The sequence below is a fragment of the Actinoplanes aureus genome, assembly GCF_015704865.1.
GTDB classification, from domain to species: Bacteria; Actinomycetota; Actinomycetes; order Mycobacteriales; family Micromonosporaceae; genus Actinoplanes; species Actinoplanes aureus.
The window spans coordinates 57,672-99,541 of sequence record NZ_JADQTO010000033.1; the positions used below are offsets into that span (position 1 = coordinate 57,672).

Annotated in this window: 38 protein-coding genes and 2 pseudogenes (1 of these 40 only partly in view); 20 read left to right on the forward strand and 20 right to left on the reverse strand. The window is 67.9% G+C overall.

Annotated elements, in window-relative coordinates:
- Positions 1-1,334, forward strand: partial view of a ricin-type beta-trefoil lectin domain protein gene (locus tag I4J89_RS42045; RefSeq protein WP_196419809.1) — the 3' portion only. Its footprint begins 112 nt before the window's first position; 1,334 of the gene's 1,446 nt are visible here — the last part of the coding sequence; its start codon lies beyond the left edge, outside the window; the stop codon is at positions 1,332-1,334.
- A 150-nt stretch (positions 1,335-1,484) separates the two neighbouring features.
- Here the strand turns inward: I4J89_RS42045 and I4J89_RS42050 are convergent, their stop codons facing one another.
- From I4J89_RS42050 to I4J89_RS42060, 3 genes are all read right to left on the reverse strand, one after another.
- Positions 1,485-3,074 (reverse strand): lysyl oxidase family protein, encoded by a 1,590-nt coding sequence (locus I4J89_RS42050; protein ID WP_196419810.1) that lies wholly within the window; start codon positions 3,072-3,074, stop codon positions 1,485-1,487.
- Positions 3,075-3,123: 49 nt separating this feature from the next.
- A complete protein-coding gene (locus I4J89_RS42055; protein WP_196419811.1) occupies positions 3,124-3,303 on the reverse strand; it encodes a hypothetical protein in 180 nt (59 codons plus the stop codon).
- 448 nt (positions 3,304-3,751) lie between these two features.
- Positions 3,752-4,717 (reverse strand): glycoside hydrolase family 6 protein, encoded by a 966-nt coding sequence (locus tag I4J89_RS42060; protein ID WP_196419812.1) that lies wholly within the window; start codon positions 4,715-4,717, stop codon positions 3,752-3,754.
- A gap of 342 nt (positions 4,718-5,059) precedes the next feature.
- Between I4J89_RS42060 and I4J89_RS42065 the strand changes: the two genes are divergently transcribed.
- Entirely contained in the window at positions 5,060-6,070 is a 1,011-nt protein-coding gene (locus I4J89_RS42065) for a LacI family DNA-binding transcriptional regulator (RefSeq protein ID WP_196419813.1), read from the forward strand.
- Here I4J89_RS42065 and I4J89_RS42070 read toward each other — a convergent pair.
- Positions 6,030-6,353: a polyprenyl synthetase family protein gene (locus I4J89_RS42070; protein ID WP_309238717.1), complete on the reverse strand. Its 324-nt coding sequence runs from the start codon at positions 6,351-6,353 to the stop codon at positions 6,030-6,032. The genes I4J89_RS42065 and I4J89_RS42070 overlap by 41 nt on opposite strands.
- Before the next feature lie 67 nt (positions 6,354-6,420).
- On the reverse strand, positions 6,421-6,849 hold the full coding sequence (locus I4J89_RS42075; protein WP_309238718.1) for a recombinase family protein: 429 nt from the start codon (positions 6,847-6,849) through the stop codon (positions 6,421-6,423).
- A gap of 148 nt (positions 6,850-6,997) precedes the next feature.
- On the opposite strand from I4J89_RS42075, the gene I4J89_RS42080 reads away from it, so the two are divergent.
- The gene (locus I4J89_RS42080; protein ID WP_230860511.1) at positions 6,998-9,577 is read left to right on the forward strand and encodes an arylsulfatase; all 2,580 of its coding nucleotides are present in this window, start codon (positions 6,998-7,000) and stop codon (positions 9,575-9,577) included.
- On the opposite strand, the gene I4J89_RS42085 is transcribed toward I4J89_RS42080, so the two are convergent.
- The gene (locus I4J89_RS42085; RefSeq protein ID WP_309238719.1) at positions 9,487-9,846 is read right to left on the reverse strand and encodes a response regulator; all 360 of its coding nucleotides are present in this window, start codon (positions 9,844-9,846) and stop codon (positions 9,487-9,489) included. The two genes, I4J89_RS42080 and I4J89_RS42085, sit on opposite strands and share 91 nt — an antisense overlap.
- Before the next feature lie 127 nt (positions 9,847-9,973).
- Here I4J89_RS42085 and I4J89_RS52100 point away from each other — a divergent pair.
- Positions 9,974-10,324, forward strand: a pseudogene (locus I4J89_RS52100) (Tn3 family transposase); the annotation flags it as partial.
- Between the two features lie 53 nt (positions 10,325-10,377).
- Positions 10,378-10,596 (forward strand): hypothetical protein, encoded by a 219-nt coding sequence (locus I4J89_RS52105; RefSeq protein ID WP_373688201.1) that lies wholly within the window; start codon positions 10,378-10,380, stop codon positions 10,594-10,596.
- 64 nt (positions 10,597-10,660) lie between these two features.
- Here I4J89_RS52105 and I4J89_RS50450 read toward each other — a convergent pair whose 3' ends face one another.
- The gene (locus I4J89_RS50450) at positions 10,661-13,741 is read right to left on the reverse strand and encodes a PAS domain S-box protein (RefSeq protein WP_230860512.1); all 3,081 of its coding nucleotides are present in this window, start codon (positions 13,739-13,741) and stop codon (positions 10,661-10,663) included.
- 207 nt (positions 13,742-13,948) lie between these two features.
- On the opposite strand from I4J89_RS50450, the pseudogene I4J89_RS42100 reads away from it, so the two are divergent.
- The 3 genes and pseudogenes from I4J89_RS42100 to I4J89_RS42110 form a co-directional block, all read left to right on the forward strand.
- A pseudogene (locus tag I4J89_RS42100) lies at positions 13,949-14,268 on the forward strand (recombinase family protein); the annotation flags it as partial.
- A 756-nt stretch (positions 14,269-15,024) separates the two neighbouring features.
- Positions 15,025-15,834: a hypothetical protein gene (locus tag I4J89_RS42105; RefSeq protein ID WP_196419848.1), complete on the forward strand. Its 810-nt coding sequence runs from the start codon at positions 15,025-15,027 to the stop codon at positions 15,832-15,834.
- Positions 15,835-15,839: 5 nt separating this feature from the next.
- Positions 15,840-16,211 (forward strand): GntR family transcriptional regulator, encoded by a 372-nt coding sequence (locus I4J89_RS42110; RefSeq protein WP_196419816.1) that lies wholly within the window; start codon positions 15,840-15,842, stop codon positions 16,209-16,211.
- A gap of 465 nt (positions 16,212-16,676) precedes the next feature.
- Here the strand turns inward: I4J89_RS42110 and I4J89_RS42115 are convergent, their stop codons facing one another.
- Positions 16,677-17,084 (reverse strand): response regulator, encoded by a 408-nt coding sequence (locus tag I4J89_RS42115; protein ID WP_309238720.1) that lies wholly within the window; start codon positions 17,082-17,084, stop codon positions 16,677-16,679.
- A gap of 153 nt (positions 17,085-17,237) precedes the next feature.
- Here I4J89_RS42115 and I4J89_RS42120 point away from each other — a divergent pair, with 153 nt between their 5' ends.
- Positions 17,238-18,941: a sensor histidine kinase gene (locus I4J89_RS42120; protein WP_196419817.1), complete on the forward strand. Its 1,704-nt coding sequence runs from the start codon at positions 17,238-17,240 to the stop codon at positions 18,939-18,941.
- Here I4J89_RS42120 and I4J89_RS42125 read toward each other — a convergent pair.
- Entirely contained in the window at positions 18,915-19,349 is a 435-nt protein-coding gene (locus I4J89_RS42125) for a hypothetical protein (protein WP_196419818.1), read from the reverse strand. The genes I4J89_RS42120 and I4J89_RS42125 overlap by 27 nt on opposite strands.
- A 371-nt stretch (positions 19,350-19,720) precedes the next feature.
- Here I4J89_RS42125 and I4J89_RS42130 point away from each other — a divergent pair, with 371 nt between their 5' ends.
- From I4J89_RS42130 to I4J89_RS42160, 7 genes are all read left to right on the forward strand, one after another.
- Positions 19,721-20,098 carry a VOC family protein gene (locus I4J89_RS42130; protein ID WP_196419819.1) on the forward strand — a complete coding sequence of 126 codons (378 nt, stop codon included), beginning with the start codon at positions 19,721-19,723 and terminating at the stop codon, positions 20,096-20,098.
- Positions 20,099-20,308: 210 nt separating this feature from the next.
- Positions 20,309-20,593, forward strand: a complete 285-nt coding sequence (locus I4J89_RS42135; RefSeq protein WP_196419820.1) for a hypothetical protein — start codon at positions 20,309-20,311, stop codon at positions 20,591-20,593.
- Between the two features lie 56 nt (positions 20,594-20,649).
- Complete coding sequence (locus I4J89_RS42140; RefSeq protein ID WP_196419821.1) at positions 20,650-21,876, forward strand: lactonase family protein; 1,227 nt, start codon at positions 20,650-20,652, stop codon at positions 21,874-21,876.
- An 85-nt stretch (positions 21,877-21,961) separates the two neighbouring features.
- The gene (locus tag I4J89_RS42145; protein WP_196419822.1) at positions 21,962-22,873 is read left to right on the forward strand and encodes a diiron oxygenase; all 912 of its coding nucleotides are present in this window, start codon (positions 21,962-21,964) and stop codon (positions 22,871-22,873) included.
- 145 nt (positions 22,874-23,018) lie between these two features.
- Entirely contained in the window at positions 23,019-23,705 is a 687-nt protein-coding gene (locus I4J89_RS42150; protein WP_196419823.1) for a glutamine amidotransferase, read from the forward strand.
- 15 nt (positions 23,706-23,720) lie between these two features.
- Positions 23,721-24,674: a PDR/VanB family oxidoreductase gene (locus I4J89_RS42155; protein ID WP_196419824.1), complete on the forward strand. Its 954-nt coding sequence runs from the start codon at positions 23,721-23,723 to the stop codon at positions 24,672-24,674.
- Between the two features lie 79 nt (positions 24,675-24,753).
- Positions 24,754-26,307 (forward strand): alkaline phosphatase PhoX, encoded by a 1,554-nt coding sequence (locus I4J89_RS42160; protein WP_309238721.1) that lies wholly within the window; start codon positions 24,754-24,756, stop codon positions 26,305-26,307.
- Positions 26,308-26,370: 63 nt separating this feature from the next.
- On the opposite strand, the gene I4J89_RS42165 is transcribed toward I4J89_RS42160, so the two are convergent.
- From I4J89_RS42165 to I4J89_RS42190, 6 genes are all read right to left on the reverse strand, one after another.
- A complete protein-coding gene (locus tag I4J89_RS42165; protein WP_309238722.1) occupies positions 26,371-27,801 on the reverse strand; it encodes an NAD(P)/FAD-dependent oxidoreductase in 1,431 nt (476 codons plus the stop codon).
- A gap of 122 nt (positions 27,802-27,923) precedes the next feature.
- On the reverse strand, positions 27,924-30,107 hold the full coding sequence (locus I4J89_RS42170; protein WP_196419826.1) for an alpha/beta hydrolase-fold protein: 2,184 nt from the start codon (positions 30,105-30,107) through the stop codon (positions 27,924-27,926).
- An 82-nt stretch (positions 30,108-30,189) separates the two neighbouring features.
- Positions 30,190-31,338: an endo-1,4-beta-xylanase gene (locus I4J89_RS42175; protein WP_196419827.1), complete on the reverse strand. Its 1,149-nt coding sequence runs from the start codon at positions 31,336-31,338 to the stop codon at positions 30,190-30,192.
- A gap of 143 nt (positions 31,339-31,481) precedes the next feature.
- Positions 31,482-32,675 carry a cellulose binding domain-containing protein gene (locus I4J89_RS42180; protein ID WP_196419828.1) on the reverse strand — a complete coding sequence of 398 codons (1,194 nt, stop codon included), beginning with the start codon at positions 32,673-32,675 and terminating at the stop codon, positions 31,482-31,484.
- 239 nt (positions 32,676-32,914) lie between these two features.
- Positions 32,915-34,306: a non-reducing end alpha-L-arabinofuranosidase family hydrolase gene (locus I4J89_RS42185; RefSeq protein WP_196419829.1), complete on the reverse strand. Its 1,392-nt coding sequence runs from the start codon at positions 34,304-34,306 to the stop codon at positions 32,915-32,917.
- A gap of 87 nt (positions 34,307-34,393) precedes the next feature.
- A complete protein-coding gene (locus tag I4J89_RS42190) occupies positions 34,394-35,803 on the reverse strand; it encodes an endo-1,4-beta-xylanase (protein ID WP_304519558.1) in 1,410 nt (469 codons plus the stop codon).
- 514 nt (positions 35,804-36,317) lie between these two features.
- Between I4J89_RS42190 and I4J89_RS42195 the strand changes: the two genes are divergently transcribed.
- On the forward strand, positions 36,318-36,692 hold the full coding sequence (locus I4J89_RS42195) for a hypothetical protein (protein WP_196419831.1): 375 nt from the start codon (positions 36,318-36,320) through the stop codon (positions 36,690-36,692).
- A gap of 177 nt (positions 36,693-36,869) precedes the next feature.
- On the forward strand, positions 36,870-37,367 hold the full coding sequence (locus I4J89_RS42200) for an NUDIX domain-containing protein (RefSeq protein ID WP_196419832.1): 498 nt from the start codon (positions 36,870-36,872) through the stop codon (positions 37,365-37,367).
- A gap of 220 nt (positions 37,368-37,587) precedes the next feature.
- On the opposite strand, the gene I4J89_RS42205 is transcribed toward I4J89_RS42200, so the two are convergent.
- The 4 genes from I4J89_RS42205 to I4J89_RS42220 are packed head-to-tail and all read right to left on the reverse strand — an operon-like array spanning position 37,588 to position 39,996.
- Positions 37,588-38,184 carry a dihydrofolate reductase family protein gene (locus I4J89_RS42205; protein WP_196419833.1) on the reverse strand — a complete coding sequence of 199 codons (597 nt, stop codon included), beginning with the start codon at positions 38,182-38,184 and terminating at the stop codon, positions 37,588-37,590.
- Between the two features lies 1 nt (position 38,185).
- Positions 38,186-39,001: an alpha/beta fold hydrolase gene (locus I4J89_RS42210; RefSeq protein ID WP_196419834.1), complete on the reverse strand. Its 816-nt coding sequence runs from the start codon at positions 38,999-39,001 to the stop codon at positions 38,186-38,188.
- Positions 39,002-39,053: 52 nt separating this feature from the next.
- Entirely contained in the window at positions 39,054-39,776 is a 723-nt protein-coding gene (locus I4J89_RS42215) for an AraC family transcriptional regulator (protein WP_196419835.1), read from the reverse strand.
- A gap of 46 nt (positions 39,777-39,822) precedes the next feature.
- Entirely contained in the window at positions 39,823-39,996 is a 174-nt protein-coding gene (locus I4J89_RS42220) for a hypothetical protein (protein WP_196419836.1), read from the reverse strand.
- 143 nt (positions 39,997-40,139) lie between these two features.
- Between I4J89_RS42220 and I4J89_RS52110 the strand changes: the two genes are divergently transcribed.
- Together I4J89_RS52110 and I4J89_RS42230 are read left to right on the forward strand one after the other, a co-directional pair.
- Entirely contained in the window at positions 40,140-40,262 is a 123-nt protein-coding gene (locus I4J89_RS52110) for an RICIN domain-containing protein (RefSeq protein ID WP_196419837.1), read from the forward strand.
- A gap of 370 nt (positions 40,263-40,632) precedes the next feature.
- Positions 40,633-41,064 (forward strand): hypothetical protein, encoded by a 432-nt coding sequence (locus I4J89_RS42230; RefSeq protein ID WP_196419838.1) that lies wholly within the window; start codon positions 40,633-40,635, stop codon positions 41,062-41,064.
- 259 nt (positions 41,065-41,323) lie between these two features.
- Here I4J89_RS42230 and I4J89_RS51155 read toward each other — a convergent pair whose 3' ends face one another.
- Entirely contained in the window at positions 41,324-41,446 is a 123-nt protein-coding gene (locus tag I4J89_RS51155; protein ID WP_255521961.1) for a hypothetical protein, read from the reverse strand.
- Between the last annotated feature and the right edge of the window lie 424 nt (positions 41,447-41,870).

The following is a 41,870-nucleotide window of genomic DNA, read 5'->3' on the forward strand; positions in this document are numbered from 1 at the left end:
CGACCAGCCAGTTCCGGGGCGTCAACTGGGCTCGCGCGGGCGACAACTTCACCGGGAACCCGCTGGTCCTCTACGGGTTGAGCGCCAGCGACAGCTACACCACCGTGCGCACCAAGGCGGACGCCGTCCTCGCCGGCTTCGAGCGCAATCTCGGCGCGAACACCGTACGGTTGCCCGTCAACACCGCTTCCGTCGGCACGGCGTGGTGGAGCTCCTACACCGGCGTCATGGACTCGGCGACCGCCCGGGGCATGAAGGTCATCCTCTCGTTCTGGGACGACGGCCGGGCATCGTCCGGTGGCCGGATCACCGACACCGCGGCGTTCAACACGATGTGGAACACCGTCGTGGACAGGTACGGCGCGAACCCGCTGGTCTACTTCGAACCGATGAACGAGCCGGGCGGCTACAGCGCGGCCGAGTGGAAGAACGTAGCCGCCGCGTGGCTCGCCGCGCGGCCGTCGGTACCGCGCGACCGGGTGTTCATCAGCGGATCCGGCCTGAACCAGGACATCAAGACGATGTGCGCCGACAGCCGCTTCGACGGAACGTACCTGTCGCTGCACCACTACACGTTCTTCAGCGGCGCGAAGACCTATGACGGATGGGTGAACTTCCTGCGTGACGCCGTCGGGAGCTGCGCCGGCCGGACCGTCATCGACGAGTTCGGCGCCCCCATGGACACCGGCCTCAACTACGACGACGCCGGGAGCGCAGACAACTTCGTCCGGTACTTCCGGGCCACAACCCAGGTTCTCCGCGAACTCGGCATGGGATCCGTCTACTGGCCCGGGATCGGCGGCAAGATCACCGCTGGGCAGAACGACGACTGGTACGCCATGCAGAAACTGCAGGGCAGCGGCACCAACCTGACCCTGACCACACCCAACGTCACGGGCGCCAACCGCCTGCGGTACGCGTGGGGGCTCACCGGCACCGACCCGGCGCCCGCCAACCGGCTGCGCAACGGTGCCTCGGGCCGTTGTCTCGACGTTCCCGCCGCCAGCACCGTCAACAACACGCAGGTAGCCATCTACGACTGCCACACGGGCACGAACCAGCAGTGGACCGGCACTTCCGCGCGGGAGTTGCGAGTCTACGGGACCAAGTGCCTCGACGCCCGCGGCCGGGGCACCGCCAACGGCACGCCGGTCGTCATCTACGACTGCAACGGCGGCACCAATCAGCAGTGGACGCTCAACAGCAACGGCGCCATCACCGGGCAGGCCTCCGGCCGCTGCCTCGACGTGACGCAGAACAGCACCGCGAACGGTGCTCGCGTCCAGCTGTGGGACTGCACGGGCGGATCCAACCAGTCGTGGTCCCGCGCGTAGCCCGGATCCCGTCCGTGGCACGAGAGCGCGTCAACCACACGCATGGCTCAGATGCCGTCAGTAAAGCCAGTGCAGAGAACGATGCACGGGTCGCGTCGCGACTCCGGGATGGGTGATGCCGTTGCAGCACAACCCATCCCGGGAGTCCGGTTATCCGGTCGGGCCGTCCAGGCCGTGGACCGCCGGCACCTGCAGCTTCCGGTCGTCGCCGGAGCCGCTCAGGATCACCTTGCGCAGGGAGGTGTTGTTGGTGGTGCTGAGCTCTGCCAGCCGATCTGACGGGTTGGCCTTGACCTCGATGTAGTAGGTGCCGTTCGGTAGGTCGGTGACGTCGAACGACTGGCCGGGCAGAAACTGCGTGTAGGTGTCGCCGTTGCCGATGTCGAGCACCTCACGTACGGCGACGGCGGTGTTGGCGCCGCAGGAACTGGAGAGGTCCGTGTTGGTCGGCCGCACCTTGGCGTTCGGAATCGTGTAGTCGACCGCGTCGGTGTTGACCAGGCAGAAAGCCTCCTTGCCACTGCGGACGGCCTCTTTCTGGTCCGCCGTGAGCAGGCTGTACTGGGCGAAGTCGGTGAAGTGCCAGTGCAGGTGCCCCTCCCGCTTGTCCCACTCCATGGTGCCCGCATTGATCGACCCGACCTGCTTGCCGTTGGCGTCGTAGAAGTACTGGTAGGCGTCCATCAGGTCGGCGCCGGTGCGGCGGAAGCCGTCGACGACCAGCGGCGAGGTGCCGGCGTTCCAAACCGTGGCGCCGAAGACGATGTACTTGTGGCCCGGGGTGCCTCCGAGGTCCGCGCCGTCGGCCAGGCCGATGCCCCAGGCCGGCAACGAGCGCAGGTCGGGGCGGGGCCCCTTGGGCAGGGCCGCCCGGCTGGGCGCCGTCTCCGGACGGCGGGCAGCGGGGCGCAGATCGGGCGAGTAGGCCGACACCTGCTGGGCGGGATCGCCCTCGGTGAGGTGGTCGTGGCCGGCGGCGGGCTGGGCGGCCTCGACCTTCGCCTTCGCGCGGGCGCGATCCGCCGCGGAGAGCGCGCCCTCGACCACACTCTGGATCGTGATCGTGAGGTTTGTTCCGGCCCCTGCGATCTTGAAGTAGTCGCGGTACCGCGGGGCGATGTCGATGCTGGCCTGGTAGGTGCCGTCCGGCAGCCCCTCCAGCTCGCTCGGCGCGATGGCGGCCGTCCATCCGCTCTGGATGCCCCAGACGTTGCCGATCTGGAAGGGGTTGCCGTTGAAGCAGTCCATCGGATACGGGGTGGTGTCCGGCGCGTCCGGCCGGGCCCGGCTGGATTCGTAGGTGTTGGGGCAGAAGTCCTGGCTGCCGGAGACCACGGTCGCGCCGTCCGCGTCCGTCATGGTGACGGTGGTGAAGTCCTGGAGGCCGCCGAAGTCGGTGACCATGTCCGCGGGCAGGGTGACCTTAGTCTTCTTACCGTTCTTGGTGATCACCTGCCGGGCGACGATCGGGTCGGCGTACGACTTGCGCTTCACCTCGATCTCGAATGGATCCTTACCGGCTATGAGGTACATACCGATGCTCGGGTCCAGGAAGAAGGAGCCGAATTCGTACACGTACCTGGTGAGGGTGACGTCGGTCGCCGTGGTGACCAGACTGAGTGGCGGTGTGGGCGTGGTGTCGGCGTTGGCCACCGCTGTGCCGGTGGCGACCACGCCGGCGCCCAGGGCGAGCGCGACGAAGGGGCGCCATCGGCGCCTGGAGCGGGCAGTGCTGGTCATGCGAATCCTCCCCGATCAGTGGAACCGAGTTGTCGGGTCGACAGCAGCGTCAGCGGCCGCGACCCGTCGGGGTCGCAACGAGTCGTCGGATCTGTCGCATCAAGACCACGATCAGATCCCCTGAGCCACCGAGCACCGGCCCACCGGTGAGGTCATGCGGTTGCGGCATCGCGATTCCCCCGTAGTCCTCGTCGCGCCATCGACATTGGATCGTGTCGATGTCGGCCATGTCCACCCCGGTGCGATGGCAACACGACCCGACCGACGCGCAGCGGGCGGTGCTCTCTCCTCTGTTACCTGCGGGAACGAGTCATAATCGGCCGCGCAGAGGAGCGTAGATATTGATCGCCGACGGTATCCGGGGCGGGTGCGGACCGGCTCACCGTGGCGATCGACGCGGCCGCAGACGTGTTCAAGCGCGCTTGACCATTGGTCCGTCGCAACGTCGCAAGGATGCTACGCGTGGGGGTTCGAGTGCCCCTCGGACACACATTGAGCACGCGGCGTTCGGCGCCCGAGTCGGAACAGGCCGGATCCGCGCGGGCGATCAGCGGGCCGGCCGGCACATCAGCGCAGCGTCCCGATCGGCTGCCCGAAGCCGGAGCCAGGCACGAGTCTTCGGCACCGCCTCACGCCCGCGAGCCGAGTTGCACCGGCTCGCGGGCTGGAGGAAGACCTCAGTACCCGTAGATCATCTTGTAGGCGACCTCCGGCAGGAACTGACCCGCGCTGGAGCCGCCGCCCACGCCGCAGTTGCCGTCGGACTCGCCCGGCGTCTTGAGCCACAGCAGCATCTCGGCGCCCCCACCGAGCTGGCTCGGAGTGCCGATCCGGCGGCCGGCGGGGTTGCACCACTGGCCGTTGGCGCCGTTGCCGTTACGGCTGGTGTCGATCACGAAGGGCTTGCTGTAGCCGTACCGCCGCAGTTCCCCGGCGACCCGGTTGCCGTAGTTGATGTTGTCGCCGGTCGGGAAGTAGTTCGAGACGTTGAGCGCGAAGCCACGAGCGCCGGCCGCTCCGGCCGTGTTGAGGCGTTGCGCCATCGTCGCCGCGTCGATCCAGCCGGGATTGCCCGCGTCGAGGTAGGCCCAGGTGTTGGGCGCCTTGGAGCGGAACTGGTTGACCGCGCGGGACAGCATCCCGACGCGCTCGTTGATCTGCGACTGACTCATGCAGCCGAAATCGCCCAGCGAGTCAGGTTCGAGGACGACCACGGCGGGCCGGGTGCCGATAGCGGCGGCGAAGGAAGCGATCCACGCGTCGTAGGCGGCGACGCTGCCCGCTCCCCCGCCGGAGTGGCCGCCGCAGGCGTCCCGGCCGGGAATGTTGTACGCCACGAGCAGCGGAAGTTTGTCGACCGCGTCCGCGGCTGCGACGTACCGGCCGACCGCGCCCGCGATGTCACCGCTCCAGTTGCCGAACCAGCTGGCCATCGGCCTCTGCGCGATAGCGGAACGAATGGCGGCGGCCCGCCCGTCGCCGGGGTTCGCGGCGACCCATGCCGCCGGACTGGACTGGGGGTTGACGTAGAAGCCGCTGGTCTGACTCACCGGATCGGCGTGCGCGGGTTGCGCCCCGAGCAGGACGGCGGGGATCACGAGGGCCAGCGCGGCGAGGACCCGGGAGCGAAGAGCTCGTTGCATCGACGTGTCTCCTAGCGGGGATGGCGTCAGCCGCGAAACTGCTGCGCCGTTCGGGGCGGTCGAGCAGCGGCGACGGGGGTGGGGTGACGGGGGGACGGCGATCACGTGCACCTGGCCAAAACTGGAAGCGCTTCCAGAGTTTTCCATGTATCTATTTCGATTGATGCTTACGTCAAGCACCAAACTTGTCAAGAGATGCCTTCGCCGACCGTGTGGGAGAGGCAGACTTACTGGGACCGCTTCCGGGCGCGCCACCATCGACGGACGCTGCTGCCGCGCCACGTCCTCATCATCGGTACGATCAACCGGCGACTCATCGGCCAGGAAGGACCCGGCATCGAGATGGCAGCGACCCCCCGGCGTCAGCCCACTCTCGACGAGGTGGCCGAGCGGGCCGGTGTCTCACGTTCCGCGGCGTCCCGCGTGATCAACAAGGCGCCGCACGTCAGCCGCGCGACTCGCGACGCCGTCGAAAAGGCGATCAAGGAGATGGGCTACCTGCCCAACCGTACGGCCCGCGCCCTCGCCACCCAGCAGACCGGCATCGTCGCGCTCGCCGTCCCCCATGACAACCCTGAGTTGTTCGCCGATCCGTTCTTCGCCCAGGTCATCGTCGGCGTGTCCGCGGCGCTCGAGGAGACCGACCTGCACCTACTGTTGTGCCTCGCCAGTTCCGGCCGGGGCCGGGCCCGGCTGACGAACCTGCTGCGCACCCGCGGCGTCGACGGCATCATGCTCATGGCTCTGCACGGCGACGATCCCCTGACCGACATCGTCGCCCGAGCCGGCCTGCCCACGGTCTACGTGGGCCGGCCGTTGCACACCGAGCCGCGGTGGTTCGTCGACTCCGACAACCTCGGTGGGGCCCGGCTCGCGACCGAGCATCTGATCCGCCTGGGCCGGACCCGGATCGCCACCATCACCGGCCAGCTGTCCACCGACGCCGGCGAGGCCCGCTACCGCGGCTACCGCGAGGCGATGATCATCGCTGGGCTCACCCCGCACGGTACGGCGGAGGGCGACTTCACCGAGGACTGCGGCGCCGCGGCGATGAGGGCTTTGCTCGATTCCCACCCGGACCTCGACGCCGTATTCGCCGCCAGCGACAATCTGGCGGCTGGAGCCCTGCGCGCACTGGCCGAGGCGGGACGGTCGGTGCCGGCTGACGTCGCCGTGGTGGGCTTCGACAACCTCGGCGTCGCAGAACGCACCGATCCTCCGCTGACCACCGTCCACCAGTCGGTCCAGGACCTCGGGAAGGAGGCGGCCCGCATGCTCGTCGCGGTGATCGCCGGACAGCAGCCCGCATCGATCATCCTGCCCACCCGGCTGGTACGGCGCGGATCCGCCTGATCTCCCGGCGATCATCGCAGCCGTCGCACCGCCCGGTCGGCCAGCTCGGCCAGCGCGCAGCGGCTCTCCGCGGCCATCGGGGCGGCCTCGAGCGCGGCGCGCGGTGTCGGCGCGTACTCGGATCATCTGCTCGATCTTCTCCCGGCCAGGAAGACGGGGCGTGCAGGTCAGCGAAGGTGGGGTGCATCGAGGGCCGGCCCCGGCGACGATCACCGCGGCCCAGGGTGTCGTCATGGATCAGCGCGAACGCGTGGAACAGCTCCAGCGCGGCGGCGGCGATCACGATCGGTATGCCGTCCGGGCCGCCCGCGGACCGCCAGCCCCATACATCTCATAGATCAGCAGCACGGTCAGCGCGTACGGCGCTGCTGACCATCCTCCGGGGTCGCGCGGGCGGTGATCTCCTGGACTGCGGTGAAGTCCTCGTCGCTGACCAGGGCCGGATGCGTGCGTTCGGGGCAGTTGACCCAGTCTTCGCGGGCGTTCCATATCCGGGCCGGACCGAGACTGGTCCGCCGATCTCCCGGTACCGCTTCGCGGTGATCGGTGAACTGCCGGTTCCACACCTGCCGGCCGGTGTAGTGCGGGTTCGCCAGAATCGCCGCCACCGTGCGCAGCGTCCACATCGTGCCCTCGCGATGCGGATTCCGAGCAGGGTCGTAGACACCGGTGACGGGCATCCGCCGTTCGTTGAGCATCCGCGCGATGCGCGCCGTGCTCCAGCCATCGAGGCGGCGGGCGAATATCCACCTCACGTGGTCCGCCGTGGTCGGATCCACCGCCAGACGATGCCGGCGCCGCGTTCGGATGCGGGCCACCGTCCACCAGCTGGTAGCCGTACGGCGGGCGGCCACCGAGGTGACGGCCCTGCTCCCGCACCTGGATCGTCATCGCCGCCCGCGCCCGGAACCGCGTTCGCAGCTTCGTTTGGACGGTGTTCTGCCGGTTGGCAGCGTGAGGCGCTGCCCGAAGCGAGTCCGGGCCGGTTCATCCGCGGGGCATGAAGACGGCGCCGGCAGCGCACAGGACGATTACGGGGACGCTCGTCGAATCGTTGGCGCAGCAAGTGCGCTCCTTTATATCGAAGGACTAGAGATGGCTGATCAGCATGGTGTCGACCGCTCCCGCCTGCCTCTTCGCGATCCTCCGTTCGCCGGGCGTCGCGGGCGCACCCTGGCAGATTCCACGCCGGACTGGGGTGCCGCCGGCGACGTGAGGCCGCCGGAGGGTGCGCCGAACATTTTGCTCGTCCTGATCGACGATGCCGGGTTCGGTCAGCCGTCGACATTCGGCGGTCCCGTCCAGACGCCGAACTTGACCCGGATGGCCGACGCCGGCCTGCGGTACAACGCGATGCACATGACGGCTCTGTGTTCGCCGACGCGTGCGGCCCTGCTGACCGGCCGCAACCACCACCGGGTCGGTTTCGGCTCGACCGGCGAGTTCTCCGGGCCGTTCCCGGGCTACACCTCGGTAGTGCCGAAAGACTGCGCGCCGTTCCCGAAGGCGTTGCAGATGAACGGATACTCGACCGCCGCATTCGGCAAATGGCACATGACGCCCAACCACGTACAAGGTCCCAGCGGGCCGTTCGACCGCTGGCCCAGTGGCTGGGGATTCGACTACTTCTGGGGCTTCCTCGGCGGCGAGTCCGGCCAGTACGACCCGATGATCTACGAGAACAACAGCGTCGACCAGGTCTACGGCGGACCTGCCGACCGTAGCTTCTACCTGCCCGACGCGATGGCTGATAAGACCATCGAGTGGCTACACGGGATTACCGCCCACAACGACACCAAGCCGTGGTTCGTCTACTTCTCGACCGGCTGCGCTCATGCCCCGCACCAGGTGACCGAGGAATGGCACGCGAAGTACCGCGGCAAGTTCGACGCCGGCTGGGACGTCTACCGAGAAGAGACCTTCGCCCGGCAGAAGGCGCTCGGGGTGGTCCCCGAAGATGCGGTGCTGACCGAGCGCGACGAGGCCTTCCCCGCGTGGGACTCGCTGTCGGCCGAGGAGCGCACGCTGTACGCCCGGCAGATGGAGGTCTACGCGGGTTACCAGGAGAACGCCGACCACAACGTCGGCCGGGTCCTCGACGAACTGGAGCGGATGGGTCAGCTCGACGACACCCTGGTCCTCTACATCTGGGGTGACAACGGCGCGTCCATGGAGGGCACCCTCACCGGCTCCTTCAACGAGCTGACCATGTTCAACGGCATCCCGCTGACCCCTGAGCAGCAACTCGCGTTGGTCAACGCCTCCGGCGGGATCGACGCGTGGGGCGGTCCCACCACCGCGCCGCACTGCTCGGCCGCCTGGGCGTGGGCCGGGAACGCACCGTTCCAGTGGGGCAAGCAGGTCGCCTCGCACCTCGGCGGGACGCGCAACCCGATGGTGGTGCACTGGCCCGGCAACATCGCCGCACAAGGCGGCCTACGCACCCAGTTCACCCACGTCATCGACATCGGCCCGACGATCCTCGAGGTCGCCGGCATCCCGCAGCCAACCTCGGTCGACGGTATCGACCAGTTCCCCATGCAAGGCACCAGCCTCGCGTACACGTTCGCCGACGGCACTGCACCGGAGCGGCACACCCAGCAGTACTTCGAGATCTTCGGCAACCGCGCGATGTACAAGGACGGCTGGTGGGCCGCGTCGAAACTGCCCCGCATCCCCTGGGACCTGACGCCACCGACGCTCCGCAGATTCGCTCCCGACGTTCTCGACCCGGACGCACTGACCTGGGAGCTGTACTACCTGCCCGACGACTTCTCCCAGGCCAACGACCTCGCCACCCGGCATCCGGACAAGGTCGCCGAGCTCAACGCGCTGTGGTGGCAGGAAGCCGAAGCCAACTACGTCACCCCCCTGCTGGCCGGGCTGTCGGCGTTCTTCGGGATCGTCCCGCCGCTGAGCGAGAAGACCCGCTGGACCTTCTGGGGTAACGATGTCCAGAACTTCCCGCAGGGCATCATGCCGCCGACCCTCAACCGTTCCTACACCATCACCGCCGACGTCGAGATCCCCGAAGACGGGGCCGAGGGCGTGATCGTCGCCGCCTTCGACCACCTCGGCGGTTACAGCCTGTTCGTGATGGACGGCAAGCTACACCACACATACAGCTTCATCGGCATCGAAACCTACCGGCACGAGTCCACCACCACGCTACCCACCGGAAACGTCCGGGTCCGCCTCGAATTCGAGGCCGACACACCGGTCATGGCGCCAGCCGGCACCGTGACCTTGTTCGCCAACGACAGGCAGATCGGCGGCGGCCGGATGGACCACACCGTGCCAGCCTTCTTCAGCGGATACGCCGGCCTGGACATCGGCCGCGACAACGGCGAGGTCGTCGACGGCCGCTACGAGAAGCTCGCGCCCTTCGCCTTCACCGGCACCATTCACAAGGTCACTTACGACATCCGACCGCCTGGCCAACCCCACAACGATGCACTCCACCAAGCCCAGTACGCGGAATCCCAAGCACGCCACGTCGAGGCCTGACCGAGAACCATTGAGGTGGCGGCCCCGCCCATCACCGGCATCATCATGTCGGTCACCACCAGATCCGGAAGCCAAGCGCTCACCGCGGCCAGCGCAGCGGCACCGTCGCCCGCTTCGACGACCTCATGACCGGCACGCATCAACACCCGACGCAGCACGAACCGCAAATCCGGTTCGTCGTCGACCACCAGAATCCTGCCCACCCGAACCCATCCGTTCGCCAAGGCAGCTTCCGCAGCCCTCCGTGCCGAATAGGGCATATGACGCATGATCTTCTATATCGGACATGCTGTGGTCGCGCCGTGGCGGCGCAGCGCCGTCGCCATCGCCCCGGCGTACGCGGTCGGCAAACCGAGGATGAGCCCCGGAGACCAAGGTTAGGGTGTTCATCGCCGCCTGTACCGGACCGGGCCGCGCGCCCGGCTTCCTGGGCCGTTACCCGCGGGCGGGGCGCTGCTGACCCGCCGGCTGAACACCGAGCTGGTCACGGACATGTGGGACGACCTGTTAGGGGTGGCGGCCAGCGTGCAAGGTGGCCACGCCACCGCGGCGATGGTCGTCGGAAAGTTGTGCTCGGCCAAGCGCCAGCAGAACGCACTGACCGGCGCGATCAAGAAGTACGGGGCGTTGCGGCGCACGGTGTATGCCGCCCGGTATTTTGCCGATGAGACCTGCGAGCGGCGTATCGCCCGGCAGCTGGACAAAGGCGAGAACCTGTACGCCCTGCGCTGGTCGCTGGGTACGCCGGCGAGGGCGCGTTGCGCCGGCGTCAACCACGAGCAGCAGACCGAGCAGATGTGGTGCCTGACCTGGCCACGAACGCCATTGTGTGCTGTTCGACGGAGTACCACGGTCTGGCCGTCGGTGCGCTGCGCGCGGGCGGCCTCATCGTTGACGATGAGGTTCTGGCCCACATCTGGCCCATCCACCACGAGAACGTGCACTTCTACGGCGATATCGACGGAGTGGGTGCCGAGCTCGACACCGACGGGTACCGGCCGCTGCGGCTGTCCGGTTAGAACGGCCCGGGTCTGTGTAGGAGCCGATAGCAGCCCAGGCTGCCTCTCCCCGACCGGTGAGCGGTCACCGAGGGTGGTGGGTTTGTTTCGGCGCCGGCCGGGAGGCGGTTCGCGGGCCGGCGGCCGGCGGGTGCACGAAGGCGCGGACCCGGGCGAGTAGTTCCTGGCTGGTAAAGGGTTTCTCGACGATGGTGACGCCCTCGGGCAGGGTGCCGTTCTCGGTGAGGACCGGTTCGGCGTAGCCGGACATGTACAGCACCGGGATGCCGGGGCGGATGGCGCGGATGCGGGCGGCGACTTCGTTGCCGGTCATCTTCGGCATGATCACATCGGTGAGGAGCAGGTGGATGCGGTCGGGGTAGGTTTGGGCGACCTGGATGGCCTGCTCGCCGCCGCTGACGGTCAGGACGTAGTAGCCGGCGCGGGTCAGGATCCGGCCGGTGATCACGCGCAGATCGTCTTCGTCCTCCACCATCAGGATGGTCTCGTGCGGTGATCCGTCGGCGTCCGGTTCGGTGGTCATGTCGGCGTCGGCGCTGGTGTCGTGGAGGTCGGGGTCGACGGCGGGCAGGATGACGGTGACGGTGGTACCGATGCCGTTCTCGGAGTACAGGCGGATGTCGCCGCCGGCGGCGGTGGCGATGCCGTAGACGGTGGCCAAGCCCAGTCCGGTGCCGGAGCCTTTGGGTTTGGTGGTGTAGAACGGCTCGAAGGCGCGTTCGATGACGTCCGGTGGCATGCCGCTGCCGGTGTCGCTGACCCGGATGCGCACGTAGCGGCCCACCGGCAGCGGTGAGCTGTCGAGGTCGTCGTCGCCGACTTCGGCGTTGCTGGTGTCGATGGACAGGGTGCCGCCGCCGGGCATCGCGTCGCGAGCGTTGACCGCGAGGTTGACCAGGATCTGCTCGATCTGCCCCGCGTCGGCGTGCACCGGCCACAGATCGCGATCCAGGGAGGTAACCAGGTGAATGTGTTCACCGATACTGCGGCGCAGCATCGGCTCGACGTCACCGATGACGTGGTTGAGGTTGAGGACCTCGGCCTGGGTGATGTCACGGCGGCCGAACGCGAGCAGCTGTTTGGTCAGCCGGGTGGCGCGTTCCGCGGCCCGGCTGATCTGGCCGCAATCTTTGCGGGCGTCGGCCAGGTCGGCGGGGTCCGGGGTCGAGACTTCGAGGGTTTCGGCGATCATCTCGGCGTAGTTGCTGATCACGGCGAGGATGTTGTTGAAGTCGTGAGCGACGCCGCCGGCGAGCTGGCCGAGGCTCTCCAGCCTTCGGGTGTGCTGCAGGCGGTGTTCGGCGGCGTCGCGTTCGGCCTGGGTGATGAGGCGTTCGCGTTCGGCCTGGGCGATCAGCCGGTCGGTGACGTCGCGGATCGCGGTGGTCACGATCATGCCTTTGTCGGTGGTCACCGAGGACAGGCTGATCTCGGCGGGGAACTCGCTGCCGTCCTTACGCACGGCGGCCAGTGCGGCGCCGGCGCCCATCGGGCGGATCCGCGGATGGGCGAAGTAGCCGTCGCGTTTGAGCGGGTGCCCGCCGCGCAGCCGCTCGGGGACCAGGATGTCGACGCACTGGCCCAGTAGTTCCTCGCGCTGGTAGCCGAACAGTCGTTCGGCTTGGGCGTTGATCAGGGTGATGGTGCCGTCCCGGGTGACGCCGATGATTGCGTCGGGGGCGGCTTCGAGCAGTCCTTCGAACATGGCTTCGGCGCGCTGACGTTCGCTGATGTCGCGCGATACCGACGCGACACCGGCTACCCGGCCGTCATCGTCGGTGATCGGTGACAGGGTCAGCGACACGGTGATCACCACCCCGTCCTTACGACGGCGCTTCACCCGCTGCTGATCGATACGCTCACCAGCGGCGATGCGCGCCATGAACTCCGCTTCAGCCTCCTCCTGCCCTGGCGGGAAAAGCATGGACGCGTGCCTGCCGACCACCTCGTCAGGGTGGTAGCCGTAGAGCAGTTCGGCGCCGCGGTTCCAGCTGGTGATCGTCCCGTCGATGGTCTTGCCGATGATCGCGTCGTGCGACGACTCGACGATCACTGCCAGCCGCTCGCGTTCCGCGAGGGACTGCGCCCGCCCGGCGAGCGCGGCGGCCTGCACCGCCAGCTCGGTGAACGCGGCGACGTCGTCCTCGGCGAACAGGCTGCGGTAGCGGCTCAGCAGCAGCACCGCGCCGCGGCCGGCTCCGGCCGGCACTGGTGCCACGGTCACGTACCGGGTGTCGCTGGCCTGAGCGAACATCACCGCCACCGCCGGCGGATGAGTCCATCCAGCCATCGCGTCGATGGTGTCCGGCACGGCCAGGACCTCGTCGAGGTCCTGGCGGGTGCATTCCAGCTCGTTAAGTGTCGCGTCGCCGCAGCCGGCCACCCGCACCGTCTGGCCGCCGGCCGGCATCAGCACCACCACGGCGTCCGTCGCGAGCACCTCGGTGGCGCCTGCGCAGTAGCGCTTCCATGTGGCCGACGCCGGTTCGTCGGGCGGCGCGGCCAGCATCCGGCGCGTCACCGCGTACGCGGCCTCCTGCACCCATCTGCGGCGCAGCCGGGAAGGGGGTACGAACGCCAGCAGATACAGCCCTCCGGAGATCGCGGCGAGCCCCCGGGACTCCAGCCTGGTCACCTCGCCGGCCCCGGACAGCAGCAACGCGACACCGAACAGGCCTGTACCCGCCGCGGCGCACCACAACCGGACCCGGGCCGCGCCGCCGTGACGGCGCGCGTGCGCGCCCAGCAGGCATGCCGCCAGCAGCTCCAGAGCGAAGAACACGATTACCGCTGGCCACACCAGCGGTTGCGGCATCGGCGCCTGCGAGGTCGCCAGGACAGGCAGCGTGGTGAGCAGCCACGCCCCCACCACCACCGGCCACCACCAGGCCGGCACCGGGCGCAGCCGACTCACCACCCGCAACGTCAACAGCGGCTTAGCCAGCAACATGGCAATCGCCGCGACCATCCACCCGCGCGGCAGCGAACCCATGAATTGCCGGGCCACGCCGAGGACGAACAGCATCGCCACCGACGCGAACATCCACATGACGTCACGCAGCAACGGGTCCCGGCGCCGCAGGTACCCCCACGACACCCACAACAACACCAGAGCGAACAGTGACGTCACCAAAATCAGCGCCATCGGATCCTCTGTCCCGCCGCACACGAGAGCCCGGCAATAGGGGCGAATCCGATCAGGCTATGCCCCAGCCGGCCGGCTCGTTCGGAAACACGAGCGATGAACCGAACAACAAGATCAACAAGGCGGCTCGCAGCGTGCGGAAACCCGTCAGAAATCAACGTGCGGCCCCCGCCGCCTGCGACGGGCGAACCGTACAGTGCGCAGGTGATGGCCATCGGCTACGCCCGCGTCTTCACCCGCGAGCAGAACCCCGCCCTGCACCACGACGCGCTCACCACCGGCTGCGCCCGGGTGTTCACCGACGTCGCCTCCAGGGCCAAAGCCGACCGCCCGCAACTGGCCGCGGCCCTGAAGTACCTACGCCCCGGCGACGTGCTAGCCGTGTGGCAACTGACCGGCTCGGCCGCAGCATGCGCCACCTCATCGACACCGTCAACGCCCTGCACGAACGCGACGTGCAGTTCCGATCCCTGCGTGAAAGCATCGACACCACCGCATCCGGCCGGCTGACGTTCCACCTGTTCGCCGCGCTGGCCGAGTTCGAACGCGACCTGCTGCGCGAACGCACCACCGCCGGACTGACTGCGATCACCGCCCCCCGCACGGTGGCGCCGAAACTCACGAACATCGAAAGTGATGAGATCTTGCTGGCGCCCGAACTCGGCGACATCTGGCGCCGGAACTCACGAGCAAAAGCAGACCACCGAGCTCGACAGCAAGCCGAGAAATTGTCCTTGACAGCGGAGTTGTTCGTCTGCTACCGGGGTTTGTCCGGACGATGGTTTCTGCCATCGCAGATTGTCCGGCCGGAGGTTCGAGGCGGCCGGGGGCCGTTCGATCGTGACTGGTTGACTAGGCCGTCATGTTCGACCTGGCACGGCCGTTCTCCACAGTCGCGATCCCGCTGCGGATGCTGGTGGAGACCTGGGCGGAGCGGGTGGCCACCGCACTGCTCGAGGGCCTGGCCGACGGCCGCACGCTCACGCAGTGGGGAGCCGAGGTCGGCGCTGGCGCGCGTACGCTGCGCCGGGTTTCTGGCCGGGACCGGCCTCACGTTCAGCCACTGGCGCACCCACGCCCGGCTGCGTGCGGCGGTGCCCATGCTGGCGGCCAGCCGGTCGCCGGCCGGGCCGGCTACGGGACACCGAGCGCGTTGTCATCGTGTTCCATCGCACGGTTGGCGTTCCACCGGGCGAGCACTTCGCCCGGGATCAGAATTGACTTGTCGCAAGTCTTGTCTCAATATGGTGAGACAACGCTCGCGACAAGCTGGGGAGGCCGCCATGCCGAGGAAGGTGCGTCCGACGGAGCTCGAGATAGCCCGTCTGTGGTTGGCCGCGCGCGGCCTGGCCGACGTCACACCGACACCGATGCTGGCGGCGCGCCTGACGGCCCGGCGACGTGCGCGGCTGGCCGCTGCCCTCCTGCCGGCCGCGTTCCTCTGCGCAACTGCCCTCGTCTACGTCTCCGCCTTGCCGATCCGTCCCGCGGATGACGGGTTCGGGACGCAGCGGCGCTGGGCGCTAGTGATGCTGACCGCGCTGGTGGCCGGGTTGGTACTGGGCCTGTCGCTGCTGGACCGGTGGGTGCGGCGGGTCGATCAGCAGGCCGGCGCGGAGTTGCCGCGACGGGCGACCCACTCCGTCCGGCCCGGCTGGCGAACCGTGCTCGGCGTACCGCGGGCCGCGTTGCTGGCGATCACGTACGCGGGTGCGGCAGTGCTGGCGGTCGCGGCCCTGAGCATGCGGGACGGCGCCGCGAGGTACGCGGCGGTCATCCTGCTCATCGCGCTGTGCGGGGTCGCGGTCGGTACCGCCGCCCAGCTACGCCATGTGCTCACCCATCCGGTAGTGGCCGACGACGAGGGCTCGCTGAAGGCCGACTTCCTCATGCGCGTCGAGGACGCCCGCGAGGTGGCCCTACCGTCCGTGGTGTGGTCACTGCCGGTCGTGTCGGTATTCGACACCGGGCTCGATCCGTGGAACACGGGCTGGCTCGTCTTCATAATCCTCAGCGTCATCGCGCTCGCCCTGATCACGGCGTGGGACGCGCGGAGCGCCCTAGCGGCCCAGCACGGCCCCAGCGCCCGGTGAACCGCATGATCGTCATCGACCCGGCCTCGCCCGTCCCACCGTTCGAGCAGCTCCGCGCCCAGCTCGCCCGGCAGATCCAGGAACGCACGCTGGCCGTGGGCACCCGGCTGCCGACCATCCGCCGCCTGGCCGCGGACCTCGGCTTGGCGGTCAACACGGTCGGCCGGGCCTACCGGGAACTGGAAGAGGCAGGGCTGATCGAGACCCGCGGCTCGGCCGGCTCGTTCGTGTCCGCAGCCGGCGAGCAGGGACGCGAACGGGCCCGCCGCGCCGCCGCCGAGTACGCCGCCGTCATCGCCAGCCTCGGCATCGACACCACCGAGGCCGTCCGCATCGTCCAAGCGGCGCTGACCCAGGGCGTTCCAGAAGTCAGCTGAACGTCGGAGAAAACCTCCACCTCCCCGGCGGCGAAGAACGCGTCCTGGTCGGCGCCGATCTGCTGGACGTAGACCTCGTCGAAGCCTGGGGCGACGTACTGCCGCACCGACTGGGCGTGCTGGTCGAGATCGGGCCCGACCGGCAGCTAGTCAACCAGTCTCGACCGAAACGGCCCGCGGCCGCCTCGAACCTCAGGCCGGACAATCTGCGATGGCAGAAACCATCGTCCGGACAAACCCGGCGGCAGACGAACAAACTTCGCTGTCAAGGACAGAAATCCAGCGGGAACGAACGAGTTTCGGCGAATGGCCGTACAGGAAATCTGCGAACTTGCGCGCTTTAAGAACGCGGCAAGTCAAAGATCACGGAGGGCACGAGCGGCATCGGTACCCGGGAAGGCAGCATCAGCGCCCTGGTCACCAGCTAGTTAGCGCGCTGCCGCGTACTCGCGAAGATTCAGGCGGCTATCTCTTGGCTCCAAGCGCTGTATCGACACGCGAGGTGTCAGTTCCTCTGGCAAGCAGGGCGTCTACGGCGTCAAGAAGCCTTTTCGGCGCGAAGGGCTTACTGAGCATCGCCGCTGCGCCGGCATAGTCGCTCCGAGGATCGCTGGGATGGATTGATCCGCTGACGAGCATCACGGGAATGTGTTGCAGGTCTGGGTCATGGGTGATGGCGTCGCATAACTCCAGCCCGTTCATGCGTGGCATGTCGACGTCAGTGATCACGACGTTCGGACGGTACTGACGGACGGCGGCCAACCCCGTGACGCCGTCGACGGCGGTGATGACAGTGTGGCCGGCGCGTTGCAGTGACCGCTCGATGAGCGCCCGGACGTCGTCGTGGTCGTCAACTGTAACTATCAGAGCCACTACCGGCACCCCCTGCTGCTGTCGCCGCCGACCTAGCCCTGAACGGGCTGATCCACGGGTCAATCGTCCGTACGGACACAAATCTGAGGGGGATCGACAGCAAAGTTCGTCGAGCTCACCCGGGTCCTACCTGAGCCGGGGTAGAGAGGTGAGATGCACACTCCAGCGGATGCCGGTGACCTGATACCGCGGTTGAGCCTTGACCTGGTGCTTGACACGGCGCTGGAGGCGTTTATCGCCATCGACTCCAACCAGCGGGTCACCTACTGGAATCCGGCCGCCGAGCAAACGTTCGGCTACAGCCTGCAGGAAGCCATCGGCCAACCGGTCGACGAGCTGATCATCCCGGAAACACACCGCGCCGCGCACCGCGCCGGTGTGGCACGAATGGTGGCCGGCCACCCCGGCACCCTGCTCGGGCAGCGTCTGCACCTACCAGCGCGTCACCGCGACGGCCACCGCCTGTACATCGAACTCACCTTCGCCCCGGTCACCACCGATGACGGGCTCCAGTTCTACGCGTTCGCCCACGACATCACCGAACAACATCGCGCCGAGCGGTTCCGCGGCTGCCAACTCGCCGTAGGCGCTGCGCTGTCGCAGGCCCACGACACCAGCCAAGCCGCCGACGCAGTCCTGGAGGCCATCGCCATCAGCCTGCAATGGCCCTACGCCGAACTGTGGACGCCCGCCGAGCAAGAACAACTGCTCGAATGTACGGCGCGCTGGAGCGCACCAGGACGCGACTTCACCGCCTTCCACGCCGACAACTACCCCCGGGGCGCCGGAGCCCCCTGGCTCGTGTGGGAGAGCGGCGAACCGCTGTGGATACCGAACCTCGCCACAGACGGCCGTTCCCCCCGCAGCGCCTTAGCCGACCGGGCCGGCCTGCACGCGACCCTCCTCGTGCCCGTACGCAGCGGCACCACCAACCTCGGTGTTCTGGCTTTCTTCGGCGAGGAAATCGAGGACCCCGCAGACATCCTCATGTCCCTGCTGAACGGCATCGCCGCGCAGCTGGGGCAGTATCTGGAGCGGCGGCGCGCCGAAGAACTCGAGGTCGAACTGTCCCGTACCAAGGAACACTTCATCGCGGTGATCACCCACGAGCTGCGGAACCCGCTCGCGGCCGTCGCCGGCAACGCCTACCTCATACTCGATGACGCCGACGATCTGCCCTCGCAACATCGCGACAGCATCGAGGTGATCGCCCGCAACGCTGAACGCATGTCCGGCCTCATCGACGACCTGCTCGACCATCGACAGCTCGAATCCGGCCAGTTCGCACTGCACTTCGAGCCGGTGGACCTGTGCGAAGTTCTCCAGGAAGCCCTCGCCGATATACAGGCCGCCGCCGACGGTAAGCGCCTCACCTTCGCCATCAGCTTGCCACTCGACGCCATTGTCAACGGCGATCGCACCCGGCTGCGGCAGGTCGCCGACAACCTGATCGGCAACGCCGTGAAATACACCCCAGAAGGCGGTCGTATCGCCGTCACTGTCATCCCACAGGAGGATCACATCACCTGCACGATCAGCGACACCGGCATCGGCATTCCGCCCGCCGAACGCCACCGGATCTTCACGCCGTTCTACCGAGCAACGACTGCCCTCACGTCCGACCGCCCCGGCACCGGGCTCGGCCTGGCAGTCACCAAAGCACTCATCGAACATCACTGCGGAACCATCGACTACACCAGCGACGGCGCCCACGGCACCACGTTCACCGTCACCTTGCCGAGAGCCTTCCTGCCCGCAGGCCAGGACATCACCGACGGCAGCGACCCCGCCCGTCGCCAGCACCGGACCGGCCCAACCTCGGCCACCGCTTCACCCTTGCCGACCCAGCCCGACTGACCCGACTCCGAAGGCAGAGGGCCGTCGATCCTTACATGTTCGGCCGCTACCTCTTCTGCCGCAGCCCGTGCGCGTGGGCCGTTGCCAGCCGTCACGCTCGGCACGGCGCCGGCCCGGGGCCGTCGGGAAGCGGACCGCCAGCACGCTGTCGAGCGTGCGCAGTTCCTTGCCGATGCGGGCCGAGCCGGTGAGCGCGGCTGCCGTGGCGCTGCGCAGCCCGAGCGCGATCGCCCGGTCCGGCTCCGGCTCCTTCGTGGCGAGCACCGTGTTGGCGAGTTTGGCCAGCAGATGTCCGTGATCCCGGCGTAGGTGCTCGCCTGTTGCCTTGATCTTGTCTTCAAGGATGCGGACGGCCTCTGCTGTCTGCCCGCAGGCCCGATAGCCGCCGGCGGACTGCTCCTCCAGCACGTCCAAGCTGTACTGGTGCAGGTAGATAGGCGGCGTTGTCGTGATCGGCGGGGTGTTCGTGCAGCAGGGTTGCGGCGTCCTCGATCTGTTGCTGGAACCGGGTGGCGTCGCCGTGGAGCGCCCAGCCGCGGGCCTGTTGCTGCGCGGCCAGGGCGTGCAACCCGGGGATTCGTCGCGCGGGGTACCTTGCGGGCGCCGGCCGCCAGCTCGATCACCTCGCATCCGACAGCCATCCCTGGCCGAGTGGCGGGGAACGTCGTACTGAAGGTGCGTCACACGGTCGCCTGCGAGGGTCAGCACCGCGGACGACCCGGGCGGTAGCTTGAAACGCGAGTACGGCGGAGTGCCCTCGAGATTGACAAGGAGTGATGATGCCGATCGAACTGAACCACACGATCGTCGCGGCGACCGACCGCGACCGGACCGCGCAGTTCCTCGCCGACATCCTCGGCCTGGCGCCGGCGACGACGTACGGCCCGTTCCGCGTCGTCGAGCTGGCCAACGGCGTGTCGCTCGACGTCATCAGCGCCGACCGTCCGGTGACACCGCAGCATTACGCGTTCCTGGTCAGCGAGGAGGAGTTCGACCAGATCTGGGCGCGGATCCGGGAACGGGGCCTGACCTTCTGGGCCGACCCGTTCCACCAGCGGCCCGGGGACATCAACACCAACGACGGCGGCCGGGGCCTCTACTGGCAGGACCCGGACGGCCACAATCTGGAGATCATCACACGACCGTACGGCGGTTGAGCGCACCTTCCCGTCCGCGCCCGGCACCGCATTGCCGGGCGGGACGCCCTGCCTTGTCAGCTGGCGGTTCGACACCGTGACCGATCCGGAGTCGAACCAGGCGGAGTGCACGAACCCTGCAGGTCGCTGCTGTCCTTGAGCTGACGTATTTCCCGGGCGCCCTATGGGGTCCGTCTTGAGAACACCCACGTTCACTCAGGGGGAAGAGCAATGAACGCGGACAACATGATCTCGATCGCCCGGGCGGAGGCTCTGTTCGTCAGCCCCGTCTCCGTCTCGGATCAGTTGACCCGCCAGCAGGTCACCGCGCTTGTCGGCCGGGCCGTCCGGACGTACCACGGTGTCCGGGGCTGCGCCGCCGAGTTCGCGGCAGCGTACGCCGAACACCCGGACATCGCGCCATCGCGCATGCGATGGGCGCGCAGCGTGATCGACACGCTCTATCCGGTACGCGTCCGTGCCGGCGCGACGGCGATGCATGACCTCGCCGCCTGAAACTCCGCGCTCACGACGCTTCCATCCCTGACCAGAAACCGTCAAGGAGAACAGACATGCACATCCTCACCGGCGTGAACATGATGTCCAAGGACCTCGTCCTGGTGCACTCCGAGGAGGACAAACTGGCCAAGGTACCGCTGGCGAGCATCGCCGGCTGGAAGCCCGCCAGCCCTCAGCACACCTGGATCACCGCGGACGAGAAGACGATCTACATCGCCAACGACGCGATTCCGCCGTTCGACGCGTCCATCGCCGTCCTGCAGCTGCGGTCGGTCGACTGGGACGCCGGAACGGCCAACGTGAAGCTGCGCCAGATCGTCCCGCTGGACGTCTCCGGGACACCCTCGGACATGCCGAATCTCGCCCAGACCGACCCGAAGCAGCCGATCATGCCGTGGACCCGGCCGCTGTACACGCAGACCCACGGCCCGACGTTCCTGCCGGACTCCCGATTCACCTACGTCACCCACTACACCGACCACCGGGTCCGTGGCTTCCGGATGAAGAACGACGGCACGCTGGAGCAGAAGGTGCTGTACGCCCAGCGCGAGCTGACCCGGCAGACGCACGGGGTCAACTTCAACGACGCCGGAACCATCGGCCTGGGCGTGGGCTACGACTACGACATCGGCGAGGTACGCGTCTACAAGGCCGACAAGCAGAGCGGTGAGGTAGCGGTCACCGGCACGATCAAGCTGGGCACCGACCGCAAGTACGGCGCCTTCGCGCACTACGCCGCTTGGCTCGACAACCGGTACGCCTACATCGGCGCCATGCAGGTCGGCCCCACCTCCCGTACCCCGCGCGGCGCCTCGCTCATCGGCGCGAGCGTCTGGCTGGTCGACACCCGCAAGAAGACCGCCACCTGCGTCATCGGCCCCACCGACCGGCGTGACGGGGCCGGAATGTACCGCTCCCCCTCCGACGTCGCGATCGCCAAGGGCAAGCTCTACGTGGCCGAGGAGGACTCCTGGACCGTGAACGAGCACGGCCACGTCCCGTACGGCCACGACGGCTACATCTCCATCTGGGACCTCAGTGACCGCGACAAGCCCCGCTTCCTGCAACGGTTGCGCCCGGGCCACGAACTGCCGGACCACTTCCGCAACGCACACACCGCCACGGCGACGCACGACGAGGAATCCGTCTTCGTCTCCAGCTTCGCCAGCGACCACCTGATCCGCATCGACACGAACACCGACAAGGTGGCCAAGGTCTACTCCGAAGAGGACGGCCTAAGCATGTTCCACGGCGAGTTCGCCGCCGGCCGGAACCGCTGAACAGAATCTTTCACGGGGGAAGTACGAACTCATGTCATTACAGAGCGACGCGCCGGCCGCGGACCCTTCAACCGACCGCAGCCGGATGATGCTCGACAGACTCGCCACCGCCTGGCGCCGCCGGGCGTACGTCAAGAAGGACGAACTGGATCCGTTCTTCGAAGACGACGGCAAGGAGGACTTTCTGGAGAGCTTGCTGCCCTTCCGGCACACACCGCAGTACGCCTCGGCCGCACCGGAGCTGAAGTCGCTCGTGCTCAGCTGCGGGTGGCTGATGTACAACGCCAAGACGGTGCAGATCGAGACCGAGATCGTGAATCCCAGCTGCCTGAACATCGTGCAGCGGGAGATGCCGGGCCTGCACGACCACGAAACCCAGCTCGCCGTCTGCGAAACCATGGTCGACGAGTCGTACCACGTCCACCTGGTCGAGCAGGCGAGCCGGCTGACCAGGCGGCGGCGCGGGCTGGATGGCCTGGTCATCCCCCGTTTCAACCTGGTCCGGCACATGCGCGAGCGCGAGGACGGCTTCGCCGAGGGCTGGCAGAAGCGCATGGTCCGGTTCGCCACGGCGGTGGTCTCGGAGATCTTCATCAGCGACTATCTGCACCTGCTCAGCGACAGCACCGAGATCCAGGCGTTCAACCGCGAGACCGTGGCCGCACACCGCCACGACGAGCTGGCACACAGCCCGCTCTTCCGGTCACTCGCGCAGCTGTTCACCGCCGAGCTGACGGCATCCGAACGTGCCACGTTCGCCGAGGTGCTACCCGAGCCGGTCATCTGGTTCGCCGACCGGGAGCTGGACACCTGGCTCGCGGTGCTGCAACAGATCGAGTTCCCGCAGGCCGAGGAGATGATCCGGGAATGCCGGGCGGCCGGAACAGCGGACCTGACGAAGCTGGACTACTCGGGCGTACTCACGCTCGCCGAGGAGATCGGCGTCCTGGACGACGCGACCGATCGCGACCTTTTCGCCCGGCACGGGCTTTCCTAGACGAGTCGCCGGCGGCGCGAGCCGCCGGGGACACCCGGGGGCAAGAGAAATGTCAGCAGTCAAAGCCCACCGGCCCCCCCCGTCGCTTTCCCCTCCCGGCCGGGCCGGCCCCGCCCCCCCCCCCCGACACACGGGGGCAAGAGAAATGAAAGAAGTCATCGCCATCCGGCACGTCCACTTCGAAAATCTCGGCAGCTTCGAAGAGGTGCTGCGGGACCGGGGAATGCGCGTCCGCTACCTGGAGGCCGGAAGCGACCGGCTCGCCGGTGACGCCGATCTTCTCGTCCTGCTCGGCGGGCCCGTCGGAGCGTACGAGAGCACCGAGTACCCGTTCCTGTCCGACGAACTCTCCCTGGCCCAGACACGGCTCGCTCAGGATGCCCCGATGCTGGGCATCTGCCTGGGGGCACAACTGATCGCCGCCGCAGCCGGTGCACGGGTCCATCCGCTGGGCGCCAAAGAGATCGGGTGGGGCGGGATCGAGCTTGCCGAAGCCGCAGCCGCCACACCGCTCGCGGCCCTCACCACGCCGGTTCTGCACTGGCACGGAGACACCTTTGACCTGCCCGCCGGCGCGGTCCATCTGGCCTCGACCCCGCCATGCCGCAACCAGGCCTTCTCTCTCGGGCGTCGCACCCTCGGGTTGCAGTTCCACGCCGAGGTGCAGGCCGCGGCCATCGAGTCGTGGCTGATCGGGCACGCCGCCGAGATCGCCGCAACACCCGGCATCTCCGTCGGCGGCCTCCGCACCGACACCGGCCGGCACGCGAGCCGGCTCGAAGTCCAGGGGCGGAAGTTCTTCCACCACTGGCTCGACCTGATCTCCCTCTGATCGCATGAGGACGACATGAGCACATGCTCCGCATTTGAGACAGACGTACGGATCGAGAGCAAGGACCTGATCGCTGACGGCGTCGTCGCGCTGACCCTGCGAGAGGCGGACGGACGCCCGCTTCCGCGGTGGGCTCCCGGCGCGCACATCGACCTGATGCTCGGGGAACACACCCGGCAGTACTCGCTGTGCGGCGACCCCGGCGACGATCACCGGTGGCGGGTGGCGGTGCGCCGGGAGCCCGGCGGCCGCGGCGGATCTCTGGAGGTCCACGACCACCTGCGTGCCGACGACGTGGTCCGGGTGCGCGGACCACGCAACCACTTCCCGCTGCGGCCCGCCGCGCGGTACCTGTTCATCGCCGGCGGGATCGGCATCACGCCGATCCTTCCGATGGTGGCGGCCGCGGAGGCCGCCGGGGCCCGGTGGGGACTCTGGTACGCCGGACGGCGGCGCTCCGGCATGCCGTTCCTCGACGATCTGGCCGCGTACGGCGAACGCGTCTCGGTTCATCCCCGGGACGAGACCGGCCGGATCGACCTCGACACCTTGCTCGGCGACCCGCGACCGGACACCCTCGTGTACTGCTGCGGCCCCGGACCGCTGATCGAGGCGGTCACGAAGCGGTGCGCCGCCTGGCCGCCGCAGTCGCTGCACGTGGAGCGGTTCGCCGCGGGGTCGCGTACCGAGCCGGCCGTCGACGCCCCGCTGGAAGTCGTGCTCGCCCGCAGTGGACGGACCGTGGCCGCGACACCGGACCGGTCGATCCTCTCCGCGGTGGAACAGGCCGGTGTGCCCGTACTCTCGGCCTGCGCCGAAGGCGTCTGCGGCACCTGCGAGACATTCGTCCTCGACGGTCTGCCCGACCATCGGGACTCCATCCTCACCGAGGCGGAGCGGCGTGCCAACGACCGCATGATGATCTGCGTTTCCCGATCGCATACGCCACGGCTCGTACTGGACCTGTAGCTCTCGAGTCCCGCTGCGGGTTCTTGATCGTTATCAAGGGCGTCCGCTGGGGTTATGCCACCTGGCCGTCGCGGCTAGGGTGCGAGGAACGAGGCTCAGCACTCAACGAGGAGGGTCCTTGACGAATCTCGACCGGCGTTCCTTGTTGAAGGGTGGCGCGGCTGTGACTGCCGGCGCCGCCATCGCGGGCGGTCCGCTTGCCGGGTTCCTCGCCGGCCCCGCCGTGGCGGGTGCCGGCCGGGGCCCGCGCAACCTTCTGCGGGATGTGCCCGATCTGCGTGACGGCGTTGTCCGGCTGGCGCTGCCGGAGGGCTTCCAATACCGCTCGTTCCAGCAGAGCCGGCGGCCGCCGACACCGCCGAACGTCGTCCTCGACGACGGTTCCTATTTGCCCGGCCGCCACGATGGCATGGCGGCCTTCGACGGTCCCGGACGACGTCTGGTGACCCTGGTGCGCAACCACGAGGAGAACGGGTCCGCGCTCGGTGGTTCCTTCGGCGCAGCCCGCACACCGACATACGACACCTCGGCTCTCGGTGGCACCTCGACCGTGCACGTCACCCACCGTGGTGAGGTCGAGTTTTCCTACGCCAGCCTCTCCGGCACTCAGATGAACTGCTCCGGTGGCCGCATGCCCTGGGGCTCGTGGATCACCTGCGAGGAGACCGTCAACGGGTACGACGTCGCCGACGACTTCACCCGCGGCACGGCGGCGCCACCGACCACGTACGTGCAGAACGCCCGGCTGCAGAAGAACCACGGTTTCATCTTCGAGGTGCCGGTGCGCGGTGGGGCCACGGCCACCCCGATCACCCACGCCGGCCGGTTCCCGCACGAGTCCGTCGCTTGGGATCCGAGAGGTGGCGCACTGTATCTCAGCGAGGACAACTTCGCGTTCCCGTCCGGCTTCTACAAGTACGTTCCGCCCAAGCATCCGAGGCGTGCAGGGCGGCTGCTCGACGGCGGCCGGCTCTACATGCTCAAGATCGTCGGCACCGAAAACGCGGACCTCGCCGTGCACATGGCTGACGGCACGCGGTTCCGCGTGGAATGGGTCGAGATCGATGAGCCGTCGTTCGACTTCGGCCGCCCGGCACCAGGCTCGGCGCCCAGCCGGACCAACGACGAGGCTCTGCAGTTCGTGAGTGGCCAGGGACTGGCCAGGGGCGCCGCCAAGTTCTCCCGGCTCGAAGGCACGGTGTACGACCGGGGCTGGATCTACTTCACCTCCACACAGGGCGGGGTGGCACCGGGACCGACACAGCCGGACACCGTCGCGGGCTTCGGCCGGGGCTGGGGTCAGATCTGGGGATACCACCCCGGGAGCAAGACCCTGCACATGCTGTTCGAGTCACCCAGCCAGGACGTGCTCGACTTCCCGGACAATGTGACCACCAGCGCCCGCGGGACCCTCGTCGTCTGCGAGGACGGCGCGAACTTCAACTTTCTGCGTGGGCTGACCCGCAGAGGCGAACTATTCGACATCGCACAGAACAAGATCGACACCCAGCTCAACGACGAGTTCGCCGGGTCGACGTTCAGCCCGGACGGACGCACATTGTTCGTCAACATCCAGTCCACCGTGGGGCTGTCCCTCGCGATCTGGGGACCATGGGACCGCATCGACGTCTAAACCGTCGACCCGACGAAGGTCGGGGACGGCAAGAAGGCTCTTCTGGCGGGCGTGCCCGCTGCGTCATGGACTCCAGTCGGGGGCGGTGCGGCGGGTTGTCGCCGGTTGGGCACGGCGAGCCTGGCGGGCGGCGCGGAGGACCTTGGCCACCATCGTCGGTCGCAGCAGGATCGTTGCCGGTTCGATCAGGTGCTGCACCCGGATGATCGCGTCGGCCACCTCGGCGGAGACGTGGGTGGCCTGCACGATGCGGCGCTGGTACCAGTGCGTCACGGCTAGGCCACGCGGCCGTGGTCCGGTCGTGTCGGGATAGGCGAAGTCCGCCGAGGCCGCCATGTCCCAGGCGACGGCGATCAGGCCGGCGCTGCGGCGGTAGTAATCACGGGCCAGCGGTGCACCGGTTGAACCACGCTGGTCGAGACACTCCCCCAACGTGATCGCCTCCAGTGCGGCGACGGTCATGCCGTGCCCGTACACCGGATTGAAGCTGCACAGAGCGTCCCCGACGGCGACATAGCCAGCGGGGACCAGGCGGAGCCGTTCGAAGTGGCGCCGACGACTGGTCGGAAAGGAATAGGTGACCGGATCGCTCAACGGTTCGGCACCGCGCAGAAGCTCAGCGATCGACGACTCCGGCAGTTCGTCGGCGAATCGTTGGAAACCGTCGGGGTCGGTCGGGGCCCGGTCACCGTGGTAGCCGCCGAGGGTGACGAACCACTTGTCTCCCTCGACCGGGAAGGCCGCGCCGTACCGTCGGTGGCCGGGCGGGCTCTCCGCCGCCACGAGCATGCCGGGCCCGCCCAGGCGGTCGAGCCGGCCGCGGACCAGCCGGGTGGTGTAGTGCATGCGTACGGTAATCACTGACTCCGGCGCGGCGGGGAAGCCCAACTCGCGCAGCCAGCTGTCGGAGCGACTACCGCGACCGCTGGCATCGACGACCAAGTCGGCCGGCAGCTTTCCACCATCGGCCAGCTCCACCCCGCTCACCTGTTCGCCGGGGTGGCCGATCAGACCCGCGACGGCCGTGTCCGCGCGAAGCTCCACGTTCGGCAGCGTCCGCAACCGGCGCCGCACGCAGCTCTCCAACAGAGGCCGGCTCATACAGAGCATGTCGATGCCGCTGTCCGCGCGGACCCGATGGCCGTCGAGCTGCCACACGATCGCGTCGCGGACCACGTCGATCCACCGCGCGCCCAACTCGACCAACTCGTCGGTCAGACCGGGGAACAGCTCCTCCAGCGCCGTACGTCCCACCGCCAGCAGGGCATGTGGATGCGCACCCTGCGGTACGCCCCGGCGGCCCTCGGCTCCGGCCGGCAGGTTGTCCCGGTCGACGACCGTCACCCGGGCAAACCGGTCCGCCAGCACCCGCGCGGCCGCCAGGCCAGCCATTCCCGCACCGATGACCACGGCGTCGCCGGTCACCGCCTTCCGCCCGGCCCCGCTGTCGTCGCGCACCAGGTGAGCGTGCCAGCCCGGATCCAGCGTGTCCACAATGCATCACTGCGAGGTACGCACACCGATGCGGCACCGCACGTAGTTCACCAACGGTGAGACCGACGCCCCACTCCGCGCTGGGCCCCGAGGATTACGGACAAGACTTATGGCCAGGCGCTTTAGCTGTCGCCGGACCGGAACAGGCGTGGCGCGAAGTCGATGAGGTTCTTCTGCCACGTGTCCCAGCCGTGCGGGCCCGGGGTGATCCCGGCGAACTCGTACCTGATGCCGAGCCGGTCGAAGGCGTCCAGCGTCGCCATCGTGATCGGGTACGTGAAGTCCGTGACGTTGCCCGTGTACACGCGCAGCAGCCTCGTACCTTCGTTGATCGCCGTCGCGTCGTAGCCCGTCGGCTCGCCGAAGACGCCCGCGGAGAACGTGCCGATCCAGGCGAACTCGCCCGGGCGCGACCTGACCACGTCGAGCGTCTGGAACCCGCCCATCGACAGACCGGCGAGCGCCTGCCGGTGCGGCTCGTGGGAGATGTGATAGCGGGCCCTCGCCGCCGGGACGATGCCTTCGAGCAGTTCCCGGGACAGGTCGGGCACGTTGCCGTTGGCCATCACGACCACCATCGGCACGAGCGCGCCGTCCCGGAAATGGTTGTCGAGGATCTGCCTGGCGCGCCCCATCTCGACCCAGTCGGTGTAGTTCTGGCCGCTGCCGTGCTGGAGGTAGAGGACCGGATACTGCGCCGGGCGCGCGGGATCGTAGCCGGGTGGTGTCCACACGTACGCCTCCCGATCCTCCGCCGCCACCGTGCTGCGGTAGGTGAGCCGCTCGAGGGCGCCGCCGCGCCCGGCGGGGACGTCGGCGAGCAGGCGTGCCCGCTTGCCGGGTACGAGGAACGTGCTCCACGTCGGTTCCGTGGTGACGCTCGACGGGTTCGAGGTGTCCTTGTGCGAGACCCGGTCGACGATGAACTTGTAGTAGTAGAACCAGGGCTTGAGCGGCCCCACCGTCACCCGCCACCGGTCGCCGGCTCGGGTGAGCGGGACGTTGACCCAGCTACCGCCGGGCGCCCAGTTGCCCCAGAGCGTGACGTGCTGCGCACCGGCGAACTCGGTGCCGGTCTCGACCGTCACGAACGTGTCCCCGTTGGCCTCCCGGGACAGCCACGGCGTCGGCGTGGTGCCCGGCGCCGGCGGTGTGAACTCGTGTCGCAGGGGCGGATGACCCGCGCTGGGACCGTGGCCCGGGGCGGCCCGGAAGAGCCGGGGCACGAAGTCGGCCAGGTTCTCCTGCCACGCCTTCCAGTTGTGGCCGGCATCGGGGTTCACCCCGTCGAACTCGTGCCGGACGTGCGCCTTGCCGAGCGCCAACAGCAACCGATAGGTCGGGTTGTAGGCCGGGTCGGTGCGGTTCCCGGTGTAGAGCCTCAGCAGCCTTGTACTCGTGTTGACCGCCTCGGCGTTCACGCGCGGGCCACCGCCGGGGACGACACCGCCGAACGACCCGGCCCAGGCGAACTCGCCCGGGCGTGTCAGCGCGGTCCGCACCGCGCTCGCGCCGCCCGCCGACGCGCCGGCGATCGCCCGGTGACCGCCGTCCCGGGCGACGTGGAACCGGCTGTGGACGGTCCGGACGAGCGGAAGAGCCGGGACGTCGGTCCGGTCCCCCATCACGACCACCATCGGTTCCATCAGGCGCTGGATCGACAGGTTGTCCAGAATCTGCCCGGCACGCCCGAGTTCGGTCCAGTCGGCGTGGCCTCCGCCTTCGCCGGGCTGCAGGTAGAGGACCGGATAGGGCCGCCGTCGATCGGCGTCGTATCCCGGCGGAGTCCAGACTGTCGCGGATCCGCCCGGGTAGGCGATCGTCTGGAGGGCCCCGCCGCGTCCCGGCGGCACATCGGCGATAAGCCGCGCGGAGTCACCCGGGACCAGGAACGTGCTCCAGGTCGGCTCGGAGGTGACCGCGGTGGGATTCGTGGCGTCCTTGACAATCTTGGTGTCGTCGCCGCGGAGGCGGTAGTGGTACAGCCCCGCCGGTAGCGGGCCGATTCTCGACGTCCAGGCGTCGCCGGATCGCACGAGCCCGAGTTCGGACAGGTTGAAGGACGGGCCGAAGTTCCCCTCGACGACGACGGCCGTGACATTACCCATGGTGTCGCGGATGTCGTCCGCCGGCACGGCGAACGACGCGAAACCGTCGGACACGGTCAGCCATGGTGCCGCCGCCGCTGCCGGCCGCACCGGGGCGGCGGCGGTCGCGACGCCCACCGCGACGGTGACGACCGCCGCACCGATCCGGCGCGTGCAGAACCGGCGGGTGCGCCGCTCGGGGCGGGATTCTGTCGTCATCTCGCTGCTCTCCTCTCTCGTGCCGGGCAACCGGCCGTGCCCGGGGCACGGGCACGGCCGGTGGCCGGTGATCAGCCGCTACCTAGCGGCGCGGAGCGCCTGCGGCAAGCGCCAGATCCTGCTGCAGCACGTGGTACTGGCCCTTCGGGTTCAGCTGCTCGTCGTAAATCAGGGCAGCGCCCTCCTGCGGGTTGGAGAACACGCCCGGCACCCACGAGTAGGCGTCGCCGAAGCCCCACGGCGTGAACGAGATGCAGGCACGCACGGCCAGGCACGCTTTCAGCGTGCGCGACCAGTAGCTCTCCTGGGCGTACGGGGCAAGCGCGTTCACCGGCTCGTTGACGGCGTCCGGCTTGGTCAGCGTGCGGACGTCCACCTCGGTCAGGGCCACCTTCTGTCCCAGTGCGGCGAAGCGCTCCAGGTTGCTCAGCAGATCCGGGTAGCCGTACTGGGTGGACAGGTGACCCTGGAACCCGACACCGTGAATCGGGACACGCTGTGCCTTCAGCGACTGCACCAAGGCGTACACCGCATTGCTCTTGGGCCCGGTGAACTCCAGGTTGTAGTCGTTGTAGAAGAGCAGGGCCTTGGGGTCGGCCTGGTGTGCCCAGCGGAACGCGTCGGCAATGTAGCCGGTGCCACCCCAGGCCTTGTACCAGATGGTCTCGCGGGGCTGCCCGTTGTCGTCGAAGGCCTCGTTGACCACGTCCCACTGCCAGATGTCGCCCTTGAAGTGGCGCACCTGGTCGAAGATGTGCTTCTTCAGGACCGCCTTCACCTCGTCGTTGGACAGGGTGGTGGTGTACCCGTCGGTGGACAGCCACGCGGGCAGTTGGCTGTGCCAGAGCAGCGTGTGGCCGCGTACCAGCTGCTTGTTCTTCTTCGCGAACGCGACGAGCTGGTCCGCCTTTTCCCAGGTGTAGGTGCCGCGGGTGGCCTCAACCTCGGCCCACTTCATCGCGTTCTCCGCCGTGACGCTGGAGAACTGCTCAGCGGTGATCTGCGTGTACTTCTCGTTGGTGCCCAGCTCATCCGCGTTCACGGCTGTGCCGACGCGCAGGCCCACCCGCGCGGCCAGCGCCCGCAACGAATCGGCCGGGTAGGCGTGGCCCTGCGACGGCTTCGCCGCCACCGAGTCGGAGCCGGCTGTGGCGGAGCCGGCGAACGCGAGCTGGCCGCCCAGCAGTGCTGTGGCACTGGCGACAGCGAGAGAAAGCCAAGGACGACGCACGGGAACTCCTTGCGAGGAGGAATGACGAAACGACTTCCGAAAATTTCGGACTGCTTCCGTAAGTAACGAACGAAGGCAATCTATGTTCCCCTCCGCAGGCGGTCAAGAGCCGCGGAGGTGTTCCACTGCCGGTTGGCCGGACCTCAGGTCGCGGTGCAGGAGACGGTGGCTCCGCTGCCGCTTCCGGCGCCCTGGAATCCGAAACTGGCCGTCTGCCCCGCGGCCAGCCGCCCGTTGTACTGCTCGTTGGCCATGGTGAGCGTGCCGGTCGTGCCGGTGCTGACGGCATTCCAAACCGAGGTGACCGACGTCCCGCCCCGCAGTGCGACGGTGACACGCCAGCCGTTGATCGCGGCGCTTCCGGCAGTGACGACCACGCCCGCGACGAATCCGCCGTTCCACTGGCTCTGCACGGTGTAGGCCGCGGAGCAGCCGGGGGTGGCGGAGGGCGAACTGGAGGGCGAGGGGGACGGCGTGACGGGCGGGGTGCCGCCGTCGAGGGTGAGGTTCTTCTGCTGGACCTGCCACTGGCCGCGGCACAGGCCGCAGTCGGGGCCGACGAACTGCGCGCCGGTGCTGGTATCGCCCTTGAGCCGCCATTTCAGGTAGAGCACCGCGACCCGGCCGAACTCGCCGCCGTCGGTCTGATCGTAGGTGCCGCCGTGTCCGACGTTCAGGTTGCCCATGAAGGCGGGCAGCCCGGCCGGCAGCTTGCCCCAGTCGTCGAGGGCGTTCGGGTAGGCGATGTCACTGGGGCCGCCGATGAAATAGGCGATCGGCTTGGTCAGCCTCCGGAGCTGGTAGTCGTCGGCATCGTTGAGCAATCCGCTGCTGAAGATGGCGGTCGTGGTGATCCGCGGGTCGTTCGAAACGGCGTAGGCCTCCAGACCTCCACAGGAGAAGCCCGCGACAGCGACGTGGGCGGTGTCCAGCCTGCCGTAGTACTTGCTGCCCGCCCGGGAGTTCTCGGCGAACGCCCAGTCGATGGACTGAGTCAGCATCTGGGACGTGGTGGACCCGGACCCGTTCGGCGCTCCGTTGGCGATGACGAGGAAGCCGTGGGAGGAGATCTCGCGGAGGAAGTTGATCTGGGCGGTGCCGTTGGCCGCGCACGCGCCGTTGCCCCACACCAGGATAGGTAGGCGTTCCAGCGGCAGGGCCTGAGGCCGGTAGATGGTGTGGTCGGGCAGGCCGGCGGAGGTTTCGTAGTCGGCGGGATACGGACCGGAACCGCCGACCGCGGCATCGGCCGGTGTCGCGCCGGCCGCCATCAAGCCGATGGTGGCCGCGACGACGACAGCGGCCAGACCCGCGCCGATCTTCGGCATTCTTCTCATTCGTCCTCCCATGGATGGCGATGATCCGGCCAGGCCTGGCGCGCCGGCCCGGACGCATCGGCGGACCTCAGGGGGTGGATGAGGCGCCGGGGGCCGGCGCCGGATCAGAATTCGGCCGAGGCAGTTGTCCCCCGCCGGCCCGGCGCGTCCGGTCGGCCACCGAATGCGCCGGGCCGGCACCCCACCGATCTTGGATCAGGGATCCGTTCGCCGCCGGTCGCGAACGTCAGTGGCGCCGCCTACCGCTGCAGGGTGAGAAGGCCCGGTCGCCACGGCAGCTGGTCGTAGGCGCCGCCGGCGCTGGGATTCTTGCCCTGGTAGAGCAGCTGCAGGTTGCAGGGGTCGACGGTCATGGTCTGGTCCGGATTGGTGCGCACAAGATCGCCATGGCTGATGTCGTTCGTCCAGGTGGCACCGCTGTTGACCTTGCCCGCGAAGGGGTTGCTCTCACTGGCGGCCTGCGGGGTCCATGACCCGCTCAGGCTGCTGGCCGTGAACGAACGGAAGTAGCGGCCCTGGCTTCCGATCGCCTCGACGATCATGAGGTATTGGTTCTGGCCCTGGACCTTGTAGACCTGGACCGCCTCGAACAGGTTGTTCGTCGAGTCGCTCATGATCGTGGTGTAGGAGGAGCCGAAGTTACCCGGGAAGTTCCCGAGCGGCATGCTCGCCCGGTATATCTTGCCGTTGTCGCCGGCGAAGAACAGGTACATGTTCTGCCCGTCAGCGATCAAGGTCTGGTCGATCGGACCCGTGCTGGATCCGGAGATGCTGCCGGTGAACAGCGGCTGGGGCGCGGACCACCCGTTGGGGTTGGTCGGGTCGCTGGACGTCCGGTAGATGAAGGGCCACGCGCCCCACTGATAGGCCAGTACCCAGATGTTCTTCGGCGCGAAGTAGAAGAGCGTGGGCGCCACGGCAGCCTGACTCATCCCGTTCTGGCCGGCCGAGGCCATGTCGGACCAGTCGGTGAACAGACTGAAGTTCATCGAGCCGTAGGACGACCCGGAGACGTTCGACGCGTAGACCAGGTGCTTGCCGTTGTGGACGACGGTGGTGAAGTCCTTCAGAGAGACCCACCCCGACCTGGGGTCGGCCAGGGAGCCGGTCGACGTCCAGCGGTAGCTCGACGGAAGCGTGCACGAACCCCCCGGGGTCGAAGGCGAGGCGGACGGCGACGACGGAGGCGGGCCGGAAGGCGAGGTGGGCCCGGTCCCCCCGGTGCAGGTCACTCCGTTCAGAGCGAAACTGGCCGGAGCCGGGTTGCTGCCGGTCCACGAGCCGTTGAAACCGAATGACACCGTGCCGTTGGTGGCGACCGAGCCGTTGTAGCCGACGTTTCGCGCGGTCACCACCGAGCCGCTCTGCGCCACCGATGCGTTCCACGCCTGTGTCACCGTCTGCCCGGCGCTGTAGGACCACGTCAGCGTCCAGCCGGACAACGGATCACCCAGGTTGGTGATCGACACGTTGGCGCCGAACCCGCCCTGCCACTGCGACGACACGGAGTAGTTCACCGAGCAACCGGCGGCTGCGGCATCCGCGGGCAGAGCCACGACGGCCGCCGTCGACGCGAGCAGAGCGACGCCGGCCGCCATGAAACCGGCATGGACCGATCTGGATTTCGCCATGGTTCCCTCCGAGGGATGACAACTGGGCCGGTCGCCGGAGCGTGAGGCGGTGCCGCGGATGCCGCCGCACCGCCTCACATGACCGGCTCAGTTCAGGCTGAATCGCTGGTTGGCCTGTCCGTTGCAGTCATAGATCTGGATCTGCTGGCCGTTACCGGTGCCCCACACGTCCAGGCAGCGTCCGGATTGCACACCGGTGATGGTTCCGTTGGAGTTGACGTTCCACTGCTGGTTGGCCTGCCCGTTGCAGCTGTAGATCTGCACGGCCGAGCCGTTGCCGGAACCGGCGGCGTCCAGACACCTCGTGCCGTAGACGGTCAGCTGCCTGCTCGACGTGAGCGTCCAAGCCTGGTTGGACTGGCCGTTGCAGTCGTAGAGCTGAACCCGCGTGCCGTTGTTCTGCGATGCGCTCGGCACGTCGACACACCTGCCGGACTGGGCGCCGACGATCCGGTTCCCGGTGCCCGGCGTGGCCGACGACGACGGGCCAGGCGAGGACGGGGTCGGACCAGCGGCGTTGAGGGCGTTGAGCACCGAGGTGTACGCGGCCTTCTTGTTGCCGTTGCCGTCGAACAGCAACGGGTTCTCGCTGGCACGCCAGGAGTCGCTGTCGCGCACGCCCCACACAGTGATGCCGATGCAGCGCGGCACGTTGAGGCAGGCCTGGGTCAGCCCGGCGTACTGGCTGGTCGAGGCGTTGGTGACATCAACCTCGGTCAGGAGCACGTCGACACCCAACGCCGCGAAGCTCGACAGGGTGGTCTGGAAGTTGCCCGGCAGCGAACTGCCACCGGTGAAGTGGGTCTGCAGGCCCACGCAATCGATCGGCACGCCGCGAGACTTGAAGTCCCGGATCATGTTGTAAACGCCCTGCGTCTTGCCGTACGACCAGTTTTCGATGTTGTAGTCGTTGTAGCAGAGCTTGGTCGAGGGATCGGCGGCGCGCGCGGTGCGGAAGGCCACCTCGATCCAGTCGTTGCCGGTGCCCTGCAGGTTGGACTGGCGGCGGCTGCCGTCCTCGTTGAAGGCCTCGTTGACGACGTCCCAGGAGTGCAGCTTGCCGCGGTAGTGGGCCATCACACCGTTGATGTGGTCGATCATCGCCTGGCGCAGGGTGCTGCCGCGCATGCTCTGCATCCAGCCCGGCTGTTGTGCGTGCCAGGCGAGGGTGTGACCGCGGACCGGAATGCCGCGCTGGGTCGCCCAGTTGTAGATCTGGTCACCGGCGCTGAAGTTGAATTGGCCCCGGTTGGGCTGCGTGGCGTCCGGCTTCATCTCGTTCTCGGCCGTCACCATGTTGAACTCGCGCGCTGCGATCGTGCTGTAGGTCGAGTTGCTGAGCCGACCGGCGGCGATCGCCGTGCCGAAGTAGCGACCCGACTGCGCGGCCGCGGCGCCCAGCGTGCTCGCCGCGGCGTTGGCGTCCGGCATCACCATCAAGGCGCTGAACGCCCCGACGGCGGCGACGGTACCGGCGATGAGCAGGCGAGCCGGCAACGATCGCCATCGTGGGGAGCCGGCGGATTGGACTGGGGATTCGGTTGCCACGGGAACTTCCCTTCTCGACTCGGCGGCCGGCCGCCGAACACCACGCACATGGCGAAACCGCAACCGCGATGCGTGGGAAGGAAAGCCGGTGAGGTGCACAAGCCGGTGCAGAACGATGTACTTCAATGCAGTTTGCATGCTGGCACGGCGACACAGTTGAGGCAAGTGCTTCCGGAAATGTTCCGGAAATATCGGCGAACAGATCGCTCTGCGAACTCAAGCGGACCCTCGTTCTGAGCAGGCTTTTTCCATCTGGCCACTACGGATGACGGTTGGCCTGACTCATTCTTTTCCGCCTGAGGAACTGCACACCACGGCAGGAAGCCGAAACTATCGGATCAAAGGTCCGACTTTTACGGGTTACCCATTGAACGATAGGAATACTGTGGAGAAACTGTTATGCCGGTCGCTCACAGAAGGTCGGCCCACACTTCAGCGCGCTTGACTATCAATCTTGGCGCGGGTGCGTCTGATCGAATTGACGAATGGGCGCCACGCGACTACGGGTCTTTTGGTACTTGCGTGGGTTCGGAAAGTTCCGGGCGGTTTGGGCCTGGTTTTGTCGATCAACGACGACGAGTTCGTGCTCGCCCCAGACGACGTACTGGAGTTCGGTGTGCCGATGATGGTGCGGCGAAGGGACGGACTCCGCTTCCTGCACTCGTTCGTGGAGCCGTTGCTCGACGCGGACAGCGGACCTGGCAGCACCCATGTCGTCCCCGTCGCAGCAGGCCGGATCGCCTGGTACAGCGACCGTTGTCACCAGCGGCCGGTCCTGGACGACCGAGCACTACGGCAACTATCTGGCACATCATCGACCGCGACGGCCGGCCGGTGATCGACCTGGCGATCCCACCCGGAAGCCGGCTAGTGCGTTGACCATGAACGTTCACCGGGGTCTGAGTGGTCAGATGCGGGACCTCGACGCGCTGCGCCGACGGCCGTTACGACTTCTGGGCTGATGCTCGATCCCGGCGGATGGCCGATCGGTCGCGCCAGATCTAGCATGATCTCCATGAGCGACGTCAACGCCGGTGAGCTACCCGAGCTGACGTTCACGCTCCCGACCATCCCGGCCTCTGCCGGAGCTCTGGTACGTGGCCGCAAGGGCCGATTGCTCATCTTGAAGCCGACGTACAAGGGCGGCTGGACGATCCCGGGTGGGATTGTCGAGATCGGCGAGTCACCCTGGGATGCGTGTCGCCGCGAAACCAAGGAGGAGTGCGGCCTCGACGTCACCACGGGGCGGCTCGCGTGCGTGGACTTCCTCCGCCCACGGCCTGGCCGTCCGGGTGGTATGCGCTTCCTTTTCGACTGCGGCGTCTTCGACGACGCTGTCTTGGACACGGTGGTCATCCAGCCGATCGAGATCGCCGAAAGCCGGATCCTGCCGATCGACACGGCGCTGTCCTTGCTCAGCGGACCGGTCCGACGTCGGGTACGCGCCGCCTGGAAGACAAAACGGGTGCGCTATCTGGAGGACGGCCGCCCTGTGCAGGGCATCAGCCCTTAGTCAGTGTTTGAGAGTGGTGTCGCACGGCGTGTCTGGAGCCCGAGCCCGGCGGACTCGATGAGTAGAGCGTTGAGCGAGAGCGGAAGCATCCGCGCCGTGCGATCGTGGACGCGATCTTGTGCGTGGTGCGCACGCCATACGCCTCGATCGCTGTGTCGGCGAACTTCACCACATGCTCGTCGCCGTGCTCCCCCGGCCAGTTGTAGCGCGTCCTCCTTGGTCAGCGTGAACGCTCGCCGGACGTTTCCGTCGGCATGGTGCGGCGCTGGTAGATGGTGAGCAGGGTGCTGTCGCCGTACACCGTCGCTTCGCTGAGCGTCCACGCGGTCTTGTCCGGCGTCTGTGCCCAGAGCCGGCGGCCGTGGCCGAGGATGAGCGGTGAGGCCATCAGGTGGATCTCATCGATGAGGTCGAGGGCGAGCAGGCTCTGGGCGAGTTGGATGCTTCCGGCCACGGAGATCTCGCCGTCGATCTCTTGCTTGAGTCGGGTCACGTCCTGTGCCAGGTCGCCGCTCAACACGGTCGTGCCTGCCCACTTCGGGTCGGTGAGCGTGCGGGAGACGACGTATTTGGGCATGGTGTTGTACTTGTCGGCAAGCTCGCCCTCGTACTGGGGCCACGCTGCGGCGAAGCCCTCGTAGGTCCTGCGGCCTAGCAGTAGCGCCGCGGCCTGGAGCGATTCGGCCTCTTTGTACCGTTCGCCGTCGGGTCCGCGGTCGAACTCGAAGGTCCAGTTCGGGTACTTGAAGTCCTCCCCGCCGGGTGCTTCCACGACGCCGTCGATGGAGATGAACTCGGTGAGCACGATCTTCCCCATGTCAGTTCTCCTTGATGAATGCGCGCAGCGCGGCGGCCAGCACGTCGGCGGTGGTCGAGTGCTCCTCGCCGGGTACCGGCGCGAGCGTGGAGGTGGGCAGGTGCGCGGCGATGGCGCGGGAGCCTGCGGCCAGGGCCGGCCAGGTATCGATCCCGTACATCACCAGGACCGGGATGTCGATGTGCTTCCACAGCTCCGGGCGCAGCGGCTTGCCGGAGAGGGTGTCGCCGACCTGACGGGCGTCGTAGGCGATCGTGGGGGCAATGGCCTCGAGTCCGGCCCAGAAGTCCTGCTCACGCATCCCGGCGACTGCCTCTTCGGGCAGCATGACTGCGGCGGTCATGAACAGGGCGACCGCATCGCCCGGCCGGCCGTCGGCGATGGCCGCGTCGAGGCGCTCGACGTAGTCGTCGGGCAGCGGAGGGCGGCCGTCGTCGACGGCCGCGTTCGGCTCGAACAGTGCGAGACGCGCGATCGGCACGCCGCCCTGGGCGGCGTTGAGCGCGAGATTGGCGCCGGAGGACCAGCCGAACACGGTCGCCGGGCGCCCCTGGCCGGCCTGCTCGATGATCGCCTCAAGGTCCTCGAACTCGCGCTCGACGGCGTAGGGCGGGGTGTCGCTGCTCCCGCCGCGACCGCGCCGGTCGTAGTTGATGACCAGGAACTCGTCGGCGAGCAGTTCCGCCGTCTCCTGGTTCAACGGGTTCGTGGCGCGATAGGCGGTCGCGCCGTCGATGATGACGATCGGGTCGCCGGCGCCCCACGCCGTGTAGGCGATGGTACTGCCGTCGGCAGAGGTGACGGTGCCTTCTGGCATTGGAGTGGCCTTTCATCGTGTCCGCGGTGACGGTCACCGCTTGCACACGACGCTATGAGCCGGCCGGATTCTCGGGCTTGTACAGAAGCGACAACGGATCGGCAGTGGGATCTGGCTGCCGCAGTTGCGTGGCGGTTCGGCCGATGAACCGTTGCAGGGAGCGGGCCAGGTGCGGCTGGTCGTAGTAGCCGAGCCGGTGCACGACATCCAGGGCGGGGACCCCCGCCCCGATCAGCACCGCAGCCTCCCGCGCCCGTTCGATCTGGCGGATCGCGCCCTGGGTGAGTCCGGTGGCCGCGGCCACGCGGCGTTGCAGTGTCCGCGACCCGACCCGTGCGGCGCCGCCCCACACCACCTCGCCCACGAGCGGGTCACGGACCAGAACGCCGGCGCGCACGAGCTTCTCCACGAGCAACTCCGCGTCGTCGAAGCCGGGGATCTCCCACTCCTCGTCGCGCAGGAGGAACGTACGTTCGGTCACGTGCGGAATGCCACGGCCGCCGTCGACGAGCGCGCCGATCGGGAGATGTGGCATCGAGGTGCCGTGCGCGAAGGTGATCCCGAATGACTCCGAGTCGCCCACCGTCTCGGCATTCGACGCTGTCGTCTCCGGTCCGCGCACGGCGGCGTGCATGACACCTTGTTGCTCCCAGAAGACCAGTTCCCAGGTCGACGTGGCGATCGAGGTCATCTGCTCCACCCCGGAGGTGCGCCCGCGCCAGACCCGCGCCACGAAGGGCGAGTCCGACCCGCGATGGTCACTCTCGATCGGCATGGTCCACCCCCTGACGACCACGGTGCGCATGTGGTCAAGACCATCTTCACGCGAACCGTACGCCTTTGCCCAGGCTGCGACGACGGGCGGCGAGCATGGCCTGGTAGCCGTCGTGGTCGGTGCCGAACCGGTCCGTGCCGAGGACGCGTTCGCGCTGGTCGATTACCTTGATGGTCGCGGAACGCTTGTGCGGATCCACTCCGATGATGACCTGAGCCATATGGCTGCCTCTCCGTCGAGCTGACGATGTGTCGACGGTGGGCTTCGCGCAGTCGTCATTTTCTCCGGCGACACAAATGTCGGAACGAAATAGCTACGAGTGGCGCACCGAGTACCAGGGTGCCGAGGGCATTCTCCTGAATCGTGAAACGCAAGAGCGGAAAGTGTCTCACCAACAGGAATGACAGCCGGGCCAATGGCGCCGAGCTGCTGCAGTACACCTGCAATGACAAGACCAAACAGCTCTGGACCCGGCACACCATGTAGGCCGCCGGGGAGCTCGAGGGAGTCTCACCCCCGGGTTCCCGGCGATGGGCGGGCCGGCCTCGAAGAGGCATGCCAGTCGGCGATGTTGCCTGAGTCAGCCGATGGCGTCAGCCCCGGCTGATGCCTGGATCACTGCAGGTCCGCCTCGGGGGCCCGCCTGCAGTCGACGAAGTTGGTCTTGCGCTCCCACGGCAATCGTATACGATTGCATCGAGGTTCGTCGGGGTGTCCACTGCGGTGGGGGCCGGCTGTCCTTGTCTTGGTGCGCGGCTGTTCAACAACGGGCCGTGGTCGCCCGAACCGGCAATCTCATGCTTTATTTCGTACACGCTGGGCGCTGAGCTCAATCCAGAAATCTGGAGGTTGGTTAGTGGAACGGGGCAAGTGGGCAAAGCGCGTAGGCGCCATGCTGGCCGCTTCATCGGCGATGGTTTTCATGACGTCGGGCCCGGCACTCGCCGTCGATGACAGCATGAATATCGCGTCGCTGTACGATGGTTGCGCTAGGACTGATTTCATCGACTACGGCACCTATGCAAACGGTGCTTCGCGCGATGACTTCTTCACCATTCGCGATCTGTGCGCCGACGGGTACAGCGCCTTTGCGATCGTGAAGGTAAATGGGCAGACCAAGGCCGAGGTCCGCAACTCGGACGGTGCCGGCAGCAAGGTGTACTTCGACATCCTCGATAACCTGGTGGGCGGCCAGAATCTCGAAATCTACGCCTGCCTCAAGAACGGCGCAAATGGGAATGCCTTCTATTGCGACCGCAACTACCAGTTCCCCCTCGCGGACGGCTGACGGTAGGAGCACATAAGTCCGCCACGGGACTACCTCGGGGGCGTCGGACCGTTCCGGCGCCCCCGAGTCATGACCAACAGAAGCTGAACGGCAGCAAGGTCATCGAGCCTTCTCATCCTGCGCGGCGGGTTCAGGGTGACGGTGTGCCTGGGCCCGGCGGGCGCGTTGGGGCCGCGACGGCGCTGGTGGTCGCGCGGCAGCGGCGGGACGGCGTAGCCGGGGTCGGGAGGTGTAGCCCGTACCGGGAAAAGGTTTTGATCTAGGCCAGGAGTGCTTCGCGCATCTCCTTGCCGGGGTTGAGGCCGCCGACCGGGCGCGTGCCGGTGTTGTTGCGGCGCATCAGTTCGCGGACCGGCGTGGGCAGCGGCGGCGGGTTGCCCATCGTGGAGCGCAGGTCGCGGGCTGTGGCGATTAGACAGGTGGCGACGGTTGCGGCGTCGACACAGCGGCCACTGCAGGTGGGTGCCGGGGGCCTGCCAGAGCGGGCGGTAGTTGGTGCGGTCGATCGCCAGGCGCAGGTTGGCGGCCTGCAGGTGCAGCTGGGCGTAGGCGGAGTCGGCGAACTTGCGCAGGATGATCGCGGCGACGGCTAGGTGTGCTGTCCTCGTCGGCCAGCTGGCGGGCGACCGCTTCGGTCTGGTCGGCGAACGGGGCCGGCAGGTGGGCGCCGTAGTTCTGGCTTAAAGCTCCTAACACGATCTCTTAGCGGGTCCAGTTGATCAGTCGGCGCCAGCAGATTAGGACGCAGGCAAGGCTGACAAAGCCGTCGTGGATGTCGAGGCGGCGTTCCCAGCGCACGGCAAGCC

Excerpts from the sequence above, each read along its gene's own strand:
- I4J89_RS42120 (WP_196419817.1), top strand. The coding sequence starts at position 17,238 with ATGCACACTCCAGCGGATGCCGGTGACCTGATACCGCGGTTGAGCCTT.
- I4J89_RS42065 (WP_196419813.1), top strand. The coding sequence starts at position 5,060 with ATGGCAGCGACCCCCCGGCGTCAGCCCACTCTCGACGAGGTGGCCGAG.
- I4J89_RS42150 (WP_196419823.1), top strand. The coding sequence starts at position 23,019 with ATGAAAGAAGTCATCGCCATCCGGCACGTCCACTTCGAAAATCTCGGC.
- I4J89_RS42210 (WP_196419834.1), bottom strand. The coding sequence starts at position 39,001 with ATGCCAGAAGGCACCGTCACCTCTGCCGACGGCAGTACCATCGCCTAC.
- I4J89_RS42050 (WP_196419810.1), bottom strand. The coding sequence starts at position 3,074 with ATGACCAGCACTGCCCGCTCCAGGCGCCGATGGCGCCCCTTCGTCGCG.
- I4J89_RS42105 (WP_196419848.1), top strand. The coding sequence starts at position 15,025 with ATGCCGAGGAAGGTGCGTCCGACGGAGCTCGAGATAGCCCGTCTGTGG.
- I4J89_RS42145 (WP_196419822.1), top strand. The coding sequence starts at position 21,962 with ATGATGCTCGACAGACTCGCCACCGCCTGGCGCCGCCGGGCGTACGTC.
- I4J89_RS42060 (WP_196419812.1), bottom strand. The coding sequence starts at position 4,717 with ATGCAACGAGCTCTTCGCTCCCGGGTCCTCGCCGCGCTGGCCCTCGTG.
- I4J89_RS42170 (WP_196419826.1), bottom strand. The coding sequence starts at position 30,107 with ATGACGACAGAATCCCGCCCCGAGCGGCGCACCCGCCGGTTCTGCACG.
- I4J89_RS42055 (WP_196419811.1), bottom strand. The coding sequence starts at position 3,303 with ATGGCCGACATCGACACGATCCAATGTCGATGGCGCGACGAGGACTAC.
- I4J89_RS42155 (WP_196419824.1), top strand. The coding sequence starts at position 23,721 with ATGAGCACATGCTCCGCATTTGAGACAGACGTACGGATCGAGAGCAAG.
- I4J89_RS42135 (WP_196419820.1), top strand. The coding sequence starts at position 20,309 with ATGAACGCGGACAACATGATCTCGATCGCCCGGGCGGAGGCTCTGTTC.
- I4J89_RS42185 (WP_196419829.1), bottom strand. The coding sequence starts at position 34,306 with ATGGCGAAATCCAGATCGGTCCATGCCGGTTTCATGGCGGCCGGCGTC.
- I4J89_RS50450 (WP_230860512.1), bottom strand. The coding sequence starts at position 13,741 with ATGGCGCTGATTTTGGTGACGTCACTGTTCGCTCTGGTGTTGTTGTGG.
- I4J89_RS42205 (WP_196419833.1), bottom strand. The coding sequence starts at position 38,184 with ATGGGGAAGATCGTGCTCACCGAGTTCATCTCCATCGACGGCGTCGTG.
- I4J89_RS51155 (WP_255521961.1), bottom strand. The coding sequence starts at position 41,446 with ATGGGCAACCCGCCGCCGCTGCCCACGCCGGTCCGCGAACTGATGCGC.
- I4J89_RS42180 (WP_196419828.1), bottom strand. The coding sequence starts at position 32,675 with ATGAGAAGAATGCCGAAGATCGGCGCGGGTCTGGCCGCTGTCGTCGTC.
- I4J89_RS42085 (WP_309238719.1), bottom strand. The coding sequence starts at position 9,846 with ATGCGTCATATGCCCTATTCGGCACGGAGGGCTGCGGAAGCTGCCTTG.
- I4J89_RS42200 (WP_196419832.1), top strand. The coding sequence starts at position 36,870 with ATGAGCGACGTCAACGCCGGTGAGCTACCCGAGCTGACGTTCACGCTC.
- I4J89_RS42215 (WP_196419835.1), bottom strand. The coding sequence starts at position 39,776 with ATGCCGATCGAGAGTGACCATCGCGGGTCGGACTCGCCCTTCGTGGCG.
- I4J89_RS42220 (WP_196419836.1), bottom strand. The coding sequence starts at position 39,996 with ATGGCTCAGGTCATCATCGGAGTGGATCCGCACAAGCGTTCCGCGACC.
- I4J89_RS42130 (WP_196419819.1), top strand. The coding sequence starts at position 19,721 with ATGCCGATCGAACTGAACCACACGATCGTCGCGGCGACCGACCGCGAC.
- I4J89_RS42140 (WP_196419821.1), top strand. The coding sequence starts at position 20,650 with ATGCACATCCTCACCGGCGTGAACATGATGTCCAAGGACCTCGTCCTG.
- I4J89_RS42110 (WP_196419816.1), top strand. The coding sequence starts at position 15,840 with ATGATCGTCATCGACCCGGCCTCGCCCGTCCCACCGTTCGAGCAGCTC.